The organism is Pseudomonas sp. GYB4201 (genome assembly GCF_056312595.1).
In genome coordinates this window covers 57,158-98,734 of record NZ_JBWGIG010000012.1, presented here as the reverse complement: position 1 = coordinate 98,734, position 41,577 = coordinate 57,158, and the positions used below count along the sequence as shown (strand labels likewise).

The window sequence follows — 41,577 nt, the reverse complement described above, 5'->3', positions numbered from 1 at the left end:
CAGGCTGCGCTGGCCGTCCGCTTCACTGGAGATCTCCAGCGAGGCACAGGGCCAGCGCAGCCTGCGGCAGCGGCTACGGGTGCAGGCGCGGGGCGGCTGGGATCAGCCGGCGGCGCAGGTGAACTGGTCGGTGTGGGCCACCGTGCGGCCGCGGTCGTTCACCAGGTCCACGCCCAGGGCCAGGCCCATGCTCATGCCGGTGCTGGTCTCGCGCAGCTGGTAGTGCTCGTCAGGCTTGAAGTGGGCATAGGCCAGGGTGCCGTGGCAGGTCTTGTCGTCGACGTACACGCTGCTGGCGGCGTACACCACCACCTGCATGCTGTGCTTGCCCGGCGCCACCTGGAAGTAGCGGCCGTCCTTGAGCGGGTGGCCGTCCAGCTGCTCGGCCAGCATGTTGTCGCGCGCCTCTTCCTGCAGGCCTACCCAGGCGTCGTGCGGGTCGGGCTTGGGCATCGTGCCGGCACAGGCCGAGAGCAAGGCGGCAAGGCCCAGGACAGGGATCAGCGTCAGTGCTTTCAGGTTCATGGGGTTCCTCCCGGAAAGGGTCGTTGGAGCGTTGCGCGGCAGGCTGCCGGCGATGGGCCAATCTTCGCCGAGCGCCCCTGCCCTGCCCAATGAATCCCCATGAAACGAATTTCAGACCGTTTACAGAAAAAACCGCTACGCGCCTTCCACGCGGTTGCGCCCGGCGCGCTTGGCGCGGTACAGCGCAGCGTCCGCGCTGCCGTAGGCCAGGTCGAAACCGGTGCCCGCCGGGTGGGCGCTGACGCCGAAGCTGGCGGTGACCGGGCGGTTCACCGGGTGCATGAACACGTGGCCGGCGATGGCCGCGCGCATGGCCTCGGCCACGCCCAGGCCGTCATCGAGGTTGCCGCCGGGCAACAGCACGGTGAACTCCTCGCCACCCACGCGGCCGATCAGCCCGCGCTCGCCGACGATCTGCCGCAGGCAGCCGACGATGCCCTGGATCACGCCGTCGCCGGCGGGGTGGCCGTACTCGTCGTTGACCTTCTTGAAGTGGTCGATGTCCAGCACGATCATCGCCACGCCAATACGTGACAGGGTGCTGCTGGTCTGCTCGATGATCGCGCCGCGGTTCAGCACCCCGGTCAGGGCGTCGTGGGTGGCGCGGTGTTCCAACTGCCGGGCCAGTATCTGCAACTGCGCGTTGAGGGTGTTCATCTCGCGCTCGGCGCGGTCGCTGCGGCCGATCAGCCGGCGCGTCTCGCGGATCAGGCGCTCGAAATGCAAGGCCATGTCCACCAGCGACTGGCGGTACAGGTCGGCATCGGCCTGGGGCAAGGCCAGCACGCTGCGCGCGTGTTGCAGGGCGTCGAACTCGCTCTTGAACAGGTCGGGCACCCCTTCGGTCAACGCTACCGGCATCACGGAACTCCTCATCAACTGGCCACGGGCTGGTCGTTGAACTGGATGGCGGTGAAGTCCGCCTGCAGCTCTTCGCCGAATTCGAAAATCGTCTCGTCTTCTTCGTCGTGGTACCAGTTGACGATGACTTCGTTGCCGGCCTGGGCGGCCTGGTCCAGGGCGTCGAAAATGCTGAAGAGCATCTTCGTGCTGGAGCTGTTGAAGTAGGCCAGGGCGATGTTGGCGGTGATGCACTCGCCGCTGCAGGCCTCCAGGTAGCTGCGCAGGTGCTGCACCACGGGGGCGTAGAACGCCGCGGCGTTTTCCGGGTAGGACTCGCCCTTGAGGGTCAGCAGGTGCTGGTCGAATCGGAAGTCGACTTCCGGCGAAGTGGCACTGGCTTCAACGTAGAAATTATCCATTTTCAGTGTGTCTCTACTCAGATCGTGGCTTTGAGGCAGAACAGCGAGGTGCCCGGTTCGTCCGCACGCGGATGGAAGCTGAATTCCAGCGGCGCGCTGGCGTCGCGGGCCATGGTCAGGAAGCCCAGGCCGGCGCCCTTGCTGTCCTCGGGGGTTTCGGCGCGCAGGACCACCTTGTAGGCCTGCTTGATTTCATCGATGGACATCTTGCACAGCGCCAGCAGCTTTTCGCGCAGGCGCTCGACGTCGTCGGTGGCGATGGGGTTGGCGCATTGCATCAGGTAGCGGTCGCCCTCGGCGCTGATGCACACCGCGCCCTGGCGCACCGAGGCGTCCTCGGCCACCGGCGTGCGCAGGCAGTCGGAGGAATAGTGGATGATGTTCTGGGACTGCTCCACGAACGACGAGAACAGCTTGCGCCGGGTGGGGCCGCTGACGCCGGCCACTTCCAGCTGCAACTTCATCACCTCGGCCATGGTGGTGATGATGCTGTGGCTGAAATAGCCCATGTGATAGAAGATCACGTTGCGCTGCTGGGCAAGGTCGAAAAAGGTGCAGTCCTGTGTAGTGTGTGGGTTAGCCATGGTCGTTCCTGAGCCGGGCGCAAAATAGGGTGAGGTCGTCACGTCGTGTTTGCGTTCCCTGCCAACCCGCCAGTGCACGTTGCAATTCATTGCAGATGGCAGCCGCCGGCGCCTGGCGGTGGGCCAGGAGCGTGTCGAATGCCTTGCGTTTTCCAAACGCAATTCGTTTTGGCCCGCCAATCTGGTCGGTCAGGCCGTCGGTGGCGATGAACATCAGGCTGCCCGGCTGCATCGGCACCTCCTCGCAGCGCCATGCGTAATCCAGCTCGCTGGCCACGTAGCCGACGCCCATGCGCTGGCCGGCCAGGGTCTCGACCTGGGCGGCGCCGGGGTGCAGCACCGACAGGCCCAGGCGCGCGCCGGCGAAGCTGAGCACCTGGCGGGCGCTGTCGAACCAGAAGAACGCGGCGTCCAGGCCGTCGTCCGACTCGGGGTGTTCCTGGCCACCCTCCACCTGCCCCAGCAGTTCCTTGACGCTGCGGTTCACTGCCGACAGCAGCCGGGCCGGGTCGCGCGGGCCACACTGGGCCAGCGCGCGGGTCAGCGAGGAGGAAGCAATCAAGGTCATGAACGCGCCGGGCACGCCGTGGCCGGTGCAGTCGGCAATGGCGCCGAACCAGCCGTCGTCGTAGGCGCCAAAATGGTAGAAGTCGCCACCCACCACGTCGCGCGGTTCCCACAGCAGGGCGGCGTCATCGAGCATCGACTTCAGCGCATCGCGCGAGGCGCGCAGCATGGCGCGCTGGATCACGCTGGCGTACTCGATGCTCTGCATCATCTGCCGGTTCTTTTCCGCCTGCATGGCGGCCACCACGCCCATCAACTGCAGGCCGTTGCCCAGGCCGGCGAAGTCGCCGCCACGGGTGACGATGAAACCGTCGGACAGGGCCTTCTCGCCGTACTCCACGGTCTTGAAGGTCAACGCCTCGATGCTCATCTGCGCATCGACAATCAGCGGCTCCTTGTCCATGAAGGCAATGCAGCTTTTCTTGTCGTACAGCTCGCGGTGGAACGGCCGGCTCATCTGCGACAGGAAGATATTGCGGTTGATCAGGCCGATGGGCCGGCGCCCTTCCACCACCGCCAGGCAGGTCATCTCTTTTTGCGAAGTAAAAATATCCATGACCAGCGCGTTGGTGGCGCTGGATTCAATGGCGGGCACTTCCTTGCACAGGTCACCGGCGCAACGGTGATCGCGGGGAAGTTTCGGACGCATGAAGGGGAAGGTTTCTGCGTGCATGGTGTATGGCCGACCCGAAGTGAAGGCGCGATGCTAGCCATACAATGTTAAAATGATATTACAACCCCAAATTCCCCTCCCCCCGTATACCCCATAAATGGCGTCGCCTGCATCGCGGCCAAGGCCGGCTCCTACCACGAACGGTGTAGGAGCCGACTTTAGTCGCGATGCAGACGACGCCCGGGCCTATTTGTGCCGGTACAGCGCATCCCGGCGCTTGTCCAGGCTGGCCTGGCGCTTGGCGATATCAGCTTCAAGCTCGGCCAGGCGGTCTTCGCCGCAGGCAATGGCCGCCAGCTTGCTGGGGTACAGCTCGTCCACGTGGTAGTTGCGGCCCGACTCGGTGCGGTCGTAGCCGCTGGCCGCGTAGCCGGGGCCGATCAGCTCGATTTCCAGGGGCTGGAAGCTGCGGGTCAGCAGCCAAGCCGTGTAGGGGTAGATTCTTTCGCGCATTGCAGCGTTCCAGGGGCCAAAATGAACGGGTAGGATGCACCAGCGGGCCATTCGCTATATACCAAATGATATAGCGCTTGGGCCGCCCACGGCAAATCCCCTTTCCCGCCCCGCAGGAGCCCGATGCGCGCATGATCATCCGCCCCCACAACCCCTCCGCCCTGACGCTGCTGTTTTCGTTGAAGGGCTCGATCATCCCGGCCATCTGGCGCAAGGTGCTGTTCACGATGCTGATCAGCTCGGCGGTGGTGGCCATCCACGGCACCCTGTTCCACTTCAAGGTGGTGCTCACGGCCACGCCGTTCACCCTGTGGGGCCTGACCCTGGCGATCTTCCTCGGCTTTCGCAATACCGTGGCCTACCAGCGCTTCTGGGAGGCCCGGACCTTGTGGGGGGAATTGCTGATCGTCAGCCGCAACCTCACGCGCCAGACCCTGAGCCTGCTGCCCAACCTGGCCGCGGAGCAGCGCGAACAGCTGGGCCACAGCCTGGTGGCGTTCGCCTACGTGCTCAAGCATTTCCTGCGCCGCGAGGCGGTGGCGCCGCAGACCCTGGAGCGCCTGGACGAACACGCGCGACACGTGGTGTTGGGCCACCAGAACCCGCCCAGCGCACTGCTGGGCCTGCTGGGCAAGCGCTACCAGGACGCCGCGCGCCAGGCCGGCGCCGGCGAGCAAGTGCAGATGGGTATTGACCAGCAGCTGACGCGGCTGTCCTACGTGCTGGGCGGCTGCGAGCGCATCAAGAACACGCCCATCCCCTACCCCTACATCCTGCTGCTGCACCGCACCGTGCACATTTACTGCTTCCTGCTGCCGTTCTGCCTGATCGACAGCATCGGCTGGTTTACCCCGGTAGCGGTGTGCATCCTGGCGTACACCTTCTTCGGCCTGGACGCCCTGGGCGACCAGATCGCCGACCCGTTCGACCTGCAGCCCAATGACCTGCCGCTGAACGCCATGTGCCGGCACATCGAGATTGCCGTGCAGGAACTGCTGGAGGTGCCCGCCGCCCTGCCCGAAGAGCCCGAGGACGGCGTGCTGATGTAATCAGTCGGCCACGCCGAGGATGATGTGCGAGGCCTTGATCAGCGCCGTGGCCGTCACGCCCGGGGCCAGGCCCAGCGCCTGCACGGCCTCGCGGGTGACGATGGAAAACACCTCGGTGCCGCCGGCCAGGCGCAGCACCACCTCGGCGTTCACCGCGCCGTCGCCGACGCGCACCACCTGGCCCTGCAGGCTGTTGCGCGCCGAGAAGCGGTAGCCGCCGGTGTCGGTCACCAGCACCACCCACGGCGCCTTGACCAGCGCCACCGCTTCCTTGCCCACCGCCAGGCCCAGGCTGTTGACGCTGGCCAGGGTCACCACCGCCACCAGCGTCTCGCCGCCGGGCAGGGCCAGCGCCACCTCGGCGTTCACCGCCCCCGGGTTGACCTGGCTGACGGTGCCCTTGAATACATTGCGTGCGCTGACTTTCATGCGGTGCTTCCCTGTGAGTGGCAATCGAGGCGCCATCATCGGTATTGGCGCTATGTGCTTACAACCATAGCGCTACACCAGCAGGTCTTCGTAGAAGGCGCCGTACGGCAGGCTCGGGTGCGCCAGCTGGATCTCCAGAATCCACAGCCCGGCGTTGGGCGCCTGCTCGAAATCGCCCAGGTCGCCGCCGCGGTAGATGGCGTGGGGGAAGTCGCTGACGCGGTGGCCCTTGATGTTCAGGTTCAGCACCCAGCCCATCTCCCGCGCCTGGGCGTCGGCGTAGTCGTACAGCGCCTGGCCGGTGACCTGCTCGGCGCGCCAGAAGGCTTCGACGCGGTCGAACAGGGTCTTGGCCGCGGCGGCGCAGGCGATTTTCTGCGGGTCGCTGCCGGTGGTGAACGTGGCGCCGGCGTCGCCTTCATGGCCTTGCCACACGGCGCCCATGTCGATGAAGTAGATGTCGTCCTCGCCCAGCACCGGGTCGCCCTCGGAGCGCTGCTTGAAGGTCTTCAGGGTGTTGGCGCCAAAGCGCACCAGCAGCGGGTGCCAGATACGCTGCATGTCCAGCTCCTGCAGCACCTGCTTGCCCAGCTCGCGGGCCTGGGACTCGAGCATGCCCGGCGCGATGCGCCGGGACAGCAACTCGATGGCCTGCCAGGTCATGGCCTGGGCGTGCTGCATCGAGGCCAGGCTGTAGGACGGGCCGACGGCCTCTTTGGAGAAAGCATTCATCACGGTGACTCCTGTTATCGTTCCATTAGCGCTATACAGCAAACTATATAGCGATACCTTGCGCAGCAGATATCACAAAATGTTTAACTGGCCGTGAGGATTCCACGAGCGCGGGATGGTTAGCATTCCCACAACGCCATTCACCCCGCCTGAAAAGGACAAGTTCATGCTGCTACTACTGATCGTCTACCTGGGGGGCGTGTTGACCATCGTCAGCCCCTGCATCCTGCCGGTGCTGCCGTTCGTGTTCGCCCGCACCGGCCAGCCCTTCGTCAAGAGCGGCCTGCCGCTGCTGGCCGGCATGGCCGTGACCTTCGCCCTGGTGGCGTCCCTGGCTGCGGTAGGCGGTGCCTGGGTGGTGCAGTTGAACCAGTATGGCCGCTGGCTGGCGCTGGTGTTCGTGGCGCTGTTCGGCCTGACCCTGCTGCTGCCGCAGCTGGCCGAGCGCCTGACCCGGCCGCTGGTGGCCGCCGGCAGCCGGCTGTCGGAAGCCGCCGGCACTACCAACCAGCCGCGCCCCGGCGCCTCGTTCCTGATCGGCGTGGCCACCGGCCTGCTGTGGGCGCCCTGCGCCGGCCCCATCCTCGGCCTGGTGCTGACCGGCGCCGCCCTGCAGGGCGCCAGCGTTGGCACCACGCTGTTGCTGCTGGCCTACGCCGCCGGCGCCGCCACCTCGCTGGCCGCCGCGCTGCTGGTGGGCGGCAAGCTGTTCGCCGCCATGAAGCGCGCCCTGGGCGTGGGCGAGTGGATCCGCCGCGGCCTGGGTGCCTTGATGCTGGCCGGCGTCGCCGCCATTGCCCTGGGCCTGGACACCGGCGTGCTGGCGCAGCTGTCCACCGCCAGCACCGGCGGCCTGGAACAACACCTGGTGGACCGCGTGCTGGGCGAGAAAAACCACCCCGTGCAGGCCGCCGCCGTCACCGTCAGCGACACCCAGCCGTTGCCGGTGGAAGGCGACCTGCCGGCGCTGGACGGCGCCGTGCAATGGCTCAACTCGCCACCGCTGACCGCCGAGGCGCTGAAGGGCAAGGTGGTGCTGGTGGACTTCTGGACCTACTCCTGCATCAACTGCCTGCGCACCCTGCCCTACCTCAAGGCCTGGGCCGCCAAGTACCACGACCAGGGCCTGGTGGTGATCGGCGTGCACGCCCCCGAGTTCGCCTTCGAGCGCGACGTGGGCAACGTCACCGCGGCCATGAAGAAGCTGGGCATCACCTACCCGGTGGCCATCGACAACGACTACAAGATCTGGCGCGCCTTCGACAACGAATACTGGCCCGCCCACTACTTCGTCGACGCCCAGGGCAAGATCCGCTTCCACCACTTCGGCGAAGGTGAATACGAGCAGTCCGAACGGGTCATCCAGCAACTGTTGCGCGAAGCCGGCCACGGCCAGTTCAACAGCGACCTGGTGAACATCGACGCCCAAGGCGTGCAGCAGGCCGCCGACAACCAGGACATGCGCTCGCCGGAAACCTACGTGGGCTACCGCCGCTCGGAAAACTTCGCCTCCACCCCGGCGCTGGCTGCCGACAAGGACGCCCACTATCAATTGCCCGCCCAGCCGCAGCTGAACCAGTGGGGCGTGGAAGGCCAATGGCGAATCGGCGCCGAACAGGCCACCCTCAGCCAGGCCAACGGCCGCATCGCCTACCGCTTCCAGGCCCGCGACCTGCACCTGGTGCTGGGCCCCGGCACCAACGGCCAGCCGGTGCGCTTCAAGGTGATGATCGATGGCAAGGCGCCGGGCGACGCCCACGGCACCGACGTGGCGCCGGACGGCAGCGGCCAGGTCACCGAGCAACGCCTGTACCAGCTGGTGCGCCAGCCCGGGGACATCAGCCAGCACACCTTCAGCATCGAGTTCCTCGACCCGGGTGTCTCGGCCTATGCCTTCACCTTTGGCTGACCGCCGCCATGGGCTGGGCGAACGTGCAGGGTTGCTGAAGCCCTGCCCCTAAATCAACCCCGACCATGGCCGCAGGCGCCTGTGCACCCTGCGCCAACCGGCGCCCTAGAGGCGCCGATGGCGGCAATCATCGAAATCGATAGTCACTATGCCCGCAGGTAGTTTTTCCTGCGCGGCGGCCGGTCGTAAAGTTGGCTCCATCTTCTCCACCACCTACTCTGGAGCCTCACCATGAAACCTGTAATCACCTTCAGCCTTGCCCTGTCACTGATGGCCACCGGCAGCGCCTTCGCCACCCCGCAGACCGTCACCAGCCACCCCCAGGCCACCGTGGCCCAGGACGGCGCCGAACACGCCCGCGACCGCAACATGCGCATGGCCGAGAACGGCAGCGAACATGTGCTGCCGCACCAGCATGCGGAGCAACAGGCGCCGATTTATGTGGCGGAAGTGCGTCGTGAGTTTGGTTCTGACTATCAGCGTTATTGAGATGCTGCGCGGCAAACAGGCCCGGTTCATTGAACCGGGCTTTTTTATGCCCGGACAAACCCGGAGATCCATGCCGGCTCTGGCTTTTGATCCTGTTTTTGATCTGGCCTTTGCTTTTGATCTGGCTTTTGATCTGGCTTTTGATCTTGATCTTGATCTTGGCCCCGTTAAGCGCCCGGGCCGACCGGAGGCGTTGATCAAGCGGGCCTCGGCGGAGCCGAGGAAGACGGAACCGGAGGCGCTTCTATTCCGGGCCGTCGTCCGCTTGAGCGACGCCGGAGGGAGGGGACCCGTAGCGCAGCGGAGGGCCCAAGCAGGGGCGAGAATTTTTGGTTACTTTTTTTTCGACTGAAAAAAGTGACCCGGCGTAAGGCCGGAACGGTCGGTGGTCGCACCACGAAAATGGATATGTCCGAAACCCTAAAAAGCGGGATCCACATATCGTGAACATATCCATTACCTAGGGTGATGCACAATCACCTTTCCGCCCTTACGGCGGGTCACTTTTTGACAAACGCCTCAAAAAGTAACCAAAAAAGGCTTGCCCCTGCTTGGGCCCTCCGCTGCGCTACGGGTCCCCTCCTTCCGGCGCCGCTCAACGGGCAGACGGCACCCGCTATAGAAGCCTGCGGGTTACCGTCTCTTCGGCCTGCGGCCTCGGCCCTTCGGGCAGCCCGTTGATCGACGCCTCCAGTCGGCCCGGGCGCTTTACGGGGCATACAATCAAGATCAAAAGCCAGATCAAGAGCCAGATCAAAAGCCGGATCAAAAGCCCAAAAGCCGGATCAAAAGCAGATCAAGTTACGCCCTGCCATACTGGAACCTACCCCGTCCACGAGGTAACCACCATGCAACGCTGCGACGTGCTCATCGTCGGTGCCGGCCCCACCGGCCTTGCCCTGGCCCTGTGGCTAAGCGCCCAGGGCATCCAGCCGCGCATCATCGACCAGGCCCTGGAACCCGGCACCACCTCCCGCGCCCTGGCGGTACAAGCCCGCACCCTGGAGCTCTACCAGCAGCTGGACCTCAGCGACCATATCCTGCGCCACGGTCACACCGTGGCCGCCATCAACCTGTGGGTCAAGGGCACGGCGGTCGCGCACCTGCCGTTCTCCAACATCGGCGAAGGCCTGACGCCCTACAGCTTCCTGGAGATCTTCCCCCAGGACGAACACGAGCGCCTGCTGATCGAACGCCTGCAGGCCCAGGGCATCAGCGTGGAGCGCGGCGTGACCCTGCGCGGCCTCGTCGACCAGGGCGAGCAGGTGCTGGCGCAGCTGCAACACCCTGACGGGCACCTGGAGTCCTGCGTGGCCAGCTACCTGGCCGGCTGCGACGGCGCCCGCTCCACCACCCGCAACGCTTTGGGCAGCGGCTTTCCTGGTGGCACCTACCAGCAGGTGTTCTACGTCGCCGACGTGGTCGGCCAAGGCCCGGCGTTCAATGGCGAGCTGCACGTGGACCTCGACGAAGCCGACTTCCTGGCCGTGTTCCCGCTGTCCGGCACCGGCCGCGCGCGGCTGATCGGCACCGTGCGCGACGAGCGCGCCGCGCGGGCCGACAGCCTGCAATTCGAAGACATCAGCCGCCGCGCCATCGACCACCTCAAGGTGCAGGTGGACCAACTGAACTGGTTCTCCACCTACCACGTGCACCACCGGGTCACCGAACAGTTCCGCCATGGCCGAGTGTTCCTGCTCGGCGACGCCGCGCACATCCACAGCCCGGCCGGCGGCCAGGGCATGAACACCGGCATCGGCGACGCCATCAACCTGGCGTGGAAACTGGCCAGCGTGCTCAAGGGCAATGCCGACGACAGCCTGCTGGACAGCTACGAGCAGGAACGCATCGGCTTCGCCCGGCAGCTGGTGGCCACCACTGACCGCGTGTTCACCTTCGCCACCGCCCAGGGGCCCATGGCGGACCTGCTGCGCACCCGCCTGGCGCCGCTGCTGATTCCCAGGGCGCTGGCCCTGGGCCCGGTGCGCGACTGGCTGTTCCGCACCGTGGCGCAACTCACCCTGCACTACCGCCACAGCGCCCTCAGCGACGGCGTCGCCGGCCACGTGCACGGCGGCGATCGGCTGCCCTGGGTGGCCTTCGACGGCACCGACAACTTCGCCCCGCTGAAAGCCATCGAATGGCAGGTGCACGTGTACGGCGACGCCGATGAAAAGCTGCGCGCCGTGTGCGAAGCCGAAGGCCTGCCCCTGCACGTCTTCCCCTGGCAAGCCGCCTTCGACCACACCGGCTTCGCCCGCAACGCCCTGTACCTGATCCGCCCGGACGGCTACGTGGCCCTGGCCACCGGCGACCACCTGGCCATCACCCTCACCGACTACCTGGCCCGCAGCGCCCGACGCCCACCGGCACTGTAGCTGCCCCGCGAAGGCGTAGCCGCTGCCGCAGGCTGCGGTTACGGGAAATTGCCATGCATTCACGTGGCTGATCCTGCCCCGGCAACAGGGTGGACATGGCTAAGCTGACCCCACCCGCCCCCGCCGAGGCCACGCCATGGACGAAGCAACCTACCTGGCACAGCTACAGCAACGCTGGGCCCAGGCCTGGCCCGCCGACGTGCCCCGCACCGCCCAATACCCCCTGGGCGAACGGCCGCTCACCGAGTACCTGCGTCATTGGGCAACGGTCCAGCCCGACCACCCGGCCCTGCACTTCTACGGCCACAGCCTGACCTACCGCGAGCTGGACCAGCTCAGCGACCGTTGCGCCGCGCTGCTGCGCAGCCTGGGCGTGGCGGCGGGCGACCGGGTGGCCGTGCTGCTGCCCAATTGCCCGCAAATGCACATTGCCTTCCTCGGCATTCTCAAATGCGGCGCCGTGCACGCCCCGGTCAGCCCGCTGTCCCAGCACCTGGAGCTGGCCCACCAGCTTGGCGATTGCGGCGCCACCGTGCTGATCGGCCTCGACCAACTGCTGCCGTTGGTGCAGCAAATACGCGACCGCACGGCCCTGCACACCTTGATCGCCACCAGCCTCAGCGAACTGTGCCCGGCGCGGCCCACGCTGCCCGTCCCCGAGCTGTTGAAGGCGCCTAAACTGCCGGGGGCCGACGCCCTGGACTTCTATCCGGCGCTCGCCGCCTGCCAGGCCGCCGTGCCCGCACACCCGGTGCAGCTCGACGACATCGCCGCGCTCAACTACACCGGCGGCACCACCGGCCTGCCCAAGGGCTGCATCCACACCCACCGCGACATGCTCTACACCTGCGCCAGCTTCGTGCCCACCGCCCTGGGCTGCGACCGCCACGCGGTGAGCCTGAACTTCCTGCCGCAGTTCTGGATCGCCGGGGAAAACGCCGGCTTGCTGTTCCCCCTCTACAGCGGCTGCAGCCTGGTGCTGCTGGCGCGCTGGGAGCCGCTGGCGTTCATGGCCGCCGTGGCCCATTACCGCGTGACCCACACCGGCATGCTGGTGGACAACCTCGCCGAGGTGCTGGACCACCCGCAGGCAGGGGACCACGACCTGGGTTCGCTGCAACGGGTGGGCGCGATCTCGTTCATCAAGAAGCTGACCCTGGACTACCGCCGGCGCTGGCACGCGCTGACCGGCTGCACGCTGTTCGAGTTCAGTTTCGGCATGACCGAGACCCACACCTGCGACACCTTCACCTATGGCCTGCAGGCCGATGACCTCGACCTGCGCGAAGCCCCCACGTTCGTCGGCCTGCCGGTGCCCGGCACGCAGTTCAAGGTGTGCGACTTCGACAGCGGCGCGCTGCTGCCCCTGGGCAGCACCGGTGAGCTGTGCGTGCGTTCGCCGGCCCTGTTCAAAGGCTACTGGCAGCGTCCCGACGCCAGCGCCCAGGCCCTGCGCGACGGCTGGCTGCACACCGGCGACCTCGGCCAGATCAGCGCACAAGGCTTTATCCGCTACCTGGGCCGGCGCCGGGAAATGCTCAAGGTGAACGGCATGAGCGTGTTCCCCAGCGAGCTGGAGGCGCTGCTGGGCCAGCACCCCGCCGTGCTGGCCAGCGCGGTGCTGGGGCGCGCCCACGCGGTGCGCGGCCAGGAGCCGGTGGCCTTCATCGTGCTCAAGCCCGGCAGCGAGGAAACCGCCGACAGCCTGGTGCAGTGGTGCCTGGGCGCCATGGCCCGCTACAAAGTCCCGCAGGTGCGCCTGGTCGAGGGCCTGCCCATGACCGCCACCGGCAAAGTCAGGAAACAGGAATTGGAAGCCCTACTGTGACCCCAGCCATTACCCGCCTGCTGATCGCCAACCGTGGCGAAATCGCCATCCGCATCGCCCGCGCCGCCGCCGAACTGGGCATCACCAGCGTGGCCGTGTTCAGCGAAGACGACGGCGACGCCCTGCACCGGCGCAAGGCCGACGAACAGGTGGCCCTGCGCGGCCGCGGCGCCCCGGCCTACCTGGACCGGGCGCAGCTGATCGCCGTTGCCCGTGACCACGGCTGCCAGGCCATCCACCCCGGCTACGGTTTCCTCAGCGAAAATGCCGACTTCGCCCGCGACTGCGCGGCAGCCGGGCTGATCTTCGTCGGGCCGTCGCCCCAGGCCCTGGCGCTGCTGGGCGACAAGGCCCAGGCCCGCGCCCTGGCCGCGCGCTGCGGCGTGCCGATCGCCGCCGGCAGCGCCGGTGCCATCGACCTGGCCACGGCGCGCCAGCTGCTGCAACACGGCCCCATCATGCTCAAGGCCTTGGCGGGCGGCGGTGGCCGTGGCATGCGCGCGGTGCGCAGCGAAGCCGAACTGCTGGCCGCCTTCCCGCTGTGCCAGGCCGAGGCCCTGGCCGCCTTCGGCCAGGACGCGCTGTACGCCGAGCGCCTGATCGAAGCCGCGCGGCATATCGAAGTGCAGGTGGTCGGCGACGGCCACGCCGTCAGCCACCTGTGGGAACGCGACTGCAGCCTGCAACGCCAGCACCAGAAGCTGCTGGAGATCGCCCCCGCGCCCTTCCTCGCCCCGGCCCTGCGCCAGGCGCTGCTGGACGCCGCCCTGAGCCTGGCGCGCGCCTGCGAATACCAGGGCATCGGCACCTTCGAGTTTCTCGTCGACGAGGCCGCCGGCCAGTTCGTGTTCATGGAGGCCAACCCACGCCTGCAAGTGGAACACACCATCACCGAGGCCATCACTGGCGTCGACCTGGTGCAGGCTCAGCTGCGCCTGGCCCAGGGCCACAGCCTGGCCGAGCTGGGCCTGGCAGAGCCGCCGCGCGCCCAGGGCGTGGCCGTGCAGGCGCGGATCAACCTGGAACGCATGCAGGCCGACGGCAGCGCGCGCGCCAGCGGCGGCCTGATCAGCGCCTATGAACCGCCCAGCGGCAGCGGCCTGCGGGTGGACGGCTGCGGGTACGCCGGCCTGCACAGCCACCCCGGCTTCGACTCGCTGCTGGCCAAGCTGGTGGTCCACGCCGATGACCTGCCCACCGCGCTGCGCCGCGCCTACCGGGCGCTGTGCGAGTTCCGCCTGGAGGGCGTGGCCAGCAACCTGGGTTTGCTGCAGAACCTGCTGCTGCGCCCGGAACTGGCGCGGCAGGCGCTGACCACCGGTTTCATCGGCGCCCAGTTGCCGGCGTTGCTGGCAGCGCCCGCAGTGCCGCACCCCAGCCTGTTTGCCGCGGCCGCCGTGGCGCCATCCGGGCTCAGTCAGGCGCCGCTACAACTGCCACCCGGCAGCGTGGCGGCGGCCGCACCGGGCCAGGGCGTGCTGGTCAGCCATGAAGTAGCGCCCGGCGACCACGTACGCCAGGGCCAGGAGCTGGCCGTGCTGGAAGCCATGAAGATGCATTTCGTGCTCAAGGCCGACCGCGACGCCGTCGTCCAACAGTTGCTGGGCAGCCCTGGCGACACCATCAGCGAGGGCCAGCCCTTGTTGATTCTGCAGCCAGCGGACCTGGCCGCCGACGAGGACAATAACGAACGGGCCGTGGACCTTGACGAAATGCGCGCCGACCTCGCCGAGGCCCTGGAACGACACGCGCTGACGCTGGACGAACGCCGCCCCGAGGCTGTGGCCAAGCGCCACGCCAAGGGCTTGCGCACCACCCGGGAAAACCTCGCCGACCTGCTCGACCCGGGCAGTTTCAGCGAATACGGCAACCTGGCGCTGGCCGCCCAGCGCCGCCGGCGCAGCCTGGAAGAACTGATCGCCCAGAGCCCGGCAGACGGCCTGGTGGCCGGCACCGGCACGGTCAACGCCGCGCTGTTCGGCGCCCAGGCCGCGCGCTGCCTGGTGCTGGCCTACGACTACAGCGTGTTCGCCGGCACCCAGGGCATGATGAACCACAAGAAAACCGACCGCCTGCTGGGCCTGGCGCGCGAATGGCAGCTGCCGGTGGTGCTGTTTGCCGAAGGCGGCGGTGGCCGCCCCGGCGACACCGACTTCGTTGGCGTGGCGGGCCTGGACTGCCACACCTTCGTGGCCATGGCCGGGCTGTCGGCGCAGGTGCCGTTGGTGGGCGTGGTCTCGGGCCGCTGCTTTGCCGGCAACGCCGCCCTGCTGGGCTGCTGCCACGTGATCATCGCCACCCGCGACGCCAGCATCGGCATGGCCGGCCCGGCGATGATCGAGGGCGGTGGCCTGGGCCGTTTCAGCGCCGAAGAAGTCGGCCCCAGTCACGTGCAAAGCGCCAATGGCGTGATCGACGTGCTGGTCGACGACCAGGCGCAGGCGGTTGAGATGGCCAAGCGTTACCTGGCCTACTTCCAGGGCCCGCTGAACGACTGGCAGTGCGCCGACCAGCGCCTGCTGCGCCAGGCCATCCCGGCGAACCGCCTGCGTGGCTACGACATTCGCACGCTGATCGACACCCTGGTGGACGAGGCGTCCTGCCTGGAACTGCGCCGCGACTTCGCCCCCGGGCTGATCACCGCGCTGGTGCGCATCGAAGGCCGGCCGTTCGGCCTGCTGGCCAACAACCCGCTGCACCTGGGCGGCGCCATCGACGCTGCGGCCGGCGACAAGGCCGCGCGCTTCATGCAGCTGTGTGAACGTTTCGGCCTGCCGCTGCTGTCGTTGTGCGACACCCCCGGCTTCATGGTCGGCCCGGCGGCGGAACAGCAGGCCACGGTGCGCCATGTGTCACGGCTGTTCGTCACCGCCGCCAGCCTCAGCGTGCCGTTCTTCACCGTGGTGCTGCGCAAGGGCTACGGCCTGGGCGCCCAGGCCATGGCCGCCGGCAGCTTCCACAGCCCGGTGTTCACCATCGCCTGGCCCAGCGCCGAGTTCGGCGCCATGGGCCTGGAGGGCGCGGTGCAGCTGGGCTTCGCCAAGGAACTGGCGGCGCAACCCAGCCCCGAGGCGCGCCAGGCGCTGTACGACAAGCTGGTGGCCAAGGCCTACCAGAACGGCAAGGCCATCAACATGGCGAGCTTTCTCGAGATCGACGCCGTGATCGACCCGCAGGACACCCGCGCCTGGCTGATCCGCGGCCTGAACGCCCTGCCGCCCCGAAAGCACGGCAGCGCGCCGGGGTTCGTCGATACCTGGTAATGCGCCTAGGGTGACGGGAAACGCAGCGGCCGCGCCGGCTCGCGCAGGGTGGCCGGGTCACGGTAGCGCGCGCCGAAATGGTCCTGGGGCAGGCGCGCGTTGCCGGCGCCGAACAGCCGTTCGCGCAGGGTCTCGCCGTCGTTGTAGCGCTCGCGGAACCGGCCGCGGCGGCGCAGCTCCGGCACCACCAGTTCGATGAAGTCGCGGGCGGTCTCGAAGGTCAGGTACTGGCGCAGGTTGATGCCGTCGATGCCGTCCTCGTCCAGCCATTTCTCGATCTGGTCGGCCACCACCGTCGGCGTGCCGGCGACGAAGAAGCGCTCGCGGTTGAAGCCCTCCAGCCGCGCCAGCACCGCGCCCACCGTGGTCGACGGCACGTAGCGCTGCAGGCTTTCCCAGCCCTTGACCTGGCGCTCGATCAAATCGCTGATCAAGGTGTCGCGCGGGTAGGCGGTCAGGTCCACGGCTGCCTGGGCGTGCACCAGCGACGCCTCGACGCTCATCAATTGGCGGTAGCTGTCGAGCTTGCGGCTGACTTCCTCGTCCGTGCGCCCGACGATCACCCCGGCCATGACGATGAACTTCAGCCCCGCCGGGTCGCGCCCGTGGGCAATGGCCTGCTGGCGCATGGCGTGGATGTTGGCGCGCACCGCCGGGGTGTCCTCGCCGCCGGTGAACACCACCTCGGCGTGGCGCCCGGCGAACGCGATTCCGGCCGGCGAGCCGGTGGCCTGGAACAGCACCGGCGTGCGCTGGCGCGAGGGCTGGCACAGGTGCGGGCCGGCCACCTTGAAGTGCTCGCCGACGTGGTCGATGTAGCGCACCTTGCTGGGGTCGGTGTACACCCGGCGTTCGCGGTCCTGCACCACGGCGTCGTCGTCCCACGAGCCTTCCCACAGCTTGTAGAGCACGTCCAGGTACTCGTCGGCGATCTCGTAGCGGTGGTCGTGCACCACCTCGGTGGCATGGCCGAAGTTGCGCGCCGCGTTGGGCAGGTACGAGGTGACGATGTTCCACCCCACCCGCCCCTTGGTCAGGTGGTCGAGGGTGCTCATGCGCCGGGCGAAGGCGAACGGCGGTTCGTAGGTGGTGGAGAAGGTGGCGCCGAAGCCCAGGTTGCGGGTCACCGCGGCCATGGCCGGAATCACCAGCAGCGGGTCGTTGCTGGGGATCTGCATGGCTTCGCGCAGCGCGGTTTCCGGGCCGTCGCGGAAGCGGTCGTAGGTGCCGATCACATCCGCCAGGAACACACCGTCGAAGGTGCCGTGTTCCAGCAGCTGCGCCAGTTCGGTCCAGTAGTCGAGGTCGTTGAAGCGGTGGCGGTTGTTCTCCGGGTGCACCCACAGGCCATGGACGATGTGGCTGACGCAATTCATTTCGAACAGGTTGACGTGCAGTTGCTTGGGCACTGCCTTTACTCCTTTGCTCAGGGGGCCGGATTGGGGAGGCGCTGGTGGATGGCCTGCACCTGCGCCTTGATCTCGGCGCTCAGCACCACGTCCAGCGCGCCGAGGTTGTCGCGCAGCTGTGCCAGGCTGGTCTGGCCGGTGAGCGCGCTGGCCACGAACGGCTTGTCGAGCAGGTAGGCCAGGGCCAGTTGCGCCGGGGTCAGGCCGTGCTCCAGGGCCACGCCGACGTAGCCGGCGATGGCCTCCTGGGCGGCGGCGCTGTCATAACGGTTGAAGGTGCGGTACACCGCCGACAGCCGCGAGCCTTCGGGCCGCGCGCCGCCCAGGTACTTGCCGGTGAGCGCGCCGAAGGCCAGCGGCGAGTAGGCCAGCAGGCTCACGCCCTCGCGGTGGCTGAACTCCGACAGGCCGCCCTCGTACAGGCGGTTGAGCAGGCTGTAGGGGTTCTGGATGCTGACGATGCGCGGCAGGCCCAGGCGCTCGCTGTGCTTGAGGAACTGGGCCACGCCCCACGGGGTTTCGTTGGACACGCCGATGTGGCGGATCTTGCCGGCCTGCACCTGCTCGGCCAGCACCGCCAGGGTTTCCTCGATGGCCACGCTGTGGCTGTCGTCGACGTAGGGGTATTCGCGCTGGCCGAAGATATTGGTGGTGCGGTCCGGCCAGTGCAGCTGGTACAGGTCCAGGTAATCGGTGTTCAGGCGCTTGAGGCTGCCGTCCAGGGCTTCGACAATGTTGCGCCGGTCGTGGCGGCTCAGGCCGTCGCGAATGTGCAGCTGGCCGTCACGCGAGGGCCCGACCACCTTGCTGGCCAGCACCACGTCGGCGCGCCGGCCACTGGCGGCCAGCCAGGTGCCGATGTAGCGCTCGGTGGTGCGCCAGGTCTCGGCGCGGGTGGGCGTGGGGTACATCTCGGCGGTGTCGATCAGGTTGACGCCTTCGGCCAGGGCCAGGTCGATCTGCTGGTGGGCGTCGGCCTCGCTGTTCTGATGGCCCCAGGTCATGGTGCCCAGGCCCAGGACGCTGACCTTGATGTCGCTGTTGCCCAATTGGCGGTAACGCATGGGTGATCCTTTTTGCAATCAATGAAAGGCGCAGGTCACACCGCGCTGGCTTCGTCGTGCACGGCTTCGTCGGCCTGCAGGCTGCGCCAGGCGGCATGGGGGGTGACACCGTTGAGGTAGTAGTTGCCCAGTGCCCGCTCGCGGTAGATGGCCGGGTTGTGCGAGGCCAGGGTGCGGGCGTTGCGCCAGTGGCGGTCGAAGCGCCGGCTGGTGCTGGTGGCCGAGGCGCCGCCCACTTCGAACAGCAGCGTGGTGGCCTCCAGCACCTGCTCCAGCACGATCTGCTGGGCCTGGTAGGCGCGGATCTCGGCCTCGGTGTAATGCGCCTCGGTTGCCCGCGCGCCCTGCTCCGCCTCGTGCACGTCCTGCAGCACCTGGGCCACGGCCAGCACCTGGGTGCGGGCGGCGTAGGCCAGGCTCGACAGGCGGCCGATCACCCGCTGCACCAGGGGGTCGTCCTTGGGGCTGGACTGGCCGGGAATGCCGAAGCCGCGGGTGCGGCCACGGACGAAGTCGCTGGCGTCGCGCAGCACCGCGTCGGCGATGCCGGCCAGGGTGGCCAGGTGGAACAGCTGGTAGAAGGCGCTGAGGTAGGACTCGTTGCGCAGTTCGTCCTTCTTGAACCGCCGCACCACGTGCTGCTCGGGCACCTTCACCGCCGTGAAGCGTGTGGTGCCGCTGCCGGTGAGGCGCTGGCCGAAGCCGTCCCAGTCATCTTCCACGGTGACGCCGGGGGCATCGGTGGGCACCGAGACGCTGACGAAGTCGTCGCCGTCCACGGCAATGGCGGCAATCCAGTCGGCGTACAGGGTGCCGGTGCAGTAGTACTTCTCGCCGTCCAGCAGCCAGCCGGCCGCGCGGTTGCCGGGCTCTGCGGCGCTCAGGCTCACCGCGTTGCGCGAGGTGTCGCTGCGCTCGGCCATGGCCGCGCCCCACAGCTGGCCGTCGGCGGCCTTGGGCAGCCAGTAGGCCTGGGACGCGGCGTCGCGGCTGGACAGCCGGCCTTCGACGAAGCCGAAGTGCGCGCGCACGATCTGCGGCAGGTTGGAGTCGGCGGCGCCCAACTCGATCAGCAGTTGGAACAGCTGCGGCAAAGTAGCCCCCAGCCCGCCGTGGGCCACCGGCACGCGCAAGGCACCGAAGCCCGCCGCGCGCAGCCAGGCCACGGCGTCGTGGGCCAGCTCGCGCTGCTGCTCGCGGGCCACGGCGGTGGCCTGGATGCGGGTGAAGACGTCGGCGAAGCGCCGGTGCAGGTGTTCGTAGGTCGGGGCAGTCATGAGGCTTCCTTGTGCGGGGTGGGACGCGCCGGGAAGCTCATTGCAGCGAGCGTGCCAAGGCCCTGGGCCCGTGTTTCCAGGGGGCCTGCGGCAGGTGGCTTGTTGGCTGGCTGGCAGAGTGTGGGAACGCTGTTGCAGGGCGTACACCTGGCCTTGACCTTCCCCCCATGGCAAGGTCTACCCTGCACCTTTTCCACCAGCAGGAGCACACCGTGATCAAACTCTTGAGTTTCATGCTCGCCACCACCTTGTGCGGCGCTGCCTACGCCGATGACAACGCCGCCATGAAGGCCGAGTACCAGCACGCCGCCCACGGCATGTCGGCGGACATGAACATGAACGCCACCAGCGACAACCCCGACGTGCTGTTCGTGCAGGGCATGCTGCCCCACCACCAGGGCGCTGTGGACATGGCCAAGACCGAACTCAAGTACGGCAAGGACCCGGAGATCCGCAAGCTGGCCGAGGGCATCATCAAGGCCCAGGACGCCGAGATCGCGCAGATGAAGGCCTGGCTGGCCAAGCAACCCAAGTAACCCGTAGCAGCGGCCAAAGGCCGCGTCTCCTCCACCCACCCTGGTTTGGGGGACCGCCGACGCCGCCTGCGGCAGCTGCTACAAGTCCTTGATCTCGCACTGTATAATCGCCGATCAGTGGTGGGATTGTTCATACCTGAAACGTTTAAGCTGTTGATAACGCCCACGCATCGAATGATGCGAAAACGACATCAACGGTACTATTGCGTGTGATAGTCTCCCACCATTTCATCTTGGCCCGGACGGTAAAACCGATTGATGCCACACTGAGGAGCGCTCATGCCCAGAATTTCCCACCAAGGTTTGCGTCGCGCATTCCGCCAGCTGCTCGCTTCCAACGCCTGCTTCCACACCGCCTCCGTGTTCGACCCGATGTCGGCGCGCATCGCCGCCGACCTGGGCTTTGAAGTCGGCATCCTCGGCGGCTCGGTGGCCTCCCTGCAAGTGCTGGGCGCCCCGGACTTCGCGCTGATCACCCTGAGTGAATTCGTCGAACAGGCCACGCGCATCGGCCGCGTCGCCCAACTGCCGTTCATCGCCGACGCCGACCACGGCTACGGCAACGCCCTCAACGTCATGCGCACCGTGGCCGAGCTGGAACGCGCCGGCGTCGCCGCGCTGACCATCGAAGACACCCTGCTGCCTGCCCAATTCGGCCGCAAGTCCACCGACCTGATCTCGGTGGCCGAAGGCATCGGCAAGATCAAGGCCGCCCTGGAAGCGCGTATCGACCCGGAACTGACCATCATCGCCCGCACCCACGCCGGCGTGCTGAGCACCGAAGACGTGATCGCCCGCACCAAGGCCTACCAGGAAGCCGGCGCCGATGGCATCTGCATGGTGGGCGTGCGTGATTTCGACCACCTGGAAGAGATCGCCCAGCACCTCAGCGTGCCGCTGATGCTGGTGACCTACGGCAACCCGGCGCTGCAGGACGACGACCGCCTGGCGAAACTGGGCGTGCGCATCAGCGTCGATGGCCACGGCGCCTACTTCGCCGCCATCAAGGCCACCTACGACTCCCTGCGCGAACAGCGCAAGCTCACCCGCAGCACCCAGAACCTGAGTGCCACCGAGCTGACCCACACCTACACCCTGCCTGAGAGCTACGTGGCCTGGGCACGCGAGTTCATGGACGTCAAGGAATAGGCCGCAACGCTTCACCACGCCACCGGCGGCACAACCGCCAGTAGACCGTGCCATTGATCAGCAGCACCACGCTGCCCAGCACCAGCTGGATACCCGCCGTCAGCCCGGCCGGGTAGATCACTGGCAGCAGGTAGTGCTCCACATACCCCCCCGCATAGCCCTGCTGCCCCGCCTGCAGGCGCATCAGGTTCTCCCAGTACGTCAGCGGACAGGTCAGGTGAAACACCTCCACCGCCACGCCCCAGGCCGCCGCCGGCAGGTGCAGCCAGATCAGCCGCCGCCACTTGAGCAGCAACAGCCCGCCCAGCAGTACAAAAATAATGAACAGGCCGTGAAACAGCACCAGTCCGTTGGCTGCCATGGAATAGAACATGGGAATCCTTGCGCGTTGTTTGCGCCATTGTCGGCCTTGGCACGGGCAGGATCAAGGGCGGTACAGGTCCAGAATTATTGACAAGCCGACCAAAATATCTGGCAATTTAATTCGTTATTAATCATATAGTTATGCTGCTTTTATCAAAAACGACGTCGCTAATTTTCCGCTAGCACGCTGTAAACGTTTGACATATTTGACGCGTTTGGCACACTGCCGACCCGTTGTACCGGACATCACCGGGCGAGCACCGCCAGCCCCTGGCCACCCTCACCCGCCTGAGACCCCGTACGCGTCCAAAAAAAACAATTTTGTCTAGCGCCTCGCCAGCGTGTGCCCAGGTTTTCGCCCTGGCCAGGCTGCGCGTGCGAACGGGAAGAACACATGCTGATCTGGTTTGTCGCGGTTTACCTGCTGATCACTGTGAGTGTCGGCTTCTACGCCTCCACTCGTGTCAAGAACTCCAAGGACTTTGCGGCGGCTGGCCGCAGCATGTCCTTCCCCGTGGTAACCGCCATGGTGTTCGCCACCTGGTTTGGTTCCGAAGCGGTGCTGGGTATTCCCGCCGCGTTCATGAAAAACGGCTTCTCGGGCATCATCGAAGACCCCTTCGGCTCGTTCGGCTGCCTGATGCTGGTGGGCCTGGTGTTCTGCCGCCCGCTGTACCGCCTGAACATGCTGACCATCGGTGACTTCTTCCGCAAACGCTACGGGCCGAAGGTGGAGCTGTTCGTCAGCCTGGTGATCATCGGTTCGTACCTGGGCTGGATCGCCGCGCAACTGACCGCCCTGGGCGTGGTGTTCAACGTGCTCTCCGACGGCGCCATCAGCACCACCGAAGGCATGCTGCTGGGCACCGGCATCGTGCTGGTGTACACCCTGTTCGGCGGCATGTGGTCGGTGGCCATGAACGACTCCATGCAGATGCTGATCATCGTCTGCGGCCTGGTGTACCTCACCTACCTGCTGGGCAGCATGGCCGGCGGCGCAGGCCACGTGATCGAACATGCGGCGGCAGCCGGCAAGTTCACCATGGTGCACAGCACCTCGGCCAAGGACATCCTCGGCTTCCTGGGCGCGGCGGTGACCATGATGTTCGGCTCCATTCCCCAGCAGGACGTGTACGCCCGGGTGATGTCGGCCAAGACCGAGAAAATCGCCTCGCGCGCCTCCATCGCCGGCGCTTGCTGCTACCTGACCTTCTGCATGCTGCCGATCTTCCTGACCTACGCCGCCTCCATGATCGACCCGCAAATGGTCAGCGACCTGCTGGACACCGACGCGCAGATGATCCTGCCGCGCCTGATCATGGAACGCACCCCGCTGTTCGCGCAGATCATGTTCTTCGGCGCGCTGCTGTCGGCGATCATGTCCACTGCCTCGGGCACCCTGCTGGCGCCGTCGGTGACCTTCACCGAGAACGTGCTCAAGCGCATGCGCCCGAACATGACCGACCGCCAGTTCCTGCTGGCCATGCGCATCACCATCGCCGTGGGCGCCGCCCTCACCTGCCTGTTCGCGCTGTACTCCAACTCCAGCATCTACGAGATGGTGGGCAACGCCTACAAGGTGACCCTGGTCGCCGCCGTGGTGCCACTGTTCTTCGGCCTGTTCTGGAAACGCGCCACCAACCAGGGCGCGATCATCGCGATCATCTTCGGCCTGAGCTCCTGGGGCCTGCTGGAATTCACCCACCAGGACGGCGACCTGTGGCCGCCGCAACTGGCCGGCCTGCTGATCAGCGCCCTGGGCATGATCATCGGCTCGCTGCTGCCGCCGCTGAACAAGCGCGACAGCGAACAGGATTTCGACGGCGCCGTGGCCAGCAACTGACCCGCGCCCTAGGGCCCGGCATGACGATTGCCGGGCCGCGCCAGCCCCAAATGCTGGCGCAGGGTGGTGCCACTGTACTCGCGGCGAAACAGCCCGCGCTGCTGCAGGATCGGCACCACCTGCTGGACGAAATCGTCCAGCCCGCCCGGCAGTATCGGCGGCATGATGTTGAAGCCGTCACCCGCCCCTTCCACAAACCACTGTTCCAGGGTATCGGCCACCGCCTGCGGCGTGCCGATCACGGTGTGGTGCCCACGGGCGCCCGCCACCTTCAGGTACAGCTGGCGAATGCTCAGGTTCTCCCGCCGCGCCAGGTCGATGAACAACGCCTGGCGGCTCTGCATGGCGTTGCTCACCGGCAGCTCCGGCAACGGGCCGTCCAGGTCATGCCCTGACAGGTCCACGCCACCGGCCATCCCCGCCAACAGCCCCAGCCCTACCCGCGGATCAAGCCGCGCCTGCAACTCGCCAAAAATATCCTCGGCCTCGCCCTGGCTGCGGCCGATCACCGGCGAGATACCCGGCATGATCTTCAGTTCGTCGCGGCCACGGCCATGGGCCGCCAGCCGGCCCTTGAGGTCGGCGTAAAAGGCCTGGGCGTTGCCCAAGGTCTGCTGCGCGGTGAACACCACCTCGGCGGTGCGCGCCGCCAACGCCTTGCCCGGCTCGGAGGAACCGGCCTGGATCAACACCGGGTGGCCTTGCGGCGTGCGCGGAATGTTCAGCGGCCCGCGCACCTGGTAGTAGTCGCCCCGGTGCCCCAGGGTGTGCAGCTTGTGCGGCTGGAAGTACACGCCGCTGGCCTTGTCGTGCACGAAGGCGTCGTCCTCGAAGCTGTCCCACAGGCCGGTGACCACGTCGATGAATTCCTCGGCGCGCTGGTAGCGGTCGCCGTGTTCGAAATGCTCCTCGCGGCCGAAGTTCAGCGCTTCCAGGTCGGTGGCCGAGGTCACCAGGTTCCAGGCGCTGCGGCCGTTGCTCAAGTGGTCCAGGGAGGCGAACTTGCGCGCCAGCAGGTACGGCGCGTTGTAGCTGGTGGACACGGTGGACACCAGGCCGATGCGCTCGGTGACCGTGGCCAGCCCCGACAGCAGCACCAGCGGGTCGAAGACGTCGCCGGCGGTGGTGTACTGGCCAAGCTCCGGCGAGCCCATCAGGGCCAGGTTGTCGGCGAAGAAAATCGCGTCGAACTTGCCGCGCTCGGCGGTCTGCGCCAGGCGCTTGAAGTGCGCGAAGTCCAGGTTGCCGCCAGCCCAGGCGCGCGGGTGGCGCCAGGCGGCGACGTGGTGGCCGCTGCCCATCAGGAACGCGCCCAGGCTCATTTGTCTGTTGCTCATGTGCACCTCAGAAGTCGTAGCGCAGGGTGATGCCAGCCGTGCGCGGCTGGCCCGGGGAGGCGGTGTACAGGCCGTTGGAGCCGTTGCCCACGGCCAGGTAGTACTCGCGGTCGAAGGCGTTCTTGACCCACAGCGAGGCGTCGATCAGGCCGTCGCCGTAGCCCACCCGCGCACCCACCGAGAAGTTCGCCAGGCCGTAGCCGTCGATCCGCGCCAGCTCGGAGTTGTCGAGGGTGCCCTGGCTGGCGGAGCGGTAGGCGTAGCTGGCGGTGGCGTAGGGTTCGATGCCGTCGATACGCAGCCACTTGTATTCACCATTGAGGTTGCCGATCCAGCGCGAGGCGCCGGCCACGCGCTGGCCGCTGAGGTCGCAGGTGGCTGCCGTGGTGTTTTCCGCCGGGCACGGCGCGTCCTTGAACGATAGGTAGGTGACGTCGTTGAACGAGCCGTTGAAGTTCAAGGTCAGGCCGCGCACCGGCACCGCCGTGGCCTCGAACTCCAGCCCGCGCGAGCGCACGCTGCCGGCGTTGGTCAGCAGCTGGTAGCCGGTGAGCGCGCCCAGCGGCTGGTAGTAGGTGGTGGCCTGGTAGCCGTTGACGCCGGTCCAGAACAGGTTGGCGTTGAGCTGCAGGCGGTGGTCGAACAGCTGGCTCTTGATGCCCAGCTCGGCGTCGTTGGCGCGTTCCGGCCCTACCAGCAGTGACTCGGCGCCGGCGCTAGGGGCCGAGGCCACGGCCAGGTTCACCCCGCCCGACTTCTCGCCATGGGACAAGGAGGTGTAGCCCAGCACGTCGTCGGTGAAGCGGTAGCTCAGGCTGGCCAGCATCGACGGCGCGGCGTTGTGCAGGTGCAGGTTGCCGCTGTCGTAGGCACCCACTTGGCTGGCGCGGATGGCGTTGCCGTCGACCACGCCGGGAATCACCACTGCTGCGCCGCCACCGGTGGGCGCGTAGCGCTGCACGTTGGCCTCCTTCTCTTCATAGGTGCCACGCAGCCCGGCGCTGAAGTCCAGGCGCGGGGTCAGGTGCCAGGTGCCCTGGGCGAACAGCGCGTAGCTCTCGGTGTCGACCTTGCCGTTGACCTTGCTGTCGAGGTTGTTCAGCGCATTGAGGTTGGCGCCGATCAGGTCCAGGTCGGCCAGCGGGCCGAAGTCGGTGAAGATGCGGTTGCCCAGGTTCTGCTTGAAGGCGTAGGCGCCCAGCACGTAGTCGAAGTGTTCGCCCTTGGGCGAGGCCAGGCGAATTTCCTGGGAGAACTGGCGGTCGTGCACCTCGTAGCCGAAGTCGCGAAGCACCGGCACGTCGAGCTGGTCGGCGTCGTTGGCCGGGTTGAAGTGCCAATAGCGGTAGGCGCTGATGGAGGTCAACGTGTAGCCGCCGGCCAGGTTCCAGTTGGCTTCAAGCGAACTGCCGTTCTGGTGCACGCTGACGTTCTGGCGGCCGTCGATGTTGCTGTGGCCCAGAATCGGGTTGGCGCCCACCAGCGTGGCGCGGCGCCAGAACAGCGGGCCGGCGCCGTAGATCACGCTGCTGCCGCTGCTGGAGTTCTCGCTGTTGTATTCGTTGATCCAGCGCAGGCTGAAATCGTCGTCGGGCTTGAACAGCAGCTGCCCGCGCAGGCCTTCGCGCTCGCCGCCCAGCAGCGTGCGGCTGTCGTGCTTGTTGTCCAGGTAACCGTCGTCGCGGGTGCGGTAGAACGACAGGCGCCCGGCCAGGGTGTCGGCCAGCGGCCCGGACACCGTGCCCTTGCCCTGGAAATAGCCGTCCTGGCCGCCCGACACTTCCACGCTGCGCTCGGGGGTGAAGGTAGGCGCCTTGGTGGTGATGTTGAGCACCCCGGCCGTGGTGTTCTTGCCGAACAGCGTGCCCTGGGGGCCGCGCAGCAGCTCCAGCTGGTCGACGTCGAGCATGTCGAAAGCGGCCATGCCCGGGCGGCCCAGGTAGACGTTGTCCAGGTAGATGCCGGCGCTGCCTTCCAGGCCGTCGCTGGCCGGGTTGTTGCCGATGCCGCGCACGGCGAAGCTCGACACCCGGGCATGCACATAGGCCACGTTGACGCTGGGCAGGGTCTGCTGCAGGTCCTGGATCTTGTACAGGCGCTGGCTTTCCAGCTGCTCGCCGCTGAGGGTGGTGATGGGCGTGGGCACATCCTGCGAGGCCTCGGCGCGGCGCCGCGCGGTGACGGTCACCGGCGCCAGGCGCGGGCTGCCGGTGCTGTCGGCCTGGGCGCTGTCGGGGGTTGCCGGGGTGTCATCGGCCGCCTGGCTGGCGCCGTGCCACAGCGCCCCCGGCAAGGCGATGGCCAGCGACAGACTCAGGGGTTTGAGGCGGTGGGCCGTGGTGGCCGCGTAACGTGACAGCATGGGCGAAGGCTCCTTGGTGGCGTGCGGCGACGTAGGCCAAATGCACGTTCAGGGTGCCCATGCTAGGCAGCGGTACTGGAAGATTTGGGGCCTGGGCGGACAAACCATGGTCCGCCTCGGCCACCGGGTCAGACGGCGATGGACAGGTGCTGCGCAGGCGCCGGCAGCGGCGCCGTACCCTGGTCATGGCGGCGCCATTGGCCGGGGCTGGCACCGGTCCAGCGGCGGAACGCGCGGTTGAAACTGCTGGGTTCGTTGAAGCCCAGGCGGTAGCAGATCTCGTTGATGGAGCAGTCGGTGCGGCGCAGGTAACTGAAGGCCAGCTGGCGCCGGCAGTCGTCGAGCAGCGCCTTGAAGCTGGTGGCGTGCTTGAGCAGGTGGCGGTGCAGGTTGCGCACGCTCATGCCCAGCTCGTCCGCCACCCGGCTCTGTTGCACCTCGCCCAGGGGCAGGTCACGGAGAATGGCGGCGCGCACCCGCTCGGGCAGGTTCAGGCTGCGCTGGCGTTCCAGGTAGCCATCCAGCACCGCGTCCAGGCCCTGGGCAACGTCGAGGTTGGCGGTGTTGAGCGGCGTGTGCAGCCAGCGGTTGTTGTAGTCGATGGCATTGTCGGCGGCGTTGAACTGGATGGGGCAGCCCAGCAGCTCCTCCCAGCGCTGGGGGTCGGCCGGGGTGGGCCGGGCCAGGTGCACGCCTTGCACGATGGGCATGCCCGGCCAGGTCTGGCGGGTGAACCGCACCGAACAGGCGATAGACGCCTCGCTGGCCACCTGCTCCACCTGCGCACCGTCGGGCACGCCGTAGATCAGCCGCGTCACCTGCGGGCCGCGCACCAGGGTCAGCAGCGTCGCCGTGGTGATCACCGGCGCGAACCGCACGCCACGCTCCAGCGCCTCGATGAAGGTGGCACTGCTTTGCGCGGCGAAGTACAGGCCGTGGAAATCGGTGGGGTAGCTGCACGCCGCCACGCCCAGGCCAAAGCATTCGTCGGCGCTGGCCCGTCGCGCCGCACGCCAGAACGCACTCATGGATGCCAGGGCGATGCGCTGGTTGGGGTCGTGCAGGTTGCAGGGGCCGATGCCGGCCTCGCGCAGCAGCGGCGCGCTGGCGATGCCACGCGCCTCCAGCGTGCGGGCAATCACCTGGGCCCAGGTGGCGATGGTGTGCAGCGTCGACATCGGCAGCTCCTCAGGCCAGCCCTTCGGCGGCCAGGGTGCGCGCCACGGCTTCACGGGCGCGGTAGCGGCCCAGGAACGCCTGCAGCGCCGGGAACGCCTGCAGCAGCGTGCCGGCACGGGCGCTCCAGCCGACAAATACGCCCAGGTGGGCATCGGCGATGGTGAAGCGGTTGCCCACCAGCCAGTCCTGGCCCGAAAGGCGCGCCTCGATGGGTTTCAGCGCCTCGGCCAGGCGCTCCAGGCCTTTGCTGCGGATGCCGGCGTAGGCCTGCTCATCCGGGGTGAAGCGCTCGGGGCGGTTGATGCTGCGGAAGGCGCCGGTGTGCACCTCGGTGGCCAGGTAGCCCAGCCAGCCCTGGATCTGCGCCCGCTCCACGCTGCCGGCAGGTGCGAACAGCGGCGTGCCGGGGCGCAGGTCGGCCAGGTATGGCAGCAGCGCGGTGTTCTCGGTCAGCAGGGTCTGGTCGTCCAGCAGCAGGGCCGGCACGCGGCCCTGGGGGTTGAGCTGGCGGTACGGCGAGTCGGGGGTCAGGCTGACTTGCTCGACCTCGATGGGCAAGCCCAGCTCTTCGATAACGACGTGGGCGGCGAGTGAGCAGGCGCCCGGGTAGATGAACAGGGTGGTCATGGCAGGTCCTCGGCTTAGCGGCTGGCTTGGGTGGCGTCCGGCGCGGCTTGCAGCGCCGCGTTCAGGTACTGCGGCTGGGCCCAGCTGCTGACCTGGAAGCCCTTGCGAATCAGCCGTGCCTGCAAGGCCAGGTCGACGCTGTGCTGCAGGTTGCCGGTGAAGCTGCTGTCCAGCTGCGGGTCAAAGATGCGCGCGAACGACTGGTCGGCGGCGTCAGTGGCAAGAATAGCCGCTGGGTAGCTGGCCAGGCGCGACACCAGATCGACGTAGGCCTGCTTGTGCGCCTCGTCACGCAGCCAGGCCACGGCCGGTTGCTGGGCCTTGAGCAGGCGCGCGGTGAGGTCCGGATGCGCGTCGACAAAGGCGCCGCGGCCCAGCAGCACGGTCTGCACGCTGCCGGCACCGCCCAGGTCAACGGTGGTCAGCGGCAGTTCGGCGAGGCCCTTGGCCTTCAGCGCGATCAGCCCGGCGCCGGCCCAGGTGGCGTCGATCTGCTTGGCCACCAGGGCGGTGTTGGCGGCGTTGTAGTCGAGGTTGATGACCTTGTAGTCGCTCTCCTTCAGGCCGCGGCTGGCCAGGGCCGAGGCGAACGACAACTGCGTGGCGGTGCCACGGAAAATCGCCACGCGCTTGCCCTTCAACGCTTCCAGCGAGGTGATGCCGCTGCCCGGCTGCACCGCCAGGTACAGCTTGATGTCGCGGGCGGTGGCGCTCAACAGGCGCGTGTCGAGGCCGCTGGCCTTGCCGACGATGGCTGGCAGGTCGCCCAGGTAGGCGAAATCTTCCTGGCCGTTGGCCAACGCCTCGTTGATCGCAGGCCCTGCGCCCTTGAAGAAGTCCCAGCGCACCTTGATGCCGTCCTTGGCGAACTCTTTCTCCAGGCTCTGCTGGTCGCGCAGCACATCGGTGATACCGGCGCCGCTGGGCGTGGGACCGGCGCTGATGTCCGGCACCGCGATGCGGATCTCCTTGACGTCATCGGCCCAGGCGCCGCCGGAGACCAGGGCGGCAGCGAGGGAAAGCGCGAACAGCGGACGGAAGATACGGGACGATGGCATGGCGGTGCTCCTGCAGGTTCCAGCGGAAAGGTGGAAGTGAGGCGCACGATAGGTTGGTGTAGGGTTAAAAATAAAATAATAAAAAACCTGGTGGTTAGGCGATTAATGCATATACCGCACCCGCCTTGAGTGCCGCCGCCCATGCCTGAAAAGCATAATCACCATGCCGCGTCCGGGAGCCAGCAGCGTTCCCGTGACGCGGCCTGTAGCAGCGGCCACAGGCCGCGTCCAAAAACACCGCGCACTCTCGTGGAAACCTCTCCCGTAGCCGCTGCCGCCAGGCTGCACTGGCCCTTTCCCACGCCGAAGATCTTCAGCGCACTCAGGGGCCAGGACGCGGCCTGCGGCCGCTGCTACGCGGGTTCCGCGCTCGCCCTTTCCAACCCCGCCACCGACGCCTCCACCAACGCCCGGGCGATTTCGCTTGCGTGCTCCACCTGACGCGCCAGCGCGCGTAGATGTGCAGGACAATTCTCGACCAGCTCCGCAGCGCCGGCGCTCACGCCCTTCATGTACTCGCACGCCTGAGTCAGCACTTCGGTTACCGGCATACCGTCGCGCACCGCCAGGATCGGCAGGTCCCCCGCGCAGGGGCCAAAGGCGTGGTAAGTAGTGAATGAATCGGTCATGAGGTGGATGCTCCTGCGCAGTGGTTCAGGGCGGAGTCAGTCAGCACATGGCTCAACAACAACTGGCCGCGCACGGCATCCAGCGCTTCCTGGATGAAGGGCTCTTCAGCGACGACTGCATCGACAATAGGCAGGCGCCGTTCCAGCAGATCCAGCGATTGATGAGCGCTGTCGAGGGTGCGCTTGAGTGCATGCAGGTAATGCGGGACTCGTGGCAGGTTGGTGGGCAGGCCTTGCAGCAGCGCCAGGCTGAGCAGGTCCTTGAGGTCCATGTCTATGCCACTGAGCGGGATATCGGGTGGGTCGGGGGTTATTTTCACCATCGTCAGACTCCTTGATCATGGAGCCGCCACGTTCGTGGCCAAACGAAGGGGTGGCGGCTGTAACGCAGGTTGGCCAACCGGGGATCAAGGAACCCGGCAGGGCCGAAGCCCTCCCGCGCACAGCCGCCATAGAGCCTCACGCAGACATGCAACTGCCGCGTGCTCATGGAAGCGCTGGTGCGCCTTGATTCCTCAGGTGGCCAAACCCGGCCGTTGAATTGGCAACGGCGGGCGGAGAGTAGACGTCCTGAAATCAAGGCGCAAGCAAAAACCACAAACAGCGAAGATAGAAACATTTTGTAATCATTTGCTGCGCGTAGGATGATTATCCCAGATTTTGTGTGAAATTTCCTAGGAAATTTCCGAAGCCCGCATCTGGCCTTACTGGCACAACCTTGTAGCAGCGGCCCCAGGCCGCGTCCGAAAACACCGCACACTCCCGTGGAATGCGCTCACCGTAGCCGCTGCCGCCAGGCTGCGCTGGCCCTATTCCACGCCGAAGATTTCCAGCGCACTCAGGGGCCAGGACGCGGCCTGCGGCCGCTGCTACAAGAGTCGGCGCACACCAGCCCGGGCCGCGTCCGGGTGCGCCGCGTGCCGCCTCGTCTACGCTTCACTCCATTCCCACCCCCGAGCCCCACCCCCATGCGCAGAAGGACCTTGCGAAAACTGGCCGCCGCCACCGCGGTCGGCATCTTCATCGGCGCCGTGGCGCTGTCGGCCTACCTGGCCGTGCAAAGCGGGCACGACGTGGCGCGCGGTTATCTGGCCGACATTACCGCCGACGTGATTCACCGCTCCGCCAGCACCCAGGCGCAGGTCGACAAGGTGGTGGCGGCCCAGCAACACGCCGGCCTGGCGCCCTGCTCGCCGGACCACCTGGCACTGATGGAGCACCTGCTGCTGGAGGCCAGTTACCTGCAAGGGCTGGCGTACATCCAGGGCGACCGCCTGCTGTGTTCCACCCTGCCCTCGGCGCGCCAGCAGGTGGACCTGGGGCCGGCCAGCCATGTGACCGCCAGCAGCGGCCGGCGCTGGAGCCGGGTGACGCTGCCGGACGCGCCGGGCGAGGTGTTCGCGATCAACGAGCACGACGGCTACGCGGGGATTATCGTGCCCAGCCTGGTGCTGGACGTGGTGGGCGAGCAGACCGACATCGACATCACTCACTTCCGCAACAGCGACCAGGTGGTGGTGCGCTCGCGCGGCGAGTTCAAGCCGCAATGGCTGGCGCAGTACCAGCGGCAGCCCATAGCCTTCTTCGCCGACGGCAAATACGTGTTCATCCAGCCCTCCACCGACCGCGACTCCTCGGTGCTGGCCGCCATGCCCCAGGCGCGGGTCACGCAGAGGGTGTGGGCCGTGGCGCCCGGTTACCTGGCGGTGGGCGGCCTGTCCGGGCTGATCGTTGGTGTGCTGCTGTACTTGGGCGTGCGCCAACGGCTGTCGTTCAAGTCGCAACTGTTGCGGGCGCTGCGCCGACGTGAGTTTTTCCTGCTGTACCAGCCAGTGATGGACCTGCGCAGCGGCAGGTGCGTGGGCGCCGAGGCGCTGATTCGCTGGAAGCAGCCGGAGCGCGGCTTGATCAGCCCGATGGAGTTCATTCCCGCCGCCGAGGCCAACGGCCTGATCCAGCAGGTCACCGCGCAGGTGATGGAGATGGTCGCCAACGACTCGGTGCAGCTGATCAAGGACAACCCCGACACCCACATCGCCATCAACTTCTCGGCCGAGGACCTGCACTCCGAGCAGACCGAGCAACGCCTGCAGGCGCTGATCCGCGCCTCGGGCGGCACCTCGGAAAACATCCTGATCGAGGCCACCGAGCGCGGCCTGATGGTGCCGGACAAGGCCAGGGAAGTGCTGCTGTCGATTCGCGCGAAAGGCTTCAAGGTGGCAATCGACGACTTCGGCACCGGCAATTCGAGCCTGTCGTACCTGGCCACCTACGACCTTGACTACCTGAAGATCGACAAGGCCTTCGTCGACGAGATCGGCGAGGCGCGCAGCAGCAGCCCGCTGCTGTTCCACATCATCGAGATCGCCCGTTCGTTGAAGCTGAAGATGATTGCCGAAGGGGTGGAGACCGAGCACCAGCGCAACGTGCTGCGCGATGCCGGGGTGCACCTGGCCCAGGGCTGGTTCTTCGGCAAGCCGATGCCGATTGATGAACTGGGGCAGTTCATCCAGCGCTGCAAAGCGGTTGCCTGACCCCGTAGCAGCTGCCGCCAGGCAGCGTCACACGGCGCACGCGGTAATCCTGGAAAACCGTGGTGCCGGTGACGCCGCCTGGCGGCAGCTGCTACGGGGTGGGGCGCGGGCTTAATACTTCCAGGTCACCGACGCCGTCACGTTGCGGGTGGCGCCGTAGCTGGCGGTGGTGGCGCTGTTGTACAGCGACAGCAGGTATTTGCGGTCGAAGACGTTGTTGAGGTTCAGCGACGTACTCCAGTTGCTGTTGAAGTCGTAGCTGGCCATCAGGTCCACCAGGGCGTAGGCGTTCTGGCGGATGGCGCTGGTGTCGTCGTTCTGCACCGCGCTCTGCCAGCTCACGCGGGTGCCCACCTTGGCCTGTTCCATGAACGGCAGGCGGTAGGTGGCCATGCCGCGCACGCTGTGGGTGGGCACGTATTTGCGCGCACGGTCGCCGTCGTCGTTCTCGATGTGCACATAGGTGTAGCCGGCCAGCAGGTCCAGGCCCGGCAGCGCTTCGCCCGAGGCCTGCAGCTCGACGCCGCGGCTCTTGTAGTCCACCGGGTTGTAGACTTCCTGCACGCCGTTGTAGCCGGCGTCCTCGGCGACATTGCGCTGGTCGGCCTTGAACAGCGCGGCGGTGACGTTGAGGCGGCTGTCCATCAGGCTGCCCTTGACCCCCACTTCGGTGCTCTTGCCTTCCAGCGGCGCCAGCAGTTTGTTGTCGGCGCCGACGTTGTACTGCGGGGTGTAGATCTCGGTCCAGCTGCCGTACACGCTCCACTGCGGGGTCAGGTCGTAGACCAGGCCGGTGTACGGGGTGACCTTGCCGTGGGCGCGGGTGTAGTAGTCGGCGCCATAGCTGCTGCCCGAGGCATCGGCGCTGAGCATGCGCGCGCCAGCGATCCAGTGCAGGTCGTCGGTCAGGCTGAAGCGGGCACCGGCGTAGATGCTGCGCTGGGTGTCGACGAAGTTCTGCGTCAGCGCGTCGCTGGTGGAGTCGAACGTCGGCTTGGCGACGCTGCCCGAGAGGATGCTGGCGAACGACAGGTCGTAGGAGCCGTCGGCGTTGGTGTCGCTGAGGTCGTACTCGCGGCCCTTCTGGTGGGTGCGGCCATAGGAGGTGCCGATAGTCAGCTCGTGGTCGCGGCCGAACAGGCTGAAGGGGCCCGACAGCTTGGCTTCGCCCAGCAACTGGTGGGCCTCGCTGCTGGTGTGGTTGGCGTAGGCGGTAGCGTCGTCACCGGTGACGGTGTAGACGTACAGCATGTCGGTGTCTTGTTTCTCTTTCACCACGGTGGCGGTCAGCGTGGCGTTCCAGCCGTTGCCAAAATCATGCTTGAGCTCGGCGAAGGCGCGCTGGGTGTTGAGGTTCCAGTACGTCCACGGCTGGCCGATGTTGGCGCCGCGGCTGCTGTAGTGGATGGCGTTGCCGTTGGTGTCCACCAGCGGCAGGTTGCCCCAGGTGCTGGCATTGGAATCGCTGTTGTGCTGGGAGAAGCCCACGGTCAGGGTGTCGGCCTCGGACAGGTCGAAGGCCAGCAGGCCGGCGGCGACGTTGCGCTCGTGGCCGTAGCGGTCCATCCACGAATCGCCCTTGTCGTGGGTGTAGATGAAGCGGCCACGCACGTTGCCGGTCGGCGTCAGCGGGCCCGAGACGTCGACGTCCACCCGGCGGTTGTCCCACGAACCGACGCTGGTGTTGATCTGCGCCTGGAAGGTGTCGGTGGGGCGCTTGCGCACGAAGTTGACCGTGGCCGACGGGTTGCCCGCCCCGCTCATCAGGCCGTTGGCGCCGTGCAGCACGTCGATCTGCTCGTATTCGGCCAGGTCCTGCTCGCCCACCAGCACGGTGCCCACGAACGGCATGCCCATGCCGTCGTATTCGAAGGTGTTGATGTCGAAGCCGCGCGAGGTGAATTCGGTGCGGTCGGTCTCGGTCTGCTCCACGGTCACCGACGGCGCCGCGCGCAGGGCGTCCTTGATACCGGTGATCTTGAAGTCCTTCAGCTCCTGCTGGGTGATGGTGGTCACGCCTTGCGGGGTCTCCTTGTCGGTCAGGCCCAGGCGCGTGGTGCTGGACACCGGCTCGCCCTGATACCCCACGCTCTGGCCCTGGCTACTGTCACTGCTGCTTTCGATCTGGGTGGCCGGCAGGGTCATGTCGTCTGCGTAGGCCAGGGGCATGGCACTGCAGGCACCGGCGAGCAACAAACTGGCAGGGAGGCGATGTTTCAAGGCGAGACTTCCTGTAACGGTTTAGGTGAGAATGCGATTCTGTTTCAAAGTGTGAATGAGAATCTAACCCAGTTACCAATGAAATTTCGACAATTTTTTCACATTTCGTAATATTGCTTGGCCAGCAGGCAAATTTTCCTGTGCTCCGCTCGTCTCCCAGTGCGTCGCACCACTTTCTTGTCCCCCGTTGGAGCCACCACCATGCGTTCGCCGAAAACCCTGCCCACTGCCCTGCTGGGCCTTGCCCTGTGCTGCCCGGGGCTGGCCGATGCCCAGGACATGGAACTGGGCCAGGTGCTGATCAAGGGGCAGGACGGCAGCGGCGACGACCGAGGGGCCGAAGACGCCAACGCGCGCCTGGCCCAGGTGCCGGGCGGCACCAACGTGGTGGACATGAAAAAAACCCTGCAGGGCCGGGTGGCCAGCAACCAGGACGTGCTGGCCTACCAGCCAGGCGTGTACGCGCAGTCGGCGGGCAACGAAGGCGTGAAGATTTCCATTCGCGGCTCGGGCATCAACCGCGCGCCGGGCGCCCATGCCTCGGGCCTCTACGCCATGCTCGACGGCCTGCCGCTGACCGGCCCCGGCGGCACACCCTATGAGTTGCTGGAACCGCTGTGGCTGGACCACGTGGAGGTGCTGCGCGGCGCCAACGGCTTCGACTACGGCGGCCTGGCCCTGGGCGGCGCCATCAATTACGTCAGCCACAGCGGCTACGATTCACCACTGCTGCAAGTGCGCTACGCCATGGGCAGCCACGGCTACCGCCAGCGCCAGGTCAGCTCGGGCCAGGTGCTGGGCGACTTCGACTACTACGTGGCGGTGACCGACGCCCAGTCGGACGGCTACCAGGACCACACTGCCAGCACCAGCCAGGGGGTGATCGCCAACGTCGGCTACCGCTTCAACCCGAACCTGGAAACGCGTTTCTACATCCGCCACCGCGAGACCGACAACGAGCTGGCGGGACGTGTGACCAAGGACTCCATCGAGCACCACGCCCAGGCCGCCAACCCCACGTACGAGGCGCGCGACTACCAGCGCGACGAGCCGGGCAGCACCTTCATCGGCAACAAGACCACCTACTACATCGACGACGATTCCAGCATTCAGACCGGCCTGGTGTACCACGACTACCCCATGGACCTGCGCGAAGGCCCCAACCGCCTGAAGGTGGCCTACACCGACGTCAGCGGCACCTTCGACTACAAGCGCCGCGACACCCTGTGGGGCCTGGAAAGCAACAGCACCCTGGGCCTGCGCGTGACCAAGCACCTGCCCAACGACGGCGCCAGCGAGTTCGTGCGCATCCCCACCGGCAACACCGCGGGCTACGCGCCGGGCACGCGCATCCGCAATTTCACCTACCAGGGTTCGGACACGGTGCTGCATTTGAGCAACGACCTGGAAATTGCCGACGACCTGTGGCTGACCACCGGCATCGCCGCCATCTACACCCGTCGCGAGAGCGCGGTCACCTACCCGGCCGACGGCGGCAAGGTCAGCCTGCATGACTGGGACTACGCGCCGCGCCTGGGCCTGCGCTACCAGCTGACGCCCGACGTGCAGCTGTTCGGCAACCTCAGCCGCTCGGTGGAAGCGCCGCACCCCTGGTCGCTGATCTACAGCTCCAACCAGCTATTCCCCGCCGGCAGCGGCGTGGCCACCGGCGCCCAGCGCGTGCCCGTGGCGCTGCGCAACCAGACCGCTACTACCGCGGAAATCGGCGGCCGTGGCGACAGCGTCGCTGGCCAGTGGAGCCTGGCCTGGTACTACGCCCAGGTGCGCCACGAACTGCTGTCGGTGCTGCCGGATGCCAGCGCCACCACGCCTTATGAGCTGAACGCCAGCCCCACCGTGCACCAGGGCGTGGAAGCCAGCCTGCAAAGCACCCTGTGGTCGCGCGACGGCGTGGGCGCCCTGAGCCTGCGCCAGGCCTACACCTTCAGCGATTTCCACTACCGCAACGACGACCAGTTCGGCAGCAACCGCCTGCCCGGCCTGCCCATGCATTACTACCAGGCGGAGCTGCGCTACGACTGGCCGCAAGGCTTCTTCGCGGCGGCCAACACCCAGCTGGTGTCGAAGGTGGCGGTGGATTACGCCGACAGCTACTACGCCGATGCCTATGCGCTGTTCGGCGCCACCCTGGGCTACAACGCGCCCAAGGGCGACTGGCAGGCCTGGGTGGACATGCGCAACCTGACCAACCAGCACTACGCCGCCACCGTGACCCCAGGCTACGACGACAAGGGCGTGGACGCCGCGCGCTCCACGCCCGGCGAAGGGATGGGCGTGTACCTGGGCGTATCCTGGAGCCTGCGCTGACCCCGGACGCAGCCTGCGGCAGCTGCTACGCAAACCCCGTAGCAGCGGCCGCAGGCCGCGTCACAGCCGCGAGGCATCGCCAGGGAACGTCATTGCAATAATTTCAACGCCTGCGCCACCGCCTGCAACAACGCCGCCGACGACACCCCGTCGCGGGCCTGCACCGACAACCCGTGCAGGAACGTCGCGTAGAAGTCCCCCAATGCCTGCACGTCGGCCGTCGCCGACAGCTGCCCCTGTGCCTGGGCCACGTGCAGGCGCTCGATGATCGACCGGGTGCGCTGCTGGCGGTGGCCCGCCAGCCAGTTCAGCACGCCGATGTTCTCCGCCGCCACGCCGTTCGCCGCGCTCACCACCAGGCAGCCACGCGGGTGGTCGGCGCGGGTGTAGGTGGCCACCGCGTCGCGCAGCAGCTGGCCGATGGCCGCGCCGATATCGGCCTGGGCCAGCGCCCGTTCGGCAAAACCGCCCTCGCCGCTTTCGTACAGCGCCACCGCCTCCTCGAACAGCTGCTGCTTGCTGCCGAACGCCGCGTAGATACGCGCCGAGGCAAGGCCCAGCGCCTCCACCAGCGCCGACATCGACGTGCCTTCGTAGCCGTGTTCCCAGAACACCCGCATCGCCTGTGCCAGTGCCTGCTGCTTGTCGAACTGCCGTGGTCGCCCTGCCATGTGGTTCCGCCTGGAAATCGAGAGCGCGCAGTTTAACGCAGTTGCGCTTGACGCTTGTCATCGCCGAACCCTATTCTTTGTCGATCGACAAACAATAGGATGGACCCATGCGAACCCTCAAAGGCCCGAGCCTGCACCTGGCCCAATTCAGCAGCGCGCAACCGCCCTACGACAACCTGCCAAACCTGGCGGCCTGGGCCGCCGCCCAAGGCTTCAAGGCCCTGCAGATTCCCACCTGGGACGCGCGCCTGTTCGACCTGGCGCAAGCGGCGCAGAGCCAGGCGTACTGCGACGACATCAAGGGCCTGCTGGCCGAACATGGCTTGCAGGTCAGCGAACTGACCAGCCACCTGCACGGTCAGCTAGTGGCGGTGCACCCCGCCTACGAGGCCATGTGGGACGGGTTCATTCCGGCACACCTGCGCGGCCGCCCCGAGGCGCGCACGGCCTGGGCCATCGAGCAGGTGAAGCTGGCAGCCCGGGCGTCGGCGCGCCTGGGCCTGACCGAGCTGGGCACCTTTTCCGGCTCGCTCGCGTGGCCGTACCTGTTCCCCTTCCCCCAGCGCCCGGACGGTTTGATCGATACGGCGTTCGACGAACTGGCGCGGCGCTGGCGGCCGATCCTCGATGAGTGCGAGGCGGCCGGAGTCAACCTGTGCTTCGAAATCCACCCAGCCGAAGACCTCCACGACGGCACCAGTTTCGAACGCTTTCTCGACCGGGTGGACCAGCACCCACGCTGCAACCTGCTGTTCGACCCCAGCCATTTCGTGTTGCAGCAGCTGGACTACCTCAGCTACCTGGACATCTACCACGCGCGCATCCGCATGTTTCACGTCAAGGACGCCGAGTTCAACCCCACCGGCCGCCAGGGCATCTATGGCGGCTACAGCAACTGGGCCGAGCGCGCCGGCCGCTTCCGCTCGCTGGGCGACGGCCAGGTCAACTTCAAGGCGATCTTCGCCAAGCTGGCCCAGTACGACTACCCCGGCTGGGCCACCCTGGAGTGGGAGTGCTGCCTGAAAAACCAGGAAGACGGCGCCCGCGAAGGCGTGGCCTTCATCAACCAGCACATCATCCGCGTCACCGACCGGGTGTTCGATGATTTCGCCGGCGCGCCCCTGGCCACCGCGCAAATCCAACAACTGCTTGGCATCACCCCACCCGCACGGAGCGCCCGCCCATGAACCTGCCTGTTGACCCTGCCACCCCCTGCGACAGCACTTTCACCCACCGCTACGTGCGCGTGCAGGGCCTGCGCCTGCACTGCGTGACCGCCGGCAACGGCACGCCGGTGCTGCTGGTGCCCGGCTGGCCACAGACCTGGTACGCCTGGCGCCACGTGATGCAGGCCCTGGCGGCGGCCGGCTACCTGGCGATTGCCGTGGACCCGCCGGGCCTGGGCGACTCCGACCGCCCTGAACAGGGCTACGACACCGGCAGCGTCGCCAGCGTGCTGCGGCAGGCCATGGCACAACTGGGCCACGAGCGCTTCCACCTGGTGGGCCATGACGTGGGCATGTGGATCGCCTACGCCCTGGCCAGTGATGACCCCGAGGCGGTGCGCAGCGTGGTGATGACGGAGGCGGTGATACCGGGCCTGGCCGAGGCACCGCCGATATTCGTGGCGCCGGAGCAGAACATCTTCCTGTGGCACTTCCTGTTCAACCAGGTGCGCGACCTGCCAGAGCTGCTGATCACGGGCCGGGAAGCGGCGTACCTGACGTTCATGTTCGACCGCTGGGCGTTCCGCCGTCATGCGGTGGCGTCTGACACCTACATCCGCGCCTATTCAGCGCCCGGCGGGCTGCGCGGCGGTTTCGCCTATTACCGCGCCATTCCCGAGACCATCCGCCAGAACCAGCTGCGCGCGCAGCGGCCGCTGGCCATGCCGGTGCTGGCGATTGGCGCCGAGCACGCCACGGGCGACGCGCCCTTGCGCACCTTGGAAGGCCATGCGCGGCAGGTGCAAGGGGTGATCATCGAAGGGTGCGGGCATTTCGTGATGGAGGAAGCGCCGGATGAGTTCATCCGGCATGTGTTGGCGTTCTTGCACCGAGCCTCGTAGCCGCTGCCGACAGGCTGCGCTGGCCCTTGCGTGCACTGGAGATATTCAGCGCACACCTGGACCAGCGCAGCCTGCCGGCAGCGGCTACAGGACCAAGCGTATCAGAGGTCCAACACCAGCAACGCCGACCTGGCCCGTGAACAGCACGGCGTGAACTGGTCGTTGGCGGCCTGTTCTTCCTCGGTGAGGAACAGGTCGCGGTGCTCCGGCACGCCCTCCAGCACGCGGGTCAGGCAGGTGCCGCAGACGCCTTGCTCGCAGGAGATCGGCACCTCCACCCCATGGCTTTCCAGCACCTGCACCACGGTCTTGTCCGCCGGGACCTGGAAGGTGCGCCCGCAACGGTTGAGCTTCACCGCGAAGCTGCCGTCCGCCGAGGTGTCCACCGCCACCGGCGCGAAGTATTCGCGGTGCAGGTGGTCCTGCGCCCAGCCCTGGGCCTTGGCGGTGTCCAGCACGTGGGCCATGAACCCGGCCGGGCCGCACACGTACAGGTGCTGGCCGGGCTGGGGGCTTGCCAGCACTTGGGCAGCGTCGAGGCGGGTCTCGGGCTGCTCGTCGAAATGCACCTGCACGCGGTCGGCAAAGGGCGCGGCCCGCAGCCGGGCGAGGAACGCCGCGCGTTCGCTGGAACGGGCGCAGTAGTGCAGTTCGAACGGTGCGCCGTCGCGGGCCAGGGCCTCGGCCATGGCCAGGATCGGCGTGATGCCGATGCCACCGGCGAACAGCAGGCTGCGCTCGGCGCCTTCATGCAGGGCGAACAGGTTGCGCGGCGCGCTGAT

Annotated in this window: 36 protein-coding genes (1 of these 36 running past the window's edge); 14 read left to right on the top strand and 22 right to left on the bottom strand. The window is 67.1% G+C overall.

Annotated features, from left to right (window positions below):
• Nucleotides 1-102: 102 nt before the first annotated feature.
• The 6 genes from AC0Z2B_RS13825 to AC0Z2B_RS13800 all read right to left on the bottom strand — a co-directional run bounded on the left by AC0Z2B_RS13825 (nucleotide 103) and on the right by AC0Z2B_RS13800 (nucleotide 4,064).
• The gene (locus AC0Z2B_RS13825; RefSeq protein ID WP_416424829.1) at nucleotides 103-525 is read right to left on the bottom strand and encodes a PA0061/PA0062 family lipoprotein; all 423 of its coding nucleotides are present in this window, start codon (nucleotides 523-525) and stop codon (nucleotides 103-105) included.
• 135 nt (nucleotides 526-660) lie between these two features.
• Nucleotides 661-1,386: a GGDEF domain-containing protein gene (locus AC0Z2B_RS13820; protein WP_476297314.1), complete on the bottom strand. Its 726-nt coding sequence runs from the start codon at nucleotides 1,384-1,386 to the stop codon at nucleotides 661-663.
• Nucleotides 1,387-1,400: 14 nt separating this feature from the next.
• A complete protein-coding gene (locus AC0Z2B_RS13815; RefSeq protein WP_416424831.1) occupies nucleotides 1,401-1,787 on the bottom strand; it encodes a DUF1987 domain-containing protein in 387 nt (128 codons plus the stop codon).
• A gap of 17 nt (nucleotides 1,788-1,804) precedes the next feature.
• A complete protein-coding gene (locus AC0Z2B_RS13810) occupies nucleotides 1,805-2,371 on the bottom strand; it encodes a SiaB family protein kinase (protein ID WP_416424832.1) in 567 nt (188 codons plus the stop codon).
• Nucleotides 2,364-3,611, bottom strand: coding sequence for a SpoIIE family protein phosphatase (locus tag AC0Z2B_RS13805; protein WP_476297312.1), 1,248 nt, complete (start codon nucleotides 3,609-3,611; stop codon nucleotides 2,364-2,366). The genes AC0Z2B_RS13810 and AC0Z2B_RS13805 overlap by 8 nt, the downstream gene beginning before the upstream one ends.
• A 186-nt stretch (nucleotides 3,612-3,797) precedes the next feature.
• Entirely contained in the window at nucleotides 3,798-4,064 is a 267-nt protein-coding gene (locus AC0Z2B_RS13800) for a hypothetical protein (protein ID WP_473002688.1), read from the bottom strand.
• Between the two features lie 131 nt (nucleotides 4,065-4,195).
• On the opposite strand from AC0Z2B_RS13800, the gene AC0Z2B_RS13795 reads away from it, so the two are divergent.
• Entirely contained in the window at nucleotides 4,196-5,113 is a 918-nt protein-coding gene (locus AC0Z2B_RS13795) for a bestrophin family protein (RefSeq protein WP_476297310.1), read from the top strand.
• On the opposite strand, the gene AC0Z2B_RS13790 is transcribed toward AC0Z2B_RS13795, so the two are convergent.
• Nucleotides 5,114-5,542, bottom strand: coding sequence for a TOBE domain-containing protein (locus tag AC0Z2B_RS13790; RefSeq protein WP_476297308.1), 429 nt, complete (start codon nucleotides 5,540-5,542; stop codon nucleotides 5,114-5,116).
• Between the two features lie 72 nt (nucleotides 5,543-5,614).
• Nucleotides 5,615-6,274, bottom strand: a complete 660-nt coding sequence (locus tag AC0Z2B_RS13785; protein WP_476297306.1) for a M24 family metallopeptidase — start codon at nucleotides 6,272-6,274, stop codon at nucleotides 5,615-5,617.
• Between the two features lie 166 nt (nucleotides 6,275-6,440).
• On the opposite strand from AC0Z2B_RS13785, the gene AC0Z2B_RS13780 reads away from it, so the two are divergent.
• The 6 genes from AC0Z2B_RS13780 (at nucleotide 6,441) to AC0Z2B_RS13755 (ending at nucleotide 16,141) form a co-directional block, all read left to right on the top strand.
• Nucleotides 6,441-8,183 (top strand): cytochrome c biogenesis protein DipZ, encoded by a 1,743-nt coding sequence (locus AC0Z2B_RS13780; RefSeq protein WP_476297305.1) that lies wholly within the window; start codon nucleotides 6,441-6,443, stop codon nucleotides 8,181-8,183.
• Between the two features lie 231 nt (nucleotides 8,184-8,414).
• Nucleotides 8,415-8,672 (top strand): hypothetical protein, encoded by a 258-nt coding sequence (locus AC0Z2B_RS13775; protein ID WP_416424839.1) that lies wholly within the window; start codon nucleotides 8,415-8,417, stop codon nucleotides 8,670-8,672.
• Entirely contained in the window at nucleotides 8,641-9,024 is a 384-nt protein-coding gene (locus AC0Z2B_RS13770) for a hypothetical protein (RefSeq protein WP_476297303.1), read from the top strand. The genes AC0Z2B_RS13775 and AC0Z2B_RS13770 overlap by 32 nt, the downstream gene beginning before the upstream one ends.
• Nucleotides 9,025-9,520: 496 nt before the next feature.
• Nucleotides 9,521-11,050 (top strand): FAD-dependent monooxygenase, encoded by a 1,530-nt coding sequence (locus AC0Z2B_RS13765; protein WP_476297302.1) that lies wholly within the window; start codon nucleotides 9,521-9,523, stop codon nucleotides 11,048-11,050.
• Between the two features lie 136 nt (nucleotides 11,051-11,186).
• Nucleotides 11,187-12,878 carry an AMP-binding protein gene (locus AC0Z2B_RS13760; RefSeq protein ID WP_476297301.1) on the top strand — a complete coding sequence of 564 codons (1,692 nt, stop codon included), beginning with the start codon at nucleotides 11,187-11,189 and terminating at the stop codon, nucleotides 12,876-12,878.
• A complete protein-coding gene (locus tag AC0Z2B_RS13755) occupies nucleotides 12,875-16,141 on the top strand; it encodes an acetyl-CoA carboxylase family protein (RefSeq protein ID WP_476297299.1) in 3,267 nt (1,088 codons plus the stop codon). Before AC0Z2B_RS13760 ends, AC0Z2B_RS13755 begins: the two co-directional genes overlap by 4 nt.
• A 5-nt stretch (nucleotides 16,142-16,146) precedes the next feature.
• On the opposite strand, the gene AC0Z2B_RS13750 is transcribed toward AC0Z2B_RS13755, so the two are convergent.
• From AC0Z2B_RS13750 to AC0Z2B_RS13740, 3 genes are read right to left on the bottom strand one after another with little or no spacing between them, the layout of a single operon-like run.
• Complete coding sequence (locus AC0Z2B_RS13750) at nucleotides 16,147-17,550, bottom strand: LLM class flavin-dependent oxidoreductase (RefSeq protein ID WP_476297297.1); 1,404 nt, start codon at nucleotides 17,548-17,550, stop codon at nucleotides 16,147-16,149.
• A gap of 17 nt (nucleotides 17,551-17,567) precedes the next feature.
• Nucleotides 17,568-18,614, bottom strand: a complete 1,047-nt coding sequence (locus AC0Z2B_RS13745) for an NADP(H)-dependent aldo-keto reductase (RefSeq protein WP_476297295.1) — start codon at nucleotides 18,612-18,614, stop codon at nucleotides 17,568-17,570.
• Nucleotides 18,615-18,649: 35 nt separating this feature from the next.
• The gene (locus tag AC0Z2B_RS13740) at nucleotides 18,650-19,891 is read right to left on the bottom strand and encodes an acyl-CoA dehydrogenase family protein (RefSeq protein WP_476297293.1); all 1,242 of its coding nucleotides are present in this window, start codon (nucleotides 19,889-19,891) and stop codon (nucleotides 18,650-18,652) included.
• A 212-nt stretch (nucleotides 19,892-20,103) separates the two neighbouring features.
• Here AC0Z2B_RS13740 and copM point away from each other — a divergent pair, with 212 nt between their 5' ends.
• Complete coding sequence (gene copM, locus AC0Z2B_RS13735; RefSeq protein ID WP_416424846.1) at nucleotides 20,104-20,427, top strand: CopM family metallochaperone; 324 nt, start codon at nucleotides 20,104-20,106, stop codon at nucleotides 20,425-20,427.
• Between the two features lie 279 nt (nucleotides 20,428-20,706).
• Nucleotides 20,707-21,576: an isocitrate lyase/PEP mutase family protein gene (locus AC0Z2B_RS13730; RefSeq protein WP_027980448.1), complete on the top strand. Its 870-nt coding sequence runs from the start codon at nucleotides 20,707-20,709 to the stop codon at nucleotides 21,574-21,576.
• Here the strand turns inward: AC0Z2B_RS13730 and AC0Z2B_RS13725 are convergent.
• Nucleotides 21,566-21,949 (bottom strand): DUF2784 domain-containing protein, encoded by a 384-nt coding sequence (locus AC0Z2B_RS13725; RefSeq protein ID WP_416424847.1) that lies wholly within the window; start codon nucleotides 21,947-21,949, stop codon nucleotides 21,566-21,568. The two genes, AC0Z2B_RS13730 and AC0Z2B_RS13725, sit on opposite strands and share 11 nt — an antisense overlap.
• Before the next feature lie 384 nt (nucleotides 21,950-22,333).
• Here AC0Z2B_RS13725 and AC0Z2B_RS13720 point away from each other — a divergent pair, with 384 nt between their 5' ends.
• The gene (locus AC0Z2B_RS13720) at nucleotides 22,334-23,782 is read left to right on the top strand and encodes a high affinity choline transporter 1 (RefSeq protein ID WP_476297291.1); all 1,449 of its coding nucleotides are present in this window, start codon (nucleotides 22,334-22,336) and stop codon (nucleotides 23,780-23,782) included.
• An 8-nt stretch (nucleotides 23,783-23,790) separates the two neighbouring features.
• Here AC0Z2B_RS13720 and AC0Z2B_RS13715 read toward each other — a convergent pair whose 3' ends face one another.
• The 7 genes from AC0Z2B_RS13715 to AC0Z2B_RS13685 all read right to left on the bottom strand — a co-directional run bounded on the left by AC0Z2B_RS13715 (nucleotide 23,791) and on the right by AC0Z2B_RS13685 (nucleotide 31,297).
• Nucleotides 23,791-25,119: an LLM class flavin-dependent oxidoreductase gene (locus tag AC0Z2B_RS13715; protein ID WP_476297289.1), complete on the bottom strand. Its 1,329-nt coding sequence runs from the start codon at nucleotides 25,117-25,119 to the stop codon at nucleotides 23,791-23,793.
• A 7-nt stretch (nucleotides 25,120-25,126) separates the two neighbouring features.
• Nucleotides 25,127-27,481, bottom strand: a complete 2,355-nt coding sequence (locus tag AC0Z2B_RS13710) for a TonB-dependent receptor (RefSeq protein ID WP_476297287.1) — start codon at nucleotides 27,479-27,481, stop codon at nucleotides 25,127-25,129.
• Between the two features lie 128 nt (nucleotides 27,482-27,609).
• Nucleotides 27,610-28,659: an AraC family transcriptional regulator gene (locus tag AC0Z2B_RS13705; RefSeq protein ID WP_476297285.1), complete on the bottom strand. Its 1,050-nt coding sequence runs from the start codon at nucleotides 28,657-28,659 to the stop codon at nucleotides 27,610-27,612.
• Between the two features lie 10 nt (nucleotides 28,660-28,669).
• Entirely contained in the window at nucleotides 28,670-29,287 is a 618-nt protein-coding gene (locus AC0Z2B_RS13700) for a glutathione binding-like protein (protein ID WP_476297283.1), read from the bottom strand.
• A gap of 14 nt (nucleotides 29,288-29,301) precedes the next feature.
• A complete protein-coding gene (locus AC0Z2B_RS13695) occupies nucleotides 29,302-30,345 on the bottom strand; it encodes an ABC transporter substrate-binding protein (RefSeq protein ID WP_476297281.1) in 1,044 nt (347 codons plus the stop codon).
• Nucleotides 30,346-30,698: 353 nt separating this feature from the next.
• Nucleotides 30,699-30,974 (bottom strand): hypothetical protein, encoded by a 276-nt coding sequence (locus tag AC0Z2B_RS13690; RefSeq protein WP_416424854.1) that lies wholly within the window; start codon nucleotides 30,972-30,974, stop codon nucleotides 30,699-30,701.
• A complete protein-coding gene (locus tag AC0Z2B_RS13685) occupies nucleotides 30,971-31,297 on the bottom strand; it encodes a hypothetical protein (RefSeq protein ID WP_476297279.1) in 327 nt (108 codons plus the stop codon). The genes AC0Z2B_RS13690 and AC0Z2B_RS13685 overlap by 4 nt, the downstream gene beginning before the upstream one ends.
• A 645-nt stretch (nucleotides 31,298-31,942) precedes the next feature.
• On the opposite strand from AC0Z2B_RS13685, the gene AC0Z2B_RS13680 reads away from it, so the two are divergent.
• On the top strand, nucleotides 31,943-33,508 hold the full coding sequence (locus AC0Z2B_RS13680; protein ID WP_476297277.1) for an EAL domain-containing protein: 1,566 nt from the start codon (nucleotides 31,943-31,945) through the stop codon (nucleotides 33,506-33,508).
• A 111-nt stretch (nucleotides 33,509-33,619) separates the two neighbouring features.
• Here AC0Z2B_RS13680 and AC0Z2B_RS13675 read toward each other — a convergent pair whose 3' ends face one another.
• Complete coding sequence (locus AC0Z2B_RS13675; RefSeq protein ID WP_476297415.1) at nucleotides 33,620-35,677, bottom strand: TonB-dependent siderophore receptor; 2,058 nt, start codon at nucleotides 35,675-35,677, stop codon at nucleotides 33,620-33,622.
• A gap of 252 nt (nucleotides 35,678-35,929) precedes the next feature.
• On the opposite strand from AC0Z2B_RS13675, the gene AC0Z2B_RS13670 reads away from it, so the two are divergent.
• Nucleotides 35,930-38,056, top strand: coding sequence for a TonB-dependent receptor family protein (locus AC0Z2B_RS13670; RefSeq protein WP_476297275.1), 2,127 nt, complete (start codon nucleotides 35,930-35,932; stop codon nucleotides 38,054-38,056).
• An 89-nt stretch (nucleotides 38,057-38,145) separates the two neighbouring features.
• Here the strand turns inward: AC0Z2B_RS13670 and AC0Z2B_RS13665 are convergent, their stop codons facing one another.
• On the bottom strand, nucleotides 38,146-38,727 hold the full coding sequence (locus AC0Z2B_RS13665) for a TetR/AcrR family transcriptional regulator (RefSeq protein ID WP_476297273.1): 582 nt from the start codon (nucleotides 38,725-38,727) through the stop codon (nucleotides 38,146-38,148).
• A 107-nt stretch (nucleotides 38,728-38,834) separates the two neighbouring features.
• Here AC0Z2B_RS13665 and AC0Z2B_RS13660 point away from each other — a divergent pair, with 107 nt between their 5' ends.
• Both AC0Z2B_RS13660 and AC0Z2B_RS13655 read left to right on the top strand, forming a co-directional pair.
• On the top strand, nucleotides 38,835-39,914 hold the full coding sequence (locus AC0Z2B_RS13660; protein ID WP_476297271.1) for a sugar phosphate isomerase/epimerase family protein: 1,080 nt from the start codon (nucleotides 38,835-38,837) through the stop codon (nucleotides 39,912-39,914).
• Nucleotides 39,911-40,795 carry an alpha/beta fold hydrolase gene (locus AC0Z2B_RS13655; protein ID WP_476297269.1) on the top strand — a complete coding sequence of 295 codons (885 nt, stop codon included), beginning with the start codon at nucleotides 39,911-39,913 and terminating at the stop codon, nucleotides 40,793-40,795. Before AC0Z2B_RS13660 ends, AC0Z2B_RS13655 begins: the two co-directional genes overlap by 4 nt.
• A gap of 101 nt (nucleotides 40,796-40,896) precedes the next feature.
• Here AC0Z2B_RS13655 and AC0Z2B_RS13650 read toward each other — a convergent pair whose 3' ends face one another.
• Nucleotides 40,897-41,577, bottom strand: the 3' portion of a protein-coding gene (locus AC0Z2B_RS13650) for a PDR/VanB family oxidoreductase (RefSeq protein WP_476297267.1). Its footprint extends 270 nt past the window's final position; the window shows 681 of its 951 coding nt (coding positions 271-951); its start codon lies off the right edge, out of view — the gene reads right to left on this strand; its stop codon occupies nucleotides 40,897-40,899.

Excerpts from the sequence above, each read along its gene's own strand:
- AC0Z2B_RS13825 (WP_416424829.1), bottom strand. The coding sequence starts at position 525 with ATGAACCTGAAAGCACTGACGCTGATCCCTGTCCTGGGCCTTGCCGCC.
- AC0Z2B_RS13820 (WP_476297314.1), bottom strand. The coding sequence starts at position 1,386 with ATGCCGGTAGCGTTGACCGAAGGGGTGCCCGACCTGTTCAAGAGCGAG.
- AC0Z2B_RS13815 (WP_416424831.1), bottom strand. The coding sequence starts at position 1,787 with ATGGATAATTTCTACGTTGAAGCCAGTGCCACTTCGCCGGAAGTCGAC.
- AC0Z2B_RS13810 (WP_416424832.1), bottom strand. The coding sequence starts at position 2,371 with ATGGCTAACCCACACACTACACAGGACTGCACCTTTTTCGACCTTGCC.
- AC0Z2B_RS13805 (WP_476297312.1), bottom strand. The coding sequence starts at position 3,611 with ATGCACGCAGAAACCTTCCCCTTCATGCGTCCGAAACTTCCCCGCGAT.
- AC0Z2B_RS13800 (WP_473002688.1), bottom strand. The coding sequence starts at position 4,064 with ATGCGCGAAAGAATCTACCCCTACACGGCTTGGCTGCTGACCCGCAGC.
- AC0Z2B_RS13795 (WP_476297310.1), top strand. The coding sequence starts at position 4,196 with ATGATCATCCGCCCCCACAACCCCTCCGCCCTGACGCTGCTGTTTTCG.
- AC0Z2B_RS13790 (WP_476297308.1), bottom strand. The coding sequence starts at position 5,542 with ATGAAAGTCAGCGCACGCAATGTATTCAAGGGCACCGTCAGCCAGGTC.
- AC0Z2B_RS13785 (WP_476297306.1), bottom strand. The coding sequence starts at position 6,274 with ATGAATGCTTTCTCCAAAGAGGCCGTCGGCCCGTCCTACAGCCTGGCC.
- AC0Z2B_RS13780 (WP_476297305.1), top strand. The coding sequence starts at position 6,441 with ATGCTGCTACTACTGATCGTCTACCTGGGGGGCGTGTTGACCATCGTC.
- AC0Z2B_RS13775 (WP_416424839.1), top strand. The coding sequence starts at position 8,415 with ATGAAACCTGTAATCACCTTCAGCCTTGCCCTGTCACTGATGGCCACC.
- AC0Z2B_RS13765 (WP_476297302.1), top strand. The coding sequence starts at position 9,521 with ATGCAACGCTGCGACGTGCTCATCGTCGGTGCCGGCCCCACCGGCCTT.
- AC0Z2B_RS13760 (WP_476297301.1), top strand. The coding sequence starts at position 11,187 with ATGGACGAAGCAACCTACCTGGCACAGCTACAGCAACGCTGGGCCCAG.
- AC0Z2B_RS13745 (WP_476297295.1), bottom strand. The coding sequence starts at position 18,614 with ATGCGTTACCGCCAATTGGGCAACAGCGACATCAAGGTCAGCGTCCTG.
- AC0Z2B_RS13740 (WP_476297293.1), bottom strand. The coding sequence starts at position 19,891 with ATGACTGCCCCGACCTACGAACACCTGCACCGGCGCTTCGCCGACGTC.
- AC0Z2B_RS13730 (WP_027980448.1), top strand. The coding sequence starts at position 20,707 with ATGCCCAGAATTTCCCACCAAGGTTTGCGTCGCGCATTCCGCCAGCTG.
- AC0Z2B_RS13725 (WP_416424847.1), bottom strand. The coding sequence starts at position 21,949 with ATGTTCTATTCCATGGCAGCCAACGGACTGGTGCTGTTTCACGGCCTG.
- AC0Z2B_RS13720 (WP_476297291.1), top strand. The coding sequence starts at position 22,334 with ATGCTGATCTGGTTTGTCGCGGTTTACCTGCTGATCACTGTGAGTGTC.
- AC0Z2B_RS13715 (WP_476297289.1), bottom strand. The coding sequence starts at position 25,119 with ATGAGCAACAGACAAATGAGCCTGGGCGCGTTCCTGATGGGCAGCGGC.
- AC0Z2B_RS13710 (WP_476297287.1), bottom strand. The coding sequence starts at position 27,481 with ATGCTGTCACGTTACGCGGCCACCACGGCCCACCGCCTCAAACCCCTG.
- AC0Z2B_RS13705 (WP_476297285.1), bottom strand. The coding sequence starts at position 28,659 with ATGTCGACGCTGCACACCATCGCCACCTGGGCCCAGGTGATTGCCCGC.
- AC0Z2B_RS13700 (WP_476297283.1), bottom strand. The coding sequence starts at position 29,287 with ATGACCACCCTGTTCATCTACCCGGGCGCCTGCTCACTCGCCGCCCAC.
- AC0Z2B_RS13695 (WP_476297281.1), bottom strand. The coding sequence starts at position 30,345 with ATGCCATCGTCCCGTATCTTCCGTCCGCTGTTCGCGCTTTCCCTCGCT.
- AC0Z2B_RS13690 (WP_416424854.1), bottom strand. The coding sequence starts at position 30,974 with ATGACCGATTCATTCACTACTTACCACGCCTTTGGCCCCTGCGCGGGG.
- AC0Z2B_RS13685 (WP_476297279.1), bottom strand. The coding sequence starts at position 31,297 with ATGGTGAAAATAACCCCCGACCCACCCGATATCCCGCTCAGTGGCATA.
- AC0Z2B_RS13680 (WP_476297277.1), top strand. The coding sequence starts at position 31,943 with ATGCGCAGAAGGACCTTGCGAAAACTGGCCGCCGCCACCGCGGTCGGC.
- AC0Z2B_RS13675 (WP_476297415.1), bottom strand. The coding sequence starts at position 35,677 with ATGCCCCTGGCCTACGCAGACGACATGACCCTGCCGGCCACCCAGATC.
- AC0Z2B_RS13670 (WP_476297275.1), top strand. The coding sequence starts at position 35,930 with ATGCGTTCGCCGAAAACCCTGCCCACTGCCCTGCTGGGCCTTGCCCTG.
- AC0Z2B_RS13665 (WP_476297273.1), bottom strand. The coding sequence starts at position 38,727 with ATGGCAGGGCGACCACGGCAGTTCGACAAGCAGCAGGCACTGGCACAG.
- AC0Z2B_RS13660 (WP_476297271.1), top strand. The coding sequence starts at position 38,835 with ATGCGAACCCTCAAAGGCCCGAGCCTGCACCTGGCCCAATTCAGCAGC.
- AC0Z2B_RS13655 (WP_476297269.1), top strand. The coding sequence starts at position 39,911 with ATGAACCTGCCTGTTGACCCTGCCACCCCCTGCGACAGCACTTTCACC.